Annotated in this window: 54 protein-coding genes, 1 other RNA gene and 1 other annotated feature (1 of these 56 cut by a window edge); of the genes, 23 read left to right on the forward strand and 32 right to left on the reverse strand. The window is 55.0% G+C overall.

Annotated features, from left to right (window positions below):
• Positions 1–403: 403 nt before the first annotated feature.
• The 6 genes from htpG to RT197_RS10370 form a co-directional block, all read right to left on the reverse strand.
• On the reverse strand, positions 404–2,278 hold the full coding sequence (gene htpG, locus RT197_RS10345; protein ID WP_312950035.1) for a molecular chaperone HtpG: 1,875 nt from the start codon (positions 2,276–2,278) through the stop codon (positions 404–406).
• 107 nt (positions 2,279–2,385) lie between these two features.
• A complete protein-coding gene (recR, locus tag RT197_RS10350) occupies positions 2,386–2,991 on the reverse strand; it encodes a recombination mediator RecR (RefSeq protein ID WP_312950038.1) in 606 nt (201 codons plus the stop codon).
• Positions 2,991–3,320 (reverse strand): YbaB/EbfC family nucleoid-associated protein, encoded by a 330-nt coding sequence (locus RT197_RS10355; RefSeq protein ID WP_312950040.1) that lies wholly within the window; start codon positions 3,318–3,320, stop codon positions 2,991–2,993. Before RT197_RS10355 ends, recR begins: the two co-directional genes overlap by 1 nt.
• Before the next feature lie 47 nt (positions 3,321–3,367).
• The gene (dnaX, locus tag RT197_RS10360; protein ID WP_312950041.1) at positions 3,368–5,293 is read right to left on the reverse strand and encodes a DNA polymerase III subunit gamma/tau; all 1,926 of its coding nucleotides are present in this window, start codon (positions 5,291–5,293) and stop codon (positions 3,368–3,370) included.
• Positions 3,971–4,035 (reverse strand) — a sequence feature (DnaX frameshifting element). It overlaps the preceding gene by 65 nt.
• Positions 5,294–5,509: 216 nt before the next feature.
• Positions 5,510–6,061: an adenine phosphoribosyltransferase gene (gene apt / locus RT197_RS10365; protein ID WP_312950043.1), complete on the reverse strand. Its 552-nt coding sequence runs from the start codon at positions 6,059–6,061 to the stop codon at positions 5,510–5,512.
• Between the two features lie 152 nt (positions 6,062–6,213).
• Positions 6,214–6,591, reverse strand: coding sequence for a DUF454 family protein (locus RT197_RS10370; protein WP_312950045.1), 378 nt, complete (start codon positions 6,589–6,591; stop codon positions 6,214–6,216).
• Between the two features lie 67 nt (positions 6,592–6,658).
• On the opposite strand from RT197_RS10370, the gene priC reads away from it, so the two are divergent.
• On the forward strand, positions 6,659–7,186 hold the full coding sequence (priC, locus tag RT197_RS10375; protein ID WP_312950462.1) for a primosomal replication protein N'': 528 nt from the start codon (positions 6,659–6,661) through the stop codon (positions 7,184–7,186).
• Between the two features lie 14 nt (positions 7,187–7,200).
• Positions 7,201–7,356 carry a pleiotropic regulatory protein RsmS gene (gene rsmS, locus RT197_RS10380; protein WP_312950047.1) on the forward strand — a complete coding sequence of 52 codons (156 nt, stop codon included), beginning with the start codon at positions 7,201–7,203 and terminating at the stop codon, positions 7,354–7,356.
• Between the two features lie 550 nt (positions 7,357–7,906).
• Here the strand turns inward: rsmS and mscK are convergent.
• Complete coding sequence (gene mscK / locus RT197_RS10385) at positions 7,907–11,212, reverse strand: mechanosensitive channel MscK (RefSeq protein ID WP_312950465.1); 3,306 nt, start codon at positions 11,210–11,212, stop codon at positions 7,907–7,909.
• A gap of 162 nt (positions 11,213–11,374) precedes the next feature.
• The gene (gene acrR / locus RT197_RS10390) at positions 11,375–12,013 is read right to left on the reverse strand and encodes a multidrug efflux transporter transcriptional repressor AcrR (protein ID WP_312950049.1); all 639 of its coding nucleotides are present in this window, start codon (positions 12,011–12,013) and stop codon (positions 11,375–11,377) included.
• 142 nt (positions 12,014–12,155) lie between these two features.
• Here acrR and acrA point away from each other — a divergent pair, with 142 nt between their 5' ends.
• The 7 genes from acrA (at position 12,156) to RT197_RS10425 (ending at position 19,567) form a co-directional block, all read left to right on the forward strand.
• The gene (acrA, locus tag RT197_RS10395) at positions 12,156–13,349 is read left to right on the forward strand and encodes a multidrug efflux RND transporter periplasmic adaptor subunit AcrA (RefSeq protein WP_312950052.1); all 1,194 of its coding nucleotides are present in this window, start codon (positions 12,156–12,158) and stop codon (positions 13,347–13,349) included.
• A 22-nt stretch (positions 13,350–13,371) separates the two neighbouring features.
• Positions 13,372–16,518 (forward strand): multidrug efflux RND transporter permease subunit AcrB, encoded by a 3,147-nt coding sequence (gene acrB, locus RT197_RS10400; protein ID WP_312950055.1) that lies wholly within the window; start codon positions 13,372–13,374, stop codon positions 16,516–16,518.
• Between the two features lie 378 nt (positions 16,519–16,896).
• Positions 16,897–17,271 carry an Hha toxicity modulator TomB gene (gene tomB, locus RT197_RS10405; protein WP_312950057.1) on the forward strand — a complete coding sequence of 125 codons (375 nt, stop codon included), beginning with the start codon at positions 16,897–16,899 and terminating at the stop codon, positions 17,269–17,271.
• A gap of 27 nt (positions 17,272–17,298) precedes the next feature.
• On the forward strand, positions 17,299–17,517 hold the full coding sequence (locus RT197_RS10410) for an HHA domain-containing protein (RefSeq protein ID WP_049839846.1): 219 nt from the start codon (positions 17,299–17,301) through the stop codon (positions 17,515–17,517).
• 157 nt (positions 17,518–17,674) lie between these two features.
• Positions 17,675–18,232: a maltose O-acetyltransferase gene (gene maa / locus RT197_RS10415; RefSeq protein ID WP_312950064.1), complete on the forward strand. Its 558-nt coding sequence runs from the start codon at positions 17,675–17,677 to the stop codon at positions 18,230–18,232.
• Between the two features lie 100 nt (positions 18,233–18,332).
• The gene (locus RT197_RS10420) at positions 18,333–18,803 is read left to right on the forward strand and encodes a YlaC family protein (protein ID WP_312950066.1); all 471 of its coding nucleotides are present in this window, start codon (positions 18,333–18,335) and stop codon (positions 18,801–18,803) included.
• 59 nt (positions 18,804–18,862) lie between these two features.
• Positions 18,863–19,567, forward strand: a complete 705-nt coding sequence (locus RT197_RS10425) for a GNAT family protein (protein ID WP_312950068.1) — start codon at positions 18,863–18,865, stop codon at positions 19,565–19,567.
• Here RT197_RS10425 and ykgO read toward each other — a convergent pair.
• The 3 genes from ykgO to RT197_RS10440 form a co-directional block, all read right to left on the reverse strand.
• Positions 19,564–19,704: a type B 50S ribosomal protein L36 gene (gene ykgO / locus RT197_RS10430; protein WP_003859006.1), complete on the reverse strand. Its 141-nt coding sequence runs from the start codon at positions 19,702–19,704 to the stop codon at positions 19,564–19,566. The two genes, RT197_RS10425 and ykgO, sit on opposite strands and share 4 nt — an antisense overlap.
• 2 nt (positions 19,705–19,706) lie before the next feature.
• Positions 19,707–19,967 carry a type B 50S ribosomal protein L31 gene (locus RT197_RS10435; protein WP_312950071.1) on the reverse strand — a complete coding sequence of 87 codons (261 nt, stop codon included), beginning with the start codon at positions 19,965–19,967 and terminating at the stop codon, positions 19,707–19,709.
• Between the two features lie 119 nt (positions 19,968–20,086).
• On the reverse strand, positions 20,087–21,454 hold the full coding sequence (locus RT197_RS10440) for a PTS transporter subunit EIIC (RefSeq protein ID WP_312950074.1): 1,368 nt from the start codon (positions 21,452–21,454) through the stop codon (positions 20,087–20,089).
• A gap of 286 nt (positions 21,455–21,740) precedes the next feature.
• Between RT197_RS10440 and RT197_RS10445 the strand changes: the two genes are divergently transcribed.
• Complete coding sequence (locus RT197_RS10445) at positions 21,741–22,940, forward strand: enolase C-terminal domain-like protein (RefSeq protein ID WP_312950077.1); 1,200 nt, start codon at positions 21,741–21,743, stop codon at positions 22,938–22,940.
• 2 nt (positions 22,941–22,942) lie between these two features.
• Here RT197_RS10445 and RT197_RS10450 read toward each other — a convergent pair whose 3' ends face one another.
• Complete coding sequence (locus tag RT197_RS10450) at positions 22,943–23,659, reverse strand: GntR family transcriptional regulator (RefSeq protein WP_312950468.1); 717 nt, start codon at positions 23,657–23,659, stop codon at positions 22,943–22,945.
• 93 nt (positions 23,660–23,752) lie between these two features.
• Between RT197_RS10450 and RT197_RS10455 the strand changes: the two genes are divergently transcribed.
• Both RT197_RS10455 and RT197_RS10460 read left to right on the forward strand, forming a co-directional pair.
• A complete protein-coding gene (locus tag RT197_RS10455) occupies positions 23,753–25,309 on the forward strand; it encodes an EAL domain-containing protein (protein WP_312950080.1) in 1,557 nt (518 codons plus the stop codon).
• Positions 25,306–25,851 (forward strand): flavin reductase family protein, encoded by a 546-nt coding sequence (locus RT197_RS10460; protein WP_312950083.1) that lies wholly within the window; start codon positions 25,306–25,308, stop codon positions 25,849–25,851. The genes RT197_RS10455 and RT197_RS10460 overlap by 4 nt, the downstream gene beginning before the upstream one ends.
• 131 nt (positions 25,852–25,982) lie before the next feature.
• On the opposite strand, the gene RT197_RS10465 is transcribed toward RT197_RS10460, so the two are convergent.
• The 4 genes from RT197_RS10465 to RT197_RS10480 form a co-directional block, all read right to left on the reverse strand.
• Positions 25,983–26,198 (reverse strand): hypothetical protein, encoded by a 216-nt coding sequence (locus RT197_RS10465; RefSeq protein WP_312950085.1) that lies wholly within the window; start codon positions 26,196–26,198, stop codon positions 25,983–25,985.
• On the reverse strand, positions 26,195–26,443 hold the full coding sequence (locus tag RT197_RS10470; protein ID WP_312950087.1) for a hypothetical protein: 249 nt from the start codon (positions 26,441–26,443) through the stop codon (positions 26,195–26,197). Before RT197_RS10470 ends, RT197_RS10465 begins: the two co-directional genes overlap by 4 nt.
• Before the next feature lie 263 nt (positions 26,444–26,706).
• Positions 26,707–26,803: signal recognition particle sRNA small type (gene ffs / locus RT197_RS10475), an RNA gene on the reverse strand.
• Positions 26,804–26,976: 173 nt separating this feature from the next.
• Positions 26,977–27,204 carry a helix-turn-helix transcriptional regulator gene (locus RT197_RS10480; RefSeq protein ID WP_312950470.1) on the reverse strand — a complete coding sequence of 76 codons (228 nt, stop codon included), beginning with the start codon at positions 27,202–27,204 and terminating at the stop codon, positions 26,977–26,979.
• Between the two features lie 461 nt (positions 27,205–27,665).
• Between RT197_RS10480 and RT197_RS10485 the strand changes: the two genes are divergently transcribed.
• From RT197_RS10485 to RT197_RS10495, 3 genes are all read left to right on the forward strand, one after another.
• Positions 27,666–28,892 carry an aminotransferase class I/II-fold pyridoxal phosphate-dependent enzyme gene (locus RT197_RS10485; protein WP_312950088.1) on the forward strand — a complete coding sequence of 409 codons (1,227 nt, stop codon included), beginning with the start codon at positions 27,666–27,668 and terminating at the stop codon, positions 28,890–28,892.
• Positions 28,892–30,328, forward strand: a complete 1,437-nt coding sequence (gene nhaC, locus RT197_RS10490) for a Na+/H+ antiporter NhaC (protein ID WP_312950091.1) — start codon at positions 28,892–28,894, stop codon at positions 30,326–30,328. The genes RT197_RS10485 and nhaC overlap by 1 nt, the downstream gene beginning before the upstream one ends.
• A 123-nt stretch (positions 30,329–30,451) precedes the next feature.
• Positions 30,452–30,763: an MGMT family protein gene (locus tag RT197_RS10495; RefSeq protein WP_312950094.1), complete on the forward strand. Its 312-nt coding sequence runs from the start codon at positions 30,452–30,454 to the stop codon at positions 30,761–30,763.
• A 34-nt stretch (positions 30,764–30,797) separates the two neighbouring features.
• Here RT197_RS10495 and RT197_RS10500 read toward each other — a convergent pair whose 3' ends face one another.
• Positions 30,798–31,367 carry a YbaY family lipoprotein gene (locus RT197_RS10500; RefSeq protein ID WP_312950096.1) on the reverse strand — a complete coding sequence of 190 codons (570 nt, stop codon included), beginning with the start codon at positions 31,365–31,367 and terminating at the stop codon, positions 30,798–30,800.
• A gap of 324 nt (positions 31,368–31,691) precedes the next feature.
• Here RT197_RS10500 and tesB point away from each other — a divergent pair, with 324 nt between their 5' ends.
• The gene (gene tesB / locus RT197_RS10505) at positions 31,692–32,552 is read left to right on the forward strand and encodes an acyl-CoA thioesterase II (RefSeq protein ID WP_312950098.1); all 861 of its coding nucleotides are present in this window, start codon (positions 31,692–31,694) and stop codon (positions 32,550–32,552) included.
• Positions 32,553–32,594: 42 nt separating this feature from the next.
• Here tesB and amtB read toward each other — a convergent pair whose 3' ends face one another.
• From amtB to RT197_RS10530, 5 genes are all read right to left on the reverse strand, one after another.
• Positions 32,595–33,881 (reverse strand): ammonium transporter AmtB, encoded by a 1,287-nt coding sequence (amtB, locus tag RT197_RS10510; protein WP_312950100.1) that lies wholly within the window; start codon positions 33,879–33,881, stop codon positions 32,595–32,597.
• Positions 33,882–33,912: 31 nt separating this feature from the next.
• Positions 33,913–34,251 (reverse strand): P-II family nitrogen regulator, encoded by a 339-nt coding sequence (gene glnK / locus RT197_RS10515; protein ID WP_025861672.1) that lies wholly within the window; start codon positions 34,249–34,251, stop codon positions 33,913–33,915.
• A gap of 222 nt (positions 34,252–34,473) precedes the next feature.
• Positions 34,474–36,252 (reverse strand): SmdB family multidrug efflux ABC transporter permease/ATP-binding protein, encoded by a 1,779-nt coding sequence (locus RT197_RS10520; RefSeq protein ID WP_312950102.1) that lies wholly within the window; start codon positions 36,250–36,252, stop codon positions 34,474–34,476.
• Positions 36,245–38,008: a SmdA family multidrug ABC transporter permease/ATP-binding protein gene (locus RT197_RS10525; RefSeq protein ID WP_312950103.1), complete on the reverse strand. Its 1,764-nt coding sequence runs from the start codon at positions 38,006–38,008 to the stop codon at positions 36,245–36,247. Before RT197_RS10525 ends, RT197_RS10520 begins: the two co-directional genes overlap by 8 nt.
• A 48-nt stretch (positions 38,009–38,056) precedes the next feature.
• The gene (locus tag RT197_RS10530) at positions 38,057–38,515 is read right to left on the reverse strand and encodes an Lrp/AsnC family transcriptional regulator (protein ID WP_312950105.1); all 459 of its coding nucleotides are present in this window, start codon (positions 38,513–38,515) and stop codon (positions 38,057–38,059) included.
• A 115-nt stretch (positions 38,516–38,630) separates the two neighbouring features.
• On the opposite strand from RT197_RS10530, the gene RT197_RS10535 reads away from it, so the two are divergent.
• The gene (locus RT197_RS10535; protein WP_312950108.1) at positions 38,631–39,677 is read left to right on the forward strand and encodes a PLP-dependent cysteine synthase family protein; all 1,047 of its coding nucleotides are present in this window, start codon (positions 38,631–38,633) and stop codon (positions 39,675–39,677) included.
• A gap of 42 nt (positions 39,678–39,719) precedes the next feature.
• On the opposite strand, the gene cof is transcribed toward RT197_RS10535, so the two are convergent.
• Positions 39,720–40,538: an HMP-PP phosphatase gene (gene cof, locus RT197_RS10540; protein WP_312950110.1), complete on the reverse strand. Its 819-nt coding sequence runs from the start codon at positions 40,536–40,538 to the stop codon at positions 39,720–39,722.
• Positions 40,539–40,640: 102 nt separating this feature from the next.
• Between cof and RT197_RS10545 the strand changes: the two genes are divergently transcribed.
• Together RT197_RS10545 and queC are read left to right on the forward strand one after the other, a co-directional pair.
• On the forward strand, positions 40,641–42,341 hold the full coding sequence (locus RT197_RS10545; RefSeq protein WP_312950113.1) for an SgrR family transcriptional regulator: 1,701 nt from the start codon (positions 40,641–40,643) through the stop codon (positions 42,339–42,341).
• Between the two features lie 63 nt (positions 42,342–42,404).
• Positions 42,405–43,100 carry a 7-cyano-7-deazaguanine synthase QueC gene (queC, locus tag RT197_RS10550; protein WP_312950115.1) on the forward strand — a complete coding sequence of 232 codons (696 nt, stop codon included), beginning with the start codon at positions 42,405–42,407 and terminating at the stop codon, positions 43,098–43,100.
• A 43-nt stretch (positions 43,101–43,143) separates the two neighbouring features.
• On the opposite strand, the gene RT197_RS10555 is transcribed toward queC, so the two are convergent.
• The 9 genes from RT197_RS10555 to bolA form a co-directional block, all read right to left on the reverse strand.
• On the reverse strand, positions 43,144–43,557 hold the full coding sequence (locus RT197_RS10555; protein ID WP_312950117.1) for a YbgC/FadM family acyl-CoA thioesterase: 414 nt from the start codon (positions 43,555–43,557) through the stop codon (positions 43,144–43,146).
• 106 nt (positions 43,558–43,663) lie between these two features.
• The gene (locus tag RT197_RS10560) at positions 43,664–44,038 is read right to left on the reverse strand and encodes a helix-hairpin-helix domain-containing protein (RefSeq protein WP_312950119.1); all 375 of its coding nucleotides are present in this window, start codon (positions 44,036–44,038) and stop codon (positions 43,664–43,666) included.
• A 145-nt stretch (positions 44,039–44,183) separates the two neighbouring features.
• Positions 44,184–46,055, reverse strand: a complete 1,872-nt coding sequence (gene ppiD, locus RT197_RS10565; protein ID WP_312950122.1) for a peptidylprolyl isomerase — start codon at positions 46,053–46,055, stop codon at positions 44,184–44,186.
• 193 nt (positions 46,056–46,248) lie between these two features.
• Entirely contained in the window at positions 46,249–46,521 is a 273-nt protein-coding gene (hupB, locus tag RT197_RS10570) for a nucleoid-associated protein HU-beta (RefSeq protein WP_002444653.1), read from the reverse strand.
• Positions 46,522–46,731: 210 nt separating this feature from the next.
• Positions 46,732–49,086: an endopeptidase La gene (lon, locus tag RT197_RS10575; protein WP_312950130.1), complete on the reverse strand. Its 2,355-nt coding sequence runs from the start codon at positions 49,084–49,086 to the stop codon at positions 46,732–46,734.
• Positions 49,087–49,270: 184 nt separating this feature from the next.
• Positions 49,271–50,545, reverse strand: a complete 1,275-nt coding sequence (clpX, locus tag RT197_RS10580; protein WP_312950133.1) for an ATP-dependent protease ATP-binding subunit ClpX — start codon at positions 50,543–50,545, stop codon at positions 49,271–49,273.
• Positions 50,546–50,674: 129 nt separating this feature from the next.
• Entirely contained in the window at positions 50,675–51,298 is a 624-nt protein-coding gene (gene clpP / locus RT197_RS10585; protein WP_312950136.1) for an ATP-dependent Clp endopeptidase proteolytic subunit ClpP, read from the reverse strand.
• A 295-nt stretch (positions 51,299–51,593) separates the two neighbouring features.
• On the reverse strand, positions 51,594–52,892 hold the full coding sequence (gene tig, locus RT197_RS10590; protein ID WP_312950138.1) for a trigger factor: 1,299 nt from the start codon (positions 52,890–52,892) through the stop codon (positions 51,594–51,596).
• 344 nt (positions 52,893–53,236) lie between these two features.
• On the reverse strand, positions 53,237–53,554 hold the full coding sequence (bolA, locus tag RT197_RS10595) for a transcriptional regulator BolA (protein WP_312950141.1): 318 nt from the start codon (positions 53,552–53,554) through the stop codon (positions 53,237–53,239).
• Positions 53,555–53,858: 304 nt separating this feature from the next.
• Here bolA and RT197_RS10600 point away from each other — a divergent pair, with 304 nt between their 5' ends.
• From RT197_RS10600 to cyoB, 4 genes are all read left to right on the forward strand, one after another.
• Complete coding sequence (locus tag RT197_RS10600; RefSeq protein ID WP_312950143.1) at positions 53,859–54,437, forward strand: lipoprotein; 579 nt, start codon at positions 53,859–53,861, stop codon at positions 54,435–54,437.
• A 45-nt stretch (positions 54,438–54,482) separates the two neighbouring features.
• Entirely contained in the window at positions 54,483–55,943 is a 1,461-nt protein-coding gene (ampG, locus tag RT197_RS10605; protein ID WP_312950144.1) for a muropeptide MFS transporter AmpG, read from the forward strand.
• Positions 55,944–56,414: 471 nt separating this feature from the next.
• On the forward strand, positions 56,415–57,362 hold the full coding sequence (gene cyoA / locus RT197_RS10610; RefSeq protein WP_312950146.1) for a cytochrome o ubiquinol oxidase subunit II: 948 nt from the start codon (positions 56,415–56,417) through the stop codon (positions 57,360–57,362).
• Positions 57,363–57,381: 19 nt separating this feature from the next.
• Positions 57,382–57,671 carry the start of a cytochrome o ubiquinol oxidase subunit I gene (cyoB, locus tag RT197_RS10615; protein WP_312950149.1) on the forward strand. The gene runs 1,693 nt beyond the window's last position, so only the first 290 of its 1,983 coding nucleotides appear in the window; it begins with the start codon at positions 57,382–57,384; the stop codon falls past the right edge of the window.

Genomic DNA, 57,671 nt, shown 5'->3' on the forward strand with positions numbered 1-57,671 from the left:
GAGAGGGTTAGGGAGAGGGGGAAACCACGGACTCCGAATCTCCTCCCCGGCCGGACAGCTCTCTCACCCGGCGGGAGAGGGAGTAAAACGTGCCACGGTTGAGGCTGGGTGGTTCGCTTAGCCTGAAAATACGATAACGACGCCAAACGGTTCCCTCTCCCGGCGGGAGAGGGTTAGGGAGAGGGGGAAACCACGGACTCCGAATCTCCTCCCCGGCCGGAAAGCTCCCTCTCCCACAGGGAGAGGGAGTAAAACGTGCCACGGTTGAGGCTGGGTGGTTCGTTTAGCCTGAAAATACGATAACGACGCCGGACAGTTCCCTCTCCCGGCGGGAGAGGGTTAGGGAGAGGGGAAACCACGGACTCCGAATCCCCTCCCCTGCCGGGGAGGGGATTCGATGTGATTACGACACCAGCAGTTGGTTCATCCGACGGATAAACAGGTTCGGATCTTCCAGCGTGCCGCGCTCGGCAAACAGCGCCTGATCCAACAGCAGTTCCACCCACTCTTTGAACTGGCCTTCGTCCTCGGTGTCCGCCGTGCGTTTCACCAGCACGTGATCCGGGTTCAGTTCAAAGATGTATTTCACTTCCGGCACTGCCTGACCCGCTGCGGCAAACAGTTTTGCCATCTGGGTGCTCATTTCGTCGTTGTCGGTGGTGACGATGGCTGGCGTGTCGGTCAGACGGTGGGTCAAACGCACCTCTTTCACGCGCTCGCCCAACAGGTTTTTGACGCGTTCAACGAACGGCGTCAGCGCTTTTTCCGCTTCTTTAACGCTTTCGTCAACTTCGTCGGCCAGCTTGTCCAGCGATTCGTCCGCTTTCGACACTGACTGGAACGTTTTACCGTCGAACTCGGTCAGGTAGTTCATCATCCACTCGTCAATGCGCTCGGAAAGCAGCAGCACTTCGATGCCTTTCTTACGCAGCAGCTCCAGATGCGGGCTGCTTTTCGCCGCCGCGTAGCTGTCGGCGGTGATGTAGTAGATCTTCTCCTGCCCTTCTTTCATGCGTGAGACGTAATCGGCAAGCGACACGGTTTGCTCGGAAGAGTCGGTATGGGTGGAGGCAAAACGCAGCAGTTTGGCGATCGCTTCCTGATTGCCGTGATCTTCCGCCGGGCCTTCTTTCAGCACCAGACCAAACTGTTTCCAGAAAGTCTGGTATTTTTCACCGTCGTCTTTCGCCAGTTTTTCCAGCATTTGCAGAACGCGTTTGGTCAGCGCGCTGCGCAGGTTACGGGTGACGGTGCTGTCCTGAAGGATTTCACGGGAGACGTTCAGCGGCAGATCGCTGGAGTCTATCAGGCCGCGCACGAAGCGCAGGTAGTTCGGCATAAACTGTTCGGCGTCGTCCATGATGAAAACGCGCTGCACGTACAGTTTCAGACCGTGCTTGTGATCGCGATTCCACATGTCCCACGGTGCCTGCGACGGGATATACAGCAGGCTGGTGTACTCCTGCTTCCCTTCCACGCGGTTGTGGCTCCAGGTCAGCGGATCGGTGAAGTCGTGGGCAATGTGCTTGTAGAACTCGGTGTACTCTTCGTCTTTTATTTCAGCACGGTTACGAGTCCACAGCGCCTGTGCTTTGTTGATTTTTTCCCAGGAGACAACGGTTTCCCCGTCCTGCTCTTCCTGTTTTTCAATCTCAACCGGCAGCGCGATATGGTCGGAGTATTTGCTGATGATCGAACGCACGCGCCAGTCGTCGAGGAACTCGTCTTCGCCTTCACGCAGGTGCAGCGTGATTTCTGTGCCGCGATCCGCCTTGTTGATATCGGCAACGGTGTATTCACCTTCGCCAGCGGATTCCCAGAACACGCCGTTTTCAGCCGCATCGCCCGCCGCGCGGGTGCGCACGGTCACTTTGTCTGCCACGATAAAGGCAGAGTAGAAGCCCACCCCAAACTGGCCGATTAACTGGCTGTCTTTCGCCTGATCGGACCCCATTGATTCGAGGAATGATTTGGTACCGGATTTGGCGATGGTGCCCAGGTGATCGATGACATCGTCACGGTTCATCCCCACGCCGTTGTCGGCGATGGTCAGGGTGCGCTGCTCTTTGTTGAAGGAGACGCGCACGCGCAGTTCGCCGTCGCCTTCATACAGATCCGGGTTCGACAGCGCGCGAAAACGCAGCTTGTCCGCCGCATCCGAGGCGTTGGAGATCAGCTCACGCAGAAAGATTTCTTTGTTGGAATAGAGAGAGTGGATCATCAGATGCAGAAGCTGTTTTACTTCTGACTGGAAGCCGCGAGTTTCTTGTCCTTTCATGTCGAAAATACCTCAATGCCAATTACAAGGTAAAAAAGCGTTGAGAGGGAAATGGGGATAGCGGAGAGGTATTTCAAGCGGGAGCAAAAATTTCTGCTCCCGTTTGGTTAAAAACGAATCTTGTGACGCCCGGCGAGCGAGTGCGACAGCGTGGTGCCATCGACCATTTCCAGCTCGCCGCCTACCGGCACGCCGTGGGCAATGCGACTGGCTTCAACCCCATATTGCCCGCAAAGTTCGGCGATGTAGTTGGCGGTGGCTTCACCTTCCACCGTCGGGTTGGTGGCGAGGATCACCTCTTTGAGCTGCTCGCTTTCCAGACGCTGCTCCAGTCGGTCAAGGCCGATATCACCCGGACCGATACCGTCCAGCGGCGAGAGGTGGCCCATCAGCACGAAGTAGCGCCCGGAAAACTGACCGGTCTGCTCAATGGCGTAGATGTCCGCCGGACTCTCCACCACGCAGATTTGACCGTTTTCCCGCCGACGCGGATTCGCGCAGATGTTGCAGACTTCCTGCTCGGTGAAGGTGCGGCAATCGGCGCAGTGGCCAATTTCCGACATCGCCTTCGTCAGCGACTGTGCGAGGCGCATTCCGCCGCTGCGATCCCGCTGCAACAGCGTAAACGCCATGCGCTGCGCCGACTTCGGGCCGACGCCCGGCAGGCAGCGCAGGGCTTCCATAAGCTGAGTTAACAGCGGGCTGGTTTGCATCAGAACGGCATCTTCATACCCGGCGGCAACTGCATACCGGAGGAAACCGAGGCCATTTTCTCTTTCTGGGTTTCATCAATACGGCGCGCCGCATCGTTGAACGCCGCCGCGACCAGATCTTCAAGCATATCTTTGTCGTCTTCCAGCAGGCTTGGGTCGATCTCCACGCGACGGCAGTTATGCGCACCGTTGATGGTCACTTTCACCAGACCCGCGCCGGATTCGCCGGTGACTTCCAGCTGCGCGATCTCTTCCTGCATTTTCTGCATTTTTTCCTGCATCTGCTGGGCCTGTTTCATCAGGTTACCCAGACCGCCTTTACCAAACATAGGCTTCTCTCTCATTGAGGGTGGACGACCGCACGCCGGGCGCGCGATCAAATGGGGCGAATACTCTCTTCATCCAGATCCGCATCAAAGAAACGACGCAGCGTCTGGATGTTGTTATCCGCATTAATAGCCTCACGCGCCTGCGCGAGTTTTTCTTCATAGATCGCCTGCCGCCACTCCAGCGGCGTGCGAATCGCCGGATTATCATCTTCAATGATAGTGAGTTCAACCGGCTTACTGTATAAAGCGCTCATCGCTTCCGCCAGTCTTTGCTGCGCACCGGCGGAGTTGAGATGACGCTGGGCAGGACGCAGATGCAGGCAAACCGCATCGCCGTTCTGCTCTTTCCAGGCGTTCAGCGCCACCTGTTCAACCAGTTTTGGCAGCTGAAGCTGTTTTACTTCCGCCGCCCACGGATCGCGCTCCATCGCTTCGATCGCCAGTTTTTCTGCCAGCTCCGGCGTTTTTTCATGTTCCAGCGCTTTTTTCAGCGCTTTCGGCGTGGCGACGACTTCTTTCACTACGTCGTTGACGATGGTCGCCTTCCAGCGATACGCCTCTTTTTTCGCCGGGGCCGCATCCTGCGCGGCCTGCGCCGGGCGGGACTGAAGGCGTTCAGAGACCGAAGCCAGCCTTTCCAGCGCCGCATTATTCACCGGCCGCGCGCGGGAGGCGGCAGCCGGTTCATTCTTTTTTGGCTTTGCAGCCCCCTGCGCACGCTGAAGCTGATGACGGGCCGCCAGTACCTGACTGGTGGTTTCCGGTAGGGCTTCATGCGCTGGCGGCGGTGCGGCTGGCGACGGGGGAATTTGGGTCGGCGACATCACCGCCGTCGGCGCTACCGGGGCAAAGGACTGCTGTACCCCTTCCGGCTCTGGCAGCGGCATTTGCGGATGGAAAGCCAGCGCACGCAGCAGCGTCATTTCCACGCCCATGCGCCGATCCGGGGCATACGGCAACTCTTTGCGACCTATCAGCAGCGTCTGGTAATAAAGCTGGATGTCCGCTGGAGGCACAATCCGCGCCAGTTCGCGCATCCGCTGCTCAATGGCGGCCATATCTGCGCCCAGCGCCGACGGCGAAAGCTGTACCATCGCGATGCGATGCAGCAGGCTTTGCATTTCGACCAGCAGCGCGTCCCATTCAATACCGCGCAGCGCGGCGTCGTTGACCAGCGACATGACGTTTTCGCCGTTAGCGGCAATCAGCGCTTCAATCAACGACAGCGCCTGATCGTCGTCCAGCGTGCCGAGCATGGTGCTGACGGCGGCGGTCGTGAGCTGTCCGTCGCCGCTGGCAATCGCCTGATCGGTGAGGCTTAGCGCATCGCGCAGGCTGCCGTCCGCCGCGCGGGAGAGTAACTGCAGCGCGCGCGGTTCGTGGACGATTTTTTCTTCATCCAGGATGTGTTCAAGCTGATGGCGAATTTGTTCGACATCCAGCGCTTTAAGGTGAAATTGCAGGCAGCGCGACAGAATAGTGACCGGCAGCTTCTGCGGATCGGTGGTCGCCAGCAGGAATTTAACGTGCGCGGGCGGCTCTTCCAGCGTTTTTAACAGCGCATTGAAGCTGTGACGCGAGAGCATATGGACTTCATCGATCAGGTAGACCTTGAAGCGTCCGCGCGCGGGAGCGTACTGAACGTTGTCCAGCAGATCGCGGGTGTCTTCAACTTTGGTGCGCGACGCGGCATCAATTTCGATGAGATCGACAAAGCGCCCCTGCTCAATTTCACGGCAGTTGTCGCAGACGCCGCACGGCGTAGCGGTAATGCCGGTTTCGCAGTTCAGCCCCTTCGCCAGCAGACGGGCGATAGAGGTTTTACCGACGCCACGGGTGCCGGAAAACAGGTATGCGTGATGAATGCGCCCTAACGATAAGCCGTTTGCCAGGGCGGTCAGCACGTGTTCCTGGCCGACAACGTCAGCAAAGGTTTGTGGACGCCATTTTCGGGCTAAGACCTGATAACTCATTGGCTGGCTCTGAAAGGCTGGAAGGTGGATTCACGAAGGGTAATGCTATCACAACCTCACAAAGACAGCGAGGTCATGTCTGCGCGTAATACGCCAGGTGTTATCGTTGCCGCCAGTTTGGTTACGGCCAGCGCGCAGAAATCAGAGCGTACAGAGAGTACGTGAGGATTTCGAGCCCTGCCCGGAACCAAAATGGCAAAGAAGATAGCCTGAAGATCAATGACCGGGGAAGGAGACCAGGCTGTAGCTGGTAATACCCTGTTTTTCCAGACGCTGCTCACCGCCCAGATCGAACAGATTGATGATGAACGCGGCATCGGTCACTTCGCCACCCAGACGGCGGATCAGCTTGACGGTGGCTTCAATAGTGCCGCCGGTCGCCAGTAAATCGTCCACCACCAGCACTTTATCGCCAGGCTGGATCGCATCGACGTGGATTTCCAGCTGGTCGGTGCCGTATTCCAGTTCATAGCTTTCAGCGATCGTTTCACGCGGCAGCTTACGCGGCTTGCGGACCGGAACAAAACCGACGTCCAGGCCGAGCGCAACCGGCGCGCCAAACAGGAAGCCGCGCGCTTCGGTGCCGACGACTTTGGTGATCCCGGCGTTTTTATAGCGCTCCACCAGCAGTTCTATGCTGAGAGCATACGCTTTCGGGTCTTCCAGCAAGCTGGTGACATCGCGGAAAAGAATGCCAGGTTTCGGATAATCCTGGATGCTTTTGATGCTGTTTTTCAGAAATTCAAGCTGCTGTGCAGTTGCGGTCATAGATATATGCCTGATTCATACGGTGTTACTCACAGCGCAGCCGAAAGAGATCAAAAGAAACATTTGTTTAACCTTTGACCAGGCGCGCCCGTGCTCGAAAACGGTCGAATTTACTGGCTGCGCGCGACAATTGCAACAGTGATTATGGCACTTCAGTGCTTTTGTTGTTTTGCATCAACCACCGGGATCCGCCACATGAAAATCAGCAGGCAGCTTAAAATCACCAGCAGCAGGATGCGCACCCAGAGGATTTTGACCAGCCACAGGGAGAGAGCAAAAGTCAGGATAATGACGATAATCGCGCGCGGCTTAGCGCCGGGCGGCATTGCACGATACATCTGCCAGTGGCGCAGATAACCGCCAAACCATGAGCGGTACAGCAGCCAGTGATGAAAGCGCGGCGAAGAACGCGCAAAACACCAGGCCGCGAGTAAAATAAAAGGCGTGGTCGGCAACAGCGGCAGAAAAACGCCGAGCGTGCCAAGGACTACCGCCAGCCAGCCAATGATGATTAGAATAGTGCGTCGCATAGACCGAATCGTTACGTAACTGAATGGCTAATGTAGCATAGCTGTTGTCATTTTCATGGAGAGTATGATGAAAACCACCCGGCTACTGCATATTCTGCATCAGCAGCTCGAAGAATTACGCGCTCGCGTAGCGCCGCTGGGCCATCACGCGACCCTGAGCGCCCGCTTCGATCGTCATCTTTTTCAGACTCGCAGCACGCGCCTTCAGTCCTGCGTTGATGAAGCCGAAATGCATTACGAGGAACTGTGCCGGGCGATTGAGCTGCAGCAACTGCCGCAGGTCGCGTGGCTGGCAGAACATCTGAGCGCCCAGATTGAGGCCATTACGAAGGAAACGGCCAGCTGGTCGCTGCGCGCCTGGGACAGCGGTTCCCCGGCTATCGCCAAATGGCAACGCAAGCGGCTTCAGCATCAGGAGTTTGAACGCCGCCTGGTTGAGATGAAGCAGCAGCGCATCCGGCAGCATGCCGAAGCCACGACGTTAAGCGATCAGCAACGGCTGGCGCGTGAAATCGAGGTGTTTGATGGCCGCCTGACCCGCTGCCGCCAGGCGCTGAATGAAATAGAACAGGTTCTGGCGCGCCTGATGCGCTGACCACAGGAGAGAGCATGTCACTGGAAAACGCCCCGGATGAGGTCAAACTGGCGGTAGATTTAATTATGCTGCTGGAAGAGCACGCGATTGCGCCGGAGACGGTGTTGAAAGCGCTGGCGATTGTGCAGCGCGACTTTGAAAAAAAGCTTGCCCCGCCACAGGACGTCTGAAGCAACGGGGCAGCGCACGTCTGTAATGCCAGTCACTTAAAGCATTTTTATGAATAAAGATTCATATTTATGCCTGAAAATAAAGCGAAGGAGTCAGGCTTTCAGCCAAATTTATCTTCTTCTGAGGATCGAGTCATCGGGGCTGGTTTTCTTCAGTACCTGGTCCAGGGAGAGGGGAGGCTCTGTACCCACAACTCCCCCTCTCCCCAACCCTCTCCCTCAAGGGAGAGGGGGAAGGACGTGCCCCAGGGTCAGGTTTGGCAGACCACTTAGCCTGAGTAAAAATGACAAATCCAGTCACGACGCCAGACTGTTCCCTCTCCCGGGGCAAAGGGGGAAGGACGTGCCCCGGGGTCAGGTTTGGCAGACCACTTAGCCTGAGTAAAAATGACATATCCAGTCACGACGCCAGACTGTTCCCTCTCCCGGGGGAGAAGGCGAAAAATCGACATCAGACTTTCAGCCAGGTTTATCTTCTTCTGAGGCTCGAATCATCAGACCTGCTTTCCTTAACTGACCAGCATTAGAGCGCACGTCTGCCCCCTTTCGCTTAGCGTATTGCCGCTGCCGGATCGTCACCGTTAACTTCGCGCTTCACTTCCAGATGCTCCTCGCCCTTTTCATTACGTAAATGCACTTCGAGCTGATTGAAAGCGATATTAATGTTGTTTTCACGGCACAGCCTGTCGATGGTGCGGTTAAGCTCATCAACGGTATAGCTACGGTCGCGCAACTCGCGCACATACAGGCGCAGTTCATGATCCAGCGTACTGGCACCAAAAGTGGTAAAGAACACCGATGGCTCAGGATCGTGCATGACTTTCGGGTGATCTTTCGCCGCCTTCAGCAGGACCTCTTTGACTTTATCGAGATCGGAACCGTAGGCCACGCCGAGGCTTATCACCACGCGGGTAATGGTGTCGGAGAGCGACCAGTTGATCAGCCGTTCGGTCACAAACGCTTTGTTCGGGATGATCACCTCTTTACGGTCAAAGTCGGTGATGGTGGTCGCGCGGATGCGGATCTTGCTGACCGTTCCGGAATAGGTGCCGATAGTGACCGTATCCCCAATACGCACCGGGCGCTCGAAGAGGATAATCAGGCCCGCTACAAAGTTACCGAAAATCTCCTGTAAGCCAAAACCCAGGCCGACCGACAGCGCCGCCGCCAGCCACTGAAGTTTATCCCATGAGACGCCGAGCGATCCGAAGACCGTCATCGTTCCCACTACCAGAATGGCATAGTTGAGAACGGTGGTAATAGCGTAAGACGCCCCCTGACGCATGTTCAGCCGCGAGAGCACCAGCACCTCCAGCAGACCCGGCAGGTTGCGGATCAACGCCCACGCGACCATCGCCGCCACCAGCGCAAACAGCAGGCTGCCCATAGTGACGTTTTTAATCACGCTAACCCCGGCTTCGCTGGCGTTGTAATGCCACAGCGTGATGCTGTCGAGGTAGGTAAAGACGGTGATTAAATCCGACCAGATTGTCCAGAACACCACCGCGAACAGGGCCAGCATTACCAGCATCGTGATGCGCAGGGTTTGCTGACTGACCTGTTCCAGCGCCATCGCCGGGGCATCCAGCGGCTCTGCCCCCTCAGCACCTTCTTTAATCAGGTGCTGACGGCGGGCCAGCGCACGACGCCAGGCAATACGCCGCGCCGCCACGCTTAACCCACGCAGCACCGTCTGGTAGAGCAGATTCCAGACAATCACCAGATACACCGTTTCGATCCAGCGACCGGCCAGGCGCAGCGTGGTATAGAAATACCCGGTCGCCGTCAGCACCATCAGCGCAATCGGCACCATCGACAGCACGGAGATCGTCACCAGGCGGATGCCGCGTGATTCTTTATCGCGCCAGCTATCGACAAACACCGGCCAGGTCAGAATGGTGATCACCAGCAGATTGAAGAAAATCACCAGTTGCCCAAGCACGTCATCCATCAGATGCAGCGGGGAAAGCTCAGAAACCACCGACCAGAAATGCAGCGGTAGCAGCGCCAGGCTGATACGCACAATCTGCCGCCGCCAGTGGCTGGTAAGCTGGGCGGGCATATTAAAATGGCGAATGGCAACGCCGTCTTTTTCCAGCACCTTCCAGCACAGGCCGAAAATCAGCCAGTACATGGTGAGTTTTTTACTGAACGCCCACAGCACGTCGCTGATGCTCAGCTGCATGGTCAGCAAAATCAGTCCCAGCGCCAGAATGATCAGACACACCGGCAAAGCGCGGATCAGATCAATCAGGATCGCCTTCGGGGTGTGAAGCTGGCTGTCATGGCGCAACTGCCCAACCTCGGAGGCCAGTTTTGCCTGCCACCCTTTCAGCCAGTGCAGCCGCCAGCGAATCAGCCCCGCGATCAGCAGTAAAGGCAGACCCGCAAGGAACGCGATGAACACGGCGGGCCAGGCCTTTTCCCAGTTCACGGTGATTTTCATGGCCTTGAACTGTTCATGGACACCACCCGGAAAGGTTTTGAACCAGTCCCAGTTCATCGGTTTATTACTGCTAACCCAAAAGATTTGCTGGGTCAGAATATCCTTTAGATTTTTGGACACGCTCATCAGCTGCTGCTGATTAATTTGCAGGTTGATCGCCATCATCAGATGATTGCCGAGCTGTTTATTCAGCTGATCCAGCAATTCCCGGCGCATCTCGACGATCTGAAGTAACGCATCGTGCTCTTCAGGACCGGTTTCTTTTTCGTGCCCCTCTTCCAGCTTCGCCACGAAGGTGTCGCTCTGGAAAAGCGCGTCGCGCTGCTGGTTAATTTCAAACTGCTCAAGACGCAAATCGGCAATGCGGTTGGTCATATCTTCCAGTTCGTCTGCCGACGGTAGCGTCTGCTGCTGCTGATATAAAATCCGGGACAGTAACAGGCTGCCTTTCAGCACGGCGATCTGTTCTTTAATATTGCGCTCCGACTGTAACGCCCGATCCAGCCAGTTTTTGACTTTGATATTGCGTTGGACCAGATCGTTGCCGCTTTCGGTCGCCTGGATCAGACGCTGGCTAAGCTGCTGGTTGACGTCCATCTCCTGCTTCACCAGCGGATTCATCTGGATACGGGCGGTTTCGTCCGGCGTAACCGCTTCTTCCGCCGTTTTTTCGGTCAGGGTCAGACGCTTATTATTTACTGCCGCCTGTAATAGCTGAAGCTGATGCTCGAGGCGGTTACTGTTGGCGGTCACGTAGTCGCGCTGCTTTTGTAGCATATCCTGAAGAACGGTATTGCCTTCGAGGCTTTTACGTTGCTGATCGAGCTGGGCGTTGAGCAGCGCCTGCTGCGCCGTCAGGAGCGCTTGCTGTGAGGGCCGCAGCGCTTCTTCCCCGGAGATATTAAGGTGATTGCGGATCTGCTGAAGCTGCTGCGAGGCGGTAGACATGGCGTTTTGCACGCGCTCCGGCTGGGTTTGCAGCGACACCAGCTGGCTGTTGTAGGTCGCCAGCTCGTTTTGCGCAACCTGCAAATCATCCAGCGTCTGGGCGACCCGCGCCTCAAGCTGACGCAGTGAGAGCGTGGTCAGCGTTTTACGGGTTTCATCGTCATTATCTTTGTCGCTCAGCGCGCTCTGCCCCTCGGCGACCTGGCGCATTTTTTCGGGAGCCTGCGCCACCCGCTGCTTTAATTGGGCGGTTTCATCTTTTACGCGTTCGATTTTATCGAGGACATCCAGCGTCTCGGTCAGATCCTGCTGGATGAGTTTGTCCTGCGCGGAAAGCTCTTTTTGTTTGCTCAGATTCGTTAACTGCGTCTGGATTTCCGCGCGGTCGCTAAGCTCATTCGCCGCCTGGGCACGCGCCTGAACCTGTGAAAAACAGCCGAAAAAAAGCACCCACACCAGCATTATTATGCGGGTGGTATTTGGTAAATTTGCGTTGTGCAGCATAGTATTAGCGTGATTTGTGAATAAACCGGCATACCGGGGATTATGGCGCTGGCAGAATATCACGGCGCAGGGAGCCTGAGTAGCATCCCCTTTAAAAATCGTGGTTAAGCGTTGAGTGAATCAGGCTGACTTGCGCAAAGTGGGACAATGCTGAAACATTTCCAGCAAAATCTCGACGAAATCGTGGGCGTCCTTTTTTAAATCGAAAGAATCGGGCGCAAACAGCCAGTTTTCCATGATGCCCGAAATATAACAGCGCATCAGGATCGCGGCGCGACGGGTCAGCAAACTTTCCGGCAGCACGCGAGCCTGGATACACTGCACCAGCGTTTGCTCGATCCGGTCATAGCTTTCGAGGCACAAACTGCGCTGGGCCTGCTGTACCACCGCCATTTCGCCCACAAATTCACATTTATGGAAGATAATTTCCATCATTAAGCGCCGCCGTTCAACGACCACCGTCGCTTCAAGGATATAAATTAATATCTCTCTTAACACTGACAGTGGATCGCCGGGGAATTTTGCCTGATACTCAATCTCGAGGTCGGCAATGCTGGACTCTGACAATTCCCATATTTCACTAAAAAGTTCAGACTTGTTTTTGAAATGCCAGTAGATAGCACCACGCGTCACCCCTGCGGCTTTGGCAATCTCAGCCAGCGAGGTTGAAGAAACCCCCTGCTGAGAAAACAGACGCATCGCCACGTCCAGAATGTGCTGGCGTGTTTCAAGTGCTTGTTGTTTGGTTTTTCGTGCCATAAGCGGGTGAATTTACACAGGTCAGATTTACATACATTTATGAATGTATGTACCATAGCACGACGATAATAGAAACGCAGCAATGGGTTGGTGGATGCGTGATCCATTGATCAATTTGAAATCGGACACTTGAGGTTTACTTATGAACAAAAACAGAGGGTTTACGCCTCTGGCGGTCGTTCTGATACTTTCAGGCAGCTTAGCCCTAACAGGATGTGACGACAAACAGGAACAACAAGGAGCACAGCAGATGCCGGAAGTCGGTATCGTCACGCTCAAATCTGAACCTCTGAAAATAACAACTGAGTTACCAGGCCGCACCAGCGCTTTTCGCATTGCGGAAGTTCGTCCCCAGGTCAGCGGTATCATCCTGAAACGTAACTTTACTGAGGGTAGCGACGTTAAAGCCGGTGTCTCTCTTTATCAGATCGATCCCGCCACCTATCAGGCCGCTTATGAAAGTGCGAAGGGAGATTTAGCCAAAGCAGAAGCTGCCGCGAAAATTGCCCAGGTGACGCTGAATCGTTACCAGAAACTGATCGGCACGCAGTACATCAGTAAGCAGGATTTCGATAGCGCCCAGGCCGATGCTCAACAGGCCAGCGCTGCCGTGGTCGCTGCGAAAGCCGCCGTTGAAACCGCGCGGATCAATCTTGCCTATACCAAAGTGACCTCCCCCATCAGCGGCCGGATTGGTAAATCCTCCGTGACCGAGGGCGCGCTGGTGCAAAGCGGGCAGACCAACGCACTGGCGACCGTGCAGCAACTCGATCCGATTTATGTTGATGTGACCCAGTCCAGTAACGATTTCCTGCGCCTGCGTCAGGAAATGGCCAACGGCACGCTGAAACAGGAAAACGGCAAGGCGAAAGTCGAAGTCATTACCAACAACGGCGAGAAATACGCCCAAAGCGGCACGCTGGAATTTTCCGACGTGACGGTCGATCAGACCACCGGTTCAATCACCCTGCGCGCCATTATTCCGAACCCGGATAACACGCTGCTGCCAGGCATGTTCGTGCGCGCCCGTCTGGAAGAAGGGACCAACCCGAACGCGCTGCTGGTGCCACAACAGGGCGTGACCCGCACGCCACGCGGTGATGCTACCGCAATGGTGGTCGGCGAGGGCGACAAAGTTGAAGCCCGGCAGATCACCACTTCCCAGGCAATTGGCGACAAATGGCTGGTCACCGATGGCCTGAAAACCGGCGATCGCGTGATTGTGACAGGACTGCAAAAAGTGCGTCCGGGCGCTCAGGTTAAAGCCCAGGAAGTCACTTCTGACAAAAAAGAGCAAGCTTCGGCCGGTGCCCAGTCAGAACAAACTAAGTCTTAACTTAAACAGGAGCCGTTAAGACATGGCTAAGTTTTTTATCGATCGCCCCATCTTTGCATGGGTCATCGCGATCATCATCATGCTGGCAGGGGGGCTTGCGATCCTCAAATTGCCGGTGGCGCAATATCCAACGATTGCACCGCCAGCCGTTACGATCTCAGCCACCTACCCAGGCGCAGATGCGAAAACGGTGCAGGATACCGTCACGCAGGTTATCGAACAGAATATGAACGGTATCGATAACCTGATGTACATGTCCTCCAACAGTGACTCCACCGGTACGGTGCAAATCACGCTGACGTTCGATTCCGGGACGGATGCAGATATTGCCCAGGTACAGGTGCAGAACAAATTGCAGCTGGCGATGCCATTACTGCCGCAGGAAGTTCAGCAACAGGGCGTAAGCGTTGAGAAGTCGTCCAGTAGCTTCCTGATGGTCGTCGGGATCATTAACACCAACGGCACCATGACCCAGGAAGATATTTCTGACTATGTGGCCGCCAATATGAAAGACGTCATCAGCCGTACTTCCGGCGTGGGTGACGTGCAGCTGTTTGGTTCGCAGTACGCCATGCGTATCTGGATGGACCCGAACAAGCTGAATAACTTCCAGCTAACGCCTGTGGATGTGATTGCGGCGATTAATTCGCAGAACGCCCAGGTTGCCGCCGGTCAGCTGGGCGGTACGCCGCCGGTGAAAGGCCAGCAGCTTAACGCCTCCATTATCGCGCAAACCCGTCTGACCTCAACGGACGAGTTCGGTAAGATCCTGCTGAAAGTGAATCCTGACGGTTCTCAGGTTCGCCTGAAAGACGTGGCAAACATTGAGCTTGGCGGTGAAAACTACGATGTGGTGGCTAAGTTTAACGGTCAGCCCGCCTCCGGTCTTGGGATCAAACTGGCGACCGGCGCAAACGCGCTGGATACCGCCACCGCGATCCGTGCTGAACTGAAGAAAATGGAGCCGTTCTTCCCGTCAGGGATGAAGATTGTTTATCCGTATGACACCACGCCGTTCGTGCAGATCTCGATTCACGAAGTGGTGAAAACGCTGGTCGAAGCGATCATTCTGGTGTTCCTGGTCATGTATCTGTTCCTGCAAAACTTCCGCGCGACGCTGATCCCGACGATTGCGGTGCCGGTGGTTCTGCTGGGGACATTTGCCGTGCTGTCAGCCTTTGGCTATTCCATCAACACCCTGACGATGTTCGGGATGGTGCTGGCGATAGGCCTGCTGGTGGATGACGCCATCGTGGTGGTGGAGAACGTCGAGCGTGTGATGGCGGAAGAAGGACTGCCGCCCAAAGAGGCCACGCGCAAATCGATGGGGCAAATTCAGGGCGCGCTGGTCGGGATTGCGATGGTGCTGTCAGCGGTATTTATCCCGATGGCCTTCTTCGGCGGCTCGACCGGGGCCATTTACCGCCAGTTCTCGATTACTATCGTTTCGGCGATGGCCCTCTCGGTACTGGTGGCATTAATCCTGACGCCTGCGCTTTGTGCCACCATGCTTAAGCCGGTTGCTAAAGGCGGTCATGGTCATAATAAAGGCTTCTTCGGCTGGTTTAACCGCACCTTTGATAAGAGCACGCATCATTACACCGACAGTATTGGCAACATCCTGCGCAGTACCGGACGTTATCTGCTGCTGTATATCATCATCGTGGCGGGTATGGCGTTCCTGTTCGTTCGTCTGCCAAGTTCGTTCCTGCCGGATGAAGACCAGGGCGTATTCCTGACCATGGCCCAGCTTCCGGCGGGTGCCACCCAGGAACGTACCCAGAAAGTGCTGGATGAAGTGACCGATTACTATCTCAATAAAGAGAAAGCCAACGTTGAATCGGTGTTTGCGGTTAACGGCTTTGGTTTTGCCGGTCGCGGTCAGAACACCGGTATTGCCTTCGTTTCCCTGAAAGACTGGGGCGATCGTCCGGGCGATGAAAACAAAGTCGGCGCGATCACCGGCCGGGCGATGGGCACCTTCTCGCAGATTAAAGATGCGATGGTGTTTGCCTTCAACCTGCCAGCGATTGTGGAGCTGGGGACAGCCACCGGTTTTGACTTCCAGCTTATCGATCAGGGTGGTCTGGGGCATGAGAAACTGACGCAGGCGCGTAACCAACTGCTGGGCGAAGTGGCGAAACATCCAGACATGCTGGCGGGCGTGCGTCCGAACGGCCTGGAAGATACGCCGCAGTTCAAGATCGACATCGATCAGGAAAAAGCGCAGGCGCTGGGCGTTTCCATCAGCGATATCAATACCACGCTGGGCGCAGCCTGGGGCGGTAGCTACGTTAACGACTTCATCGACCGTGGTCGCGTGAAGAAAGTGTACGTGATGTCGGATGCGAAGTACCGTATGTTGCCGAGCGATATCGACAACTGGTACGTGCGCGGCAGCGATGGTCAGATGGTGCCGTTCTCCGCCTTCTCAACGACGCACTGGGAGTATGGCTCTCCGCGTCTGGAACGCTATAACGGTCTGCCGTCAATGGAAATCCTTGGTGAAGCCGCGCCCGGTAAGAGTACCGGTGAAGCGATGGATCTGATGGAAGAGCTGGTCGGCAAATTGCCTACCGGGATCGGCTATGACTGGACGGGGATGTCCTATCAGGAACGGCTGTCCGGCAACCAGGCTCCTGCCCTGTACGCCATCTCGCTGATCGTCGTCTTCCTGTGTCTGGCTGCACTGTATGAGAGCTGGTCGATTCCGTTCTCGGTCATGCTGGTCGTTCCGCTGGGGGTCATCGGTGCGCTGCTGGCGGCCACCTTCCGTGGCCTGACCAACGACGTTTACTTCCAGGTGGGCCTGCTGACAACCATTGGGCTATCGGCGAAGAACGCGATACTGATCGTGGAATTCGCCAAAGACCTGATGGAGAAAGAAGGCAAAGGGCTGATTGAAGCCACGCTGGAAGCGGTACGTATGCGTCTGCGTCCGATCCTGATGACCTCACTGGCGTTTATCCTTGGGGTTATGCCGCTGGTAATCAGCAGCGGCGCAGGCTCCGGCGCGCAGAACGCCGTCGGTACTGGCGTAATGGGTGGGATGGTCACGGCAACCGTGCTGGCTATCTTCTTCGTTCCGGTATTCTTCGTGGTGGTTCGCCGCCGCTTCAGCCGCAAGAATGAAGATGTAGAACATTCTCATCCCGTAGAACGGCATTAATCTCGCTGTTGCTAAAGGGCCGCATTTGCGGCCCTTTTTATTTGCCTGCTCATGATTATTTATGTCTGACAATTAACGGCGTAAGTTTACCCGTAAAGTATTAAGATATTTCCTGGTAATACGACTGTTTCTATAATGTATTCATTTCTGCATTTTCTACCCATATCTGAATTTCGCTGCATATCCTTTACCCACTGGCATTGAGAAAAGTATTAAAATGTCAGAATTGTAATTTTTCGTTCCAGAGCGGTGAAATCTTTTTGAGAGTAGATTATAGTTAAGGCATCAGGAGTGAGCGTTAGCTTCAAGGTTAGTGAGTTGTACCATCCCAAACGGTGTTCGCCAGTCGTTGTTTAAAACATTTATAAGGGGTGCGTTATGGACGAATACTCGCCAAAAAGACATGACATCGCACAGCTTAAATTTCTCTGTGAAAACCTGTATCATGAATGCATCGCCAATCTCGATGAGAGCAATCATGGCTGGGTAAACGATCCGACTTCTGCGATCAACCTCCAGCTTAATGAGCTTATCGAGCATATTGCTACCTTCGCACTTAATTACAAAATTAAGCACAATGAAGATAATAATTTGGTCATGCAAATTGATGAATATCTGGACGACACTTTTATGTTGTTCAGCAGCTATGGCATTAGTACGCAAGATTTGCAGAAGTGGCGCAAATCCGGTAATAACCTGTTTCACAGCTTTGTCAATGTGAGCCAGGCTAACCCGGTGAGCCTCTCCTGCTAAAATGATGATAATCAACAAGGTACATCTATGACTGACAAGGCATTAACAAAAACTGATTATTTGATGCGTTTGAGGCGCTGTCAGACAATTGACACGCTCGAACGCGTTATTGAGAAGAACAAATATGAATTATCAGATAATGAGCTGGCCGTATTTTACTCAGCCGCCGACCACCGTCTGGCTGAACTGACCATGAATAAGCTCTACGACAAAATCCCTCCATCAGTCTGGAAATTTATTCGTTAATACGCTTTTTATTTTTCAGGATATGAATTACGTCATGTTTCCCCCTTTTCCGTTTGTCTGCCAGATAAAATGTGAGTAATGTCACACCGGCTGATGGGGAACGTTCCCTGCGGCAGCAAGACCTTTTAAGGTATACCCCTTTAATGAGGAGTGCCGTATGAGTGAAGAAAAACGCAAAATGATTGCCGGTGAGCTTTATAGCCCGCAGGATGAGACGCTTAAGGCTGACCGTCTGCGCGCCAGGCATCTTGTTCATCGTTATAACCACACCGATCCTGACGAAGGCGCAGTACGTAAAGCGCTGCTGGGCGACCTGCTCGGCAAGGGCGAAGACGCGTATATCGAACCCAGTTTCCGCTGTGACTATGGCTACAATATCCACCTCGGCGCAAACTTCTACGCCAATTTTGACTGCGTGATGCTGGACGTCTGCCCTGTCCACATCGGCGATAACTGTATGCTGGCACCCGGCGTGCATATCTACACCGCAACGCATCCGCTGGACGCCACCGAGCGTAACAGTGGCGTGGAGCTGGGTAAGCCAGTGGTCATCGGCAACAACGTCTGGATCGGCGGTCGCGCGGTGATCAACCCCGGCGTGACGATTGGCAATAATGTTGTCGTTGCTTCCGGTGCGGTAGTGGTAAAAGATGTCCCGGATAACGTGGTGGTCGGCGGCAATCCGGCGCGGATTATTAAAAGCATACCCGCGTAACTGTTATGCTTTTTCGCAACTAATCTGTTACTTTTTGTTGGCTTTATTACAACCTAAAATGGGATGCTTCCCTGCGTTTGTAGAATAAGAAAGGCCAAAAATGACAGAAATACGGCGATTGCTGACCGATACCATTAATGAAATCAATACCCGCGAAAAGCGCGATAACCGTCCGCGCTTTAGCATCAGCTTTATCCGCAATCACCCCGGCCTGTTTATCGGTATGTACGTTGCCTGGTTTGCCACGCTGGTGGTGATGCTGCGCTCGGAAACCCTCGCCGATTCGGTGTGGCTGCTGGTGGTGCTGTTTATCCTGTTTAACGCCTTTTTCTTTTTTGACGTCAATCCGCGCTACCGCTACGAGGATATCGACGTGCTGGATTTCCGCGTCTGCTTTAACGGCGAATGGTATAACACGCGTTACGCCCCGCCGCAGCTAATCGAAAACATTTTGCATTCTCCGCGCGTGGAAGCGCCGTATAAAGCCCAGCTTGAGAAAATGATTGCCACCAAAGGCGATCTCTCCTTCTACGATATTTTCACCCTCGCCCGCGCCGAAGCCGCGCATTAGCGCTGTACCCTGGCTTTTTATGTCAGCATAATCAGCTATTGATGCAGAAGGAGAATATGATGAGCCAGCTTAATCAATTTGGTCAGCCGGTAGGCGATGCGCTACCGGACTGGCAGCCGCGTCCACACCCGGAACGGGTGACGCTTGAAGGGCAATACTGCCGCCTTGAGCCGCTGGATATCCAGCACGCCAGCGCCCTGTTTGCCGCCCATGCCAGTGCTGAAGATAGCCGTAGCTGGACGTGGCTACCGCGTGAGCCGGAGCAAAGCGAGGAAGAATACGCCCGCTGGGTTGCAAGCGTGCGCGCCCTCGGCGATCCGATCCATTTTGCGGTGATTGATAAGCGCAGCGGTACAGCGGTGGGAACGCTGGCGTTAATGCGGATTGATGCCAGCAATGGCGTGATGGAAGTAGGACACGTTCACTTTTCACCGCTGCTTCGTCAAACGCCGATGTCCACCGAAGCGCAGTGGCTGCTGATGCACTATGCCTTTGAGACGCTGGGCTACCGACGCTACGAATGGAAATGTAACATCCTGAATGAACCTTCGCGCCGGACGGCGCAGCGACTGGGCTTTCAGTATGAGGGGCGTTTTCGTCAGGCACTGGTCGTTAAAGGCCACAACCGGGACACCGACTGGTTTTCGATTATTGACAGTGAATGGCCGGAGATTAATCGGGCGCTGCAACGCTGGCTTGCCGCCGACAATTTTTCTGCCGACGGCAATCAGAAGCGCACCCTGCAAAGCCTGCGCGAGGTTTAACGTCTTTTCTTACGTCCCTGCACCGCTTTAAAGCGCGGATTCGATTTGCAGATGACGTACAGCCGCCCCTTGCGTTTGACGATCTGGCAATCGGGGTGGCGCTGTTTTGCGCTGCGCAATGAATTAAGAACCTGCATGATTAGCCCTTCTTAGCGTTAAGAAAGCGACCGTAGCGCTGCTGGAATCGTGCCGCGCTGCCTTCGGTATTCAGCGTTTTCTGTTTCCCGGTGTAATACGGATGGGAAGCGGAAGACACATCCAGCGTTACGTAAGGGTATTTCACCCCTTCCAGCTCGATTTCCCGATCCGTTTTAATGGTAGAACCCACTTTAAAATATTCGTCAACGCTGGTGTCGTGGAAAACCACGGTGCGATAGTGCGGATGGATATCCGGTTTCATGACAACCTCGATTTATATGTTATAACATAACAATACGGTAGCGCGTTGCCGGATAAAGATCAAGTGGGTTGTCGAAACGGAAAAGCGATCTGCGCGTAATGCGCAGATCGTGAAGAGAATTATTGCTCTTTCCCCACCAGCACGGTGGTCAGAACGAAGGAAAGGATCAGCGCTATTGCCACACCGGAAATAGCAAAGATAAAGTACGGGCCGATATAGGCAGGCAGGCTGAAAATGCTCGATAAAATATAGCCATACAGCCGCACGCCAAAGAAAGCGATAAACGCAGAGGCCAGCGAACTGGCTACCGTGGCGGCGATAAACGCTTTCTTATAGCGGGTCAGGACGCCAAACAGCGCAGGTTCGGTGATCCCCAGTAATGCTGAAATAGCGGCGGACAGGGTCACGGTTTTCTCCTGGCGGTCTTTGCTGATGCGCCAGATAGCAAAGGTCGCGCCCGCAATCGCCATATTAGCCATAAACATCATCGGCATCAGCATATCGTAGCCGCGATCGCTGAAGTTCTGTAGCGCGATGGGCGTCATGGCGTGGTGCATTCCGGTGAGGATCGCCACCGGGCGGATCGCCCCGACAATCAGCCCGGCAAAACTTGCCGAAACGCCAAATAATCCCTCAATAAAATACGCCAGCGCTTTACCCAGCCAGATGCCAATCGGTCCGATAATCACCAGCGCAGCCAGCGCCGCCAGAAACAGGGTCAGCGTGGGGGTAAATACCGTTTTAAGAACATCCGGCATAAAGCTGTCAACCCAGCGGTGAATATAGCTGAGCGCCAGTATTGAGAAGATCACCGGGATCACGCTGGAGGCATAGTTGAACACCGACACCGGCAGCACGTCCAGCAGCCAGAAGGCGCTTACCGCGCCGTCCTGATGGGCCGCCAGCGCTTTCGCCGCCTCAATGAGCGACGGATACATCAGGCAGGCCGCCACCGCCGCCGCCAGATATTCGTTGGTTTTAAAGATTTTCGCCGCCGATACCGCGAGGAAGAACGGCAGGAAATAAAATACGCCGCTGGCGATCAGGTCGATCACTACCACGGTATCGCTTTTGGCAGGCACCAGTTGTAACGCAATCAGCCCGGCCAGCAGCCCTTTGATCATCCCTGCCCCGGCGATAGCCGGCACAATCGGCCCAAATACGCCGGAGACGGTATCCATAAACAGCGACACCAGACCTTTACGCTCCTGCTTCTTCGCCGCCGGTTTCGCGCTTTCGTTATGCCCCAGCACCGCCAGCAGTTGCTCATACCAGCCGTTCACCTTCGGACCAATAATGATTTGAAACTGGTCGCTCTGAAGCTGCGCGCCCAGCACGCCGGGCAGCTTTTTAATTTCATTTTGATCAACTTTATTATCATCAACCAGATCAAAGCGCAGCCGCGTCATACAGTGCCAGACGTTGTTAATATTCTCTTGCCCGCCGACCAGACGGATAATACTGGTGATTGCTTCATCCATTCCCATACAGACTCCTGCCGGATATCGGGTTATTCTCATTCAGTTAATGAGAGTAAAGAAACTGTGAAAACAAAACAAACCAATAAAACATGAAGCGGCTCACATTTTGCCGCTGCAAAGCATCATTAAGCGCGATTTTCATTAAATTGGTCTGGTTTTTAATTGTTTTACCAAACAATACCTGACCAAAAAAAATATTAAAAAAAGCATTTACCCATCGGTAAATTCTGGGTGATGATAATTGCCATATTTTGCTTAAGCTGAGAATTAACGTCGCACAGGAGTATTTGCCGTGACCCCAACGATCATTAAAAACATTGAATGTTTTATTACCCGCCCGGATCGCCATAACCTGGTAACGGTGCGCGTCACCACGGACAAGGGCGTGACGGGACACGGCTGCGCGACCTTCCAGCAACGCCCGCTGGCGGTCAAAACGCTGGTCGATGAATATCTGGTTCCGCTGCTTATCGGACGCGATGCGAATCACATTGAAGATCTGTGGCAGATGATGAATGTGAACGCTTACTGGCGCAATGGCCCGGTGATGAACAACGCCATTTCAGGCGTGGATATGGCGCTGTGGGATATCAAAGGCCAGCTCGCCGGAATGCCGCTTTATCAGCTGCTCGGCGGCAAATCCCGCGATGCCATCGCCGCCTACACGCACGCCAGCGGCGACACGCTTGATACGCTTTTTAGCGCCGTGGACGGACTGCGCGCGCAGGGTTATCAGCATATTCGTTGCCAGCTCGGATTTTACGGCGGCACGCCTGCCAGTATGCGCACCCCGGAAAATGCGGGCGATGGCGCGTATTATTCGCAGCAGGAATATCTCAATAATACCGTCGCCATGTTTAAAGCGCTGCGTGAAAAGTACGGCTATTCGCTGAATATTTTGCACGACGTGCATGAGCGGCTATTTCCCCAGCAGGCAATACAGCTGGCAAAACAGCTTGAGCCGTATCAGCCGTGGTTTATTGAAGACATTCTGCCGCCGCAGCAAAGCGCCTGGCTGGAACAGGTCCGCCAGCACAGCAGCGCGCCGCTGGCGATGGGCGAATTATTTAATAATCCGGCGGAGTGGCACGATCTGATCGTCAACCGACGCATTGATTTTATTCGCTGCCATATTTCGCAGATTGGCGGCATCACGCCCGCCCTGAAGCTGGCGGTGCTGTGCCAGGCTTTTGGCGTGCGCCTGGCCTGGCACGGTCCCGGTGATATGACGCCGATAGGCGTCGCGGTCAACACCCATCTGAATATCCACCTGCACAATGCCGCTATCCAGGAATTTATTCCGCGATCCGCAACCACCGACGCCGTTTTCCCTGGCGCACCGCAGGTCAAAGAAGGCTTTATTTATCCGCCGGAGCAACCCGGTATTGGCGTCTCTTTTAATGAAGCGCTGGCGCAGCAGTACCCGGTGGTGTATCGCCCGCATGAGTGGACGCAAAGCCGCCTGGCGGATGGGGCCATCCACACCCCCTGAGGTCAGGCACCGCCCTGACGCCACGCCAGATTATCCCGGTTATGCGGGATCACATAAGTGCAGGTGTAATTGATATCGATAATATCGCTGATTTCATACACCTGCCCGCCGCTTAAAATACCGCGATTATTAATATGCATGGCCGGGCTGCCTTTTTTACAGCCCAGCAGCGCCGCCTGCTCGCGGCTGACATTCACCGCCCGGTAGCTGGTCAGCAGATGGGAAATTTGATATCCCTTGCTAAGAACATATTGCTGAAGCGAGCGTTCAATGACCTGCTGGTTAAGATCGGCAAAAAAGGTCACCGGCATACGCGAGACTTCAATTTGCACCGCCGCGTCATCCACATAGCGCAACCGACAAAACTGCCAGATAAAAGACTCTTCGCTAATGCCAAAAATCTGCTGCTCGTCGCGATCCGGGCGTTTCTTGTGCAGGCTGATGGTGCGAAAGCGGATCTGATCGAAGCGCTTTTCGGTGATCGAGTTATACACCAGCGGATTATTGCGCGCCGACTCGTTGATCCAGATCCCGGACCCCTGCACGATACGCACGACGCCGATTTTAACCAGCCTTTCCAGCGCCTGACGGATGGTAAATCGCGAGACGCCGTATTCCTGCGCAAGCTGGCGCTCCGGGGCAAGCTTGCGCGGACCCGCTTCCTCGTTCTGATATATTTTGCTAAGCAAATCCTGAGTGACAAACTCGCTTTTCTTCATTGCGCTCTCGCTGGCTAAAATCAATGTACGATAGCGCAACCAACGCTATCCTTTCAGGATACCTGTTTTTATCTCCGTTAAAGAAGAACCATTATGCGATCCCGGTATCTGATCGTCCCGATCTCCGGCCTCCTGATCCTCACCGCCCTCCTGCCGGTCAGCCTGAGCGTCTGGATGGCGCAGCGACACGCCTCACAAGCTTTTAACCGCGAGCTGGAAAGCTTTTCCTCGCGGGTGCTGCTGCGTACCGAAAGAGTGGCGGATCAGGCTGAAGACGCGTTACAGAATCTGGAGATCCTTCAGTCCACCTCCTGTAGCGGGCGGCACCTGCTGGAAATGCGCCGCGTCGCCTATACGCGGCGTTATGTTCAGGAAATCCTCTTCATGAATGGGCTGCAACCGCTCTGCTCGTCGCTCGAAGGCACGAGCACAGGCGAAGCGTTTTCCCCGCCGCTGGCGATGACACCAAAAGGCTATCGTTTCTGGTATACCGCGCAAAGCGATCTGGGGATCAAGCGAAATATGGTCGCGCTGGGCAGCGCCCGCTACGTGGTGATGATTGACCCGGAATCATTAATTGATGTCGTGCCTTATGGCTCCTGGCCTATCAACGTCGCCCTAATCGGCGTGAAAAGTCATTTGCTGATTGCCAGCAGCAGTCCGCTTGCCCACGGTATTTGGCAGGAGGCGGCCCGCACGGGCCAGACACAGTTTCGCCAGAACAACATCCTGTACCATGTCACCCGTTACCCGGATCTGAATATTGCCACCGTGACCTGGGCTTCCACCGTACCGCTGGATGAATACTGGCGGCAGCAGTTGCTGTACTGGCTACCCTTCGGCGGCTCCATCAGCCTGCTGGCGGCCTGGCTGATCCTGCGGCTCCAGAGGCGGCTTCAGTCGCCGCGCCAGCGTTTGCAGGATGCGATCCGCTCGCGGGATATCACGGTACATTATCAGCCGATTATGTCGCTGAACAGCGGCGAGCTGGTGGGCGCTGAAGCGCTGGCCCGCTGGCAGCAGCCCGACGGCTCGTTTCTGTCGCCGGATATTTTTATCGCGCTGGCCGAACAGACTGGCCTGATGGCGCCGCTTACCGAGCTGATTATTGAACAGGTTTTCGCGGATTTGGGCGAATGGCTGCACCAGCACCCGCACCGGCACATTTCAATTAATATCGCCGCCAGCGATCTGATCTCCCCTTCCCTGCCAACGCTGCTGGCCGCACAGCTCATACACTGGCAGGTTCAGCCAGCCCAGATTGCGCTTGAGCTGACCGAGCGCAGCTTTGCCGACCCTGAGATCAGCGCGCCGTTCATTGCGCGCTACCGGGCGAGCGGTCACGCGATATACATTGATGATTTCGGCACCGGCTTTTCCAGCCTGAGCTATTTGCAGGAGATCGAGGCCGATCTGCTGAAAATCGATAAATCCTTTATCGACGCGCTGGAGTACAAAAATGTCACGCCGTACATCATAAAGATGGCAAAAACGCTTAACCTTGAAATGGTGGCGGAAGGTATTGAGACGCCACAGCAGGCGTCCTGGCTACGTGAACACGGCGTGCAGTACGGTCAGGGCTGGCTTTACAGTAAAGCGCTTGATAAACAATCGTTTATTAAATGGGCCGAGAGGAGATCGTCTTCATGAAAAAGCAAAACTGGCCATTAGAGGATGTCCGGCACTGGCTGGAGCCGGGTCCGGTGGTGCTGATCAGCAGCCGCTGGCAGGATCGACAAAATATCATGACCCTGGGCTGGCACACCATTCTGGCGTTCTCGCCGTCACTGGTGGGCTGCATGATTTCAGCGGGCAACGCCAGCTTTGATTTGATCCGTCAGAGCGGCGAATGCGTCATCAATCTGCCGGACGCAGCGATGGCGGATACGGTGGCAAAAATCGGCAACTGTAGCGGCGACGACACCGAGAAGTTTGAGGCCTTTTCGCTGACGGCAGAGAAAAGCGAGCAGGTGAGCGCGCCGTCGATCGCGGAATGTCACGGTAATTTTGAGTGTCGGCTGTACGACGATGCGATGGTCGATCGCTATAACTTTTTTATTTTTGAAGTGGTGGCTGCCCGCGTGAATCCCAGACCCGCATGGCCACAGACCCTGCACTACGCGGGGGACGGGAAGTTCCGCACCGACGGCGAGGTGATCAATCGCCAGAAGTTATTCACCAAAGTATCCTGAATCAGCAAATAAAATAACGGCGGACCTCACGGCCCGCCTTAAATTTCTTCCCTGTACAAGATGAGGTGGTCATATCGCTTTCTTATTGCGGTCATTATCGCCGTGAATAATTTCACTTTAATGACGCAGTATTATAACTGGGGAGGAATGGGGAATCCCTTCAGCGAGATAATAAAACTGCCGCCCTCTTTTTTAATTTTTGCGCCGGTATCGCACCAGTCTGACGCAATACGAAAAAACTCATCGCTACCCACATTCCAGTTAAGACGAACCTGTTTCACATTCCCGGAGCGTAGCAACTCGCAGGCCTCTTTATAATTTCGCGCTACCGACGTTTGTGGTTTCATTTTTTCTTCTTGAGGATTTTTCGTAATGCTTTGATTTCTTTAGAAGTCAGCGGGGATGGCTCTTCTTCAGTGTGCTGACTGTCGATGTCATCTTCCTGGATATCCGCATCATCAACGACGTCAAATGCCGTGATCAGTAGCTTTTCCGTGGTCGTGCTTAAGTTTTCATTATTTGCTTCTGCGTACTGACGAAGCCTGTCTTTAAGCGTTTCATCAATTTTGACATTCAGGACTACATGGGTCATGGTTAACGCTTCCCGTGGCAGGTAATATAAAAAGTGAGTTATCGTTGGGTAGATAAATTATCTGAATGCTTTATCCCGAAATCTAATCCCATTATTATTCTGCCGGGCTTTTATGACAAAAGGATGAAGGATTTACTGCGTTTCCGTGACAATAAAATATGATTACCGGATTAAGAAATAAATAATCTGAAGGCGCGACAGTTTTGAAGTGATGAAGAAACCGGTTTGACGCGGAAAAATGGCTTTGCAGAATTGGGTGGGGGCCCTGCCAGCTACATCCCGGCACACACGTCATCTGCTCTGGCTGCTTCCTTCCGGACCTGACCTGGTAAACAGAGTAGCGTTGCGGGAGAACCAACAGAGCCCCCATTGAGAGCGTTGTTAACCAACGCGCAGGCGCATTATCACTGCTGTGGTCGGCAATTGCAAGCCAGGGGCAACCGGATGCTGGTTTATTGCGCAGGCCAGGCAGCGTCATCGCCAGTCCGGCACCGCGCAGGCACGGCCCCCCGCCAGGGCAGAGACTCAATCGCCTATTTCATTTCATTGAGAATCACGCACGGATCGATAGCTAATAAGCGACAGATATGCACGAACTCCACGATATCCAGCCGCCTCTCTCCTCCCTCAACTTTTGCGACAAACGACTGTTTTTTTCCCAACTGAGAAGCGACCGCTGCCTGCGTCAACCCCCTTTCACGCCTTGCGTTGCGGAGGATTTTTATAACCAACTGATATTCATCAGAATAAATAGATGACATAGGTATGATCCGATATATATCCCAAAATCGAATATCAGCCATTTACAGGATTATCCCAAAACGGGATAATCGCCCCGCTTTAAAGGGTAGAGGTAAACGGAAAGCCCCACCAGGCTGATACCCGCTCCCCCAAAAGAACCCCCTGACTCCGGGGCATTACGCCCCGCGCCGTGAGTGACAGGACGCATTAACCAACGCCGCCTGAAAGGAGAGTTGTTTATGCCCACTGAGCCACCAATGCCCGTCTCCCTGACGGCTGCAGGAGAGTGTCCGTTAACCCTCTTCCCTGCCGCCTGTCTTCCGCATTTCATCCTCACCGTGAAAACCGGGCCGCCACGCCCCGCGCGTACGGCTTAAGCCTTTCACGTTTATCACGATCAAAAATTTACAGGCGCAGAACGCCTGCGGGCACCGCTACGCGTCGCCCGGCCTGCCATACGCTACATAAAAGGGAATTAACTATGGAAATCAGCAATATGCTTCTTAAAAACGCGGATTTTGCCACCGACGATAATCTGGCCTGTTCCGGGCTGGATGAGCCGCATGAGCGCTACTTTGGGGCGGTCAGTCCACCCATTATCCAGACCAGCCTGTTTGTGCAGAAAAACTACCAGGCCTACTGCGATGATATGCAGCATGAGGCCGATCGCTATATTTACTCGCGCGGGTTAAATCCGACGGTCCAGATGGTGGAGGAGAAGCTGGCAAGGCTTGAGCGCGGCGAAGCCTGCCGCTGTTTTGCTTCAGGGATGGGGGCCATCAGCGCGGTGTTGATGGCTAACCTGCGCAGCGAGGATCATATTATCCTCGCCAACAATGTCTATGGCCCGGCTCTGGCGCTGGTCAAACAAATGGCAGACAGATTCAACGTCCGCTATGACCTGGCGCTAACAGGCACGACGGAGGAGATCGCCCGCTATATCAGACCCAATACGCGCGTCATTTATACCGAGTCCCCCGGCACCATGACCATGAACATGGTTGACCTGACGGCCATCGCTGCGCTTGCCAGGGCGCACAATATTACCACCGTTATCGATAACACCTGGGCCACGCCGCTGTTTCAAAAGCCGCTGACGCTCGGCTTCGACATCGTTATTCACTCTTGTACCAAATATCTCGGCGGTCACAGCGATTTAATCGCCGGGGCGGTGATCACCTCTCACCAACGTATGACCGCCATCCGCGATTTCTCCCACCAGCTACTGGGCGCGGTGCTGTCGCCGTTCGCCGCCTGGCTGCTGTTACGAGGGCTGCGTACCCTGCCGGTGCGGATGCAGCGCCATCAGGAGAATACGTTGCAGGTGATTGAGTACCTGAAAACCCGCCCGGAGGTGGACAATATCCGCCATCCCAGTCTGGCAACGCCGGTGCAGCAGGCGCTTATCCGCCGACAGATGCTGGGATTTTCCGGGCTGTTTTCCTTTGAAATTCGCGACGGCAATTTTGCGCGGGTGAAACGGTTTATCGACGCCTGCCGGGTGTTTAAAATCGGCTGTAGCTGGGGCGGCTATGAAAGCCTGATTATCTCCCCCAACCGGGGCGACAACGCGTCGGCGCTTGCCGCTGACAATATCGCCCCCGGCCTGATCCGCTTGTCTGTCGGCCAGGAAAGCCCGGCGCTGCTGATCGCCGACCTCGACGCGGCCTTTACCGCCATCGCGGATCTGCAGCAAGGAGAAGAATAATGGATGCCCAAAAAGCGCCGTCATTCGGTTCCGCCCTCGGTCTGCTGGCGGTGATCTTTATTCTCTTTGCCGCCGGTATCGGCCTGCTGAATTATCCGGTCGAGTTCACGTTAATCTGCATCACCATCGTCACCTGTTTCTACGCCCGTTACTACGGCGGAGGCTGGAATAAGGTGATGAAAGCCCTGGTGGGGAAAATTAAAGATGCGGTGCCAGCCATTCTTATCCTGCTGTCCATCGGGATGCTGATTGGCTGCTGGATGGTTTCCGGCACTATTCCCCTGATGGTGTATTACGGGCTGGCCGCCATCAATCCGGCGTACCTGTACCTGACCGCGTTTCTGGTCACGGTCTGCATCTCCACCTTTACCGGCACCTCATGGGGAACGGCGGGCACCATCGGCGTGGCGCTGATGGCCGTCGCCTCGGCGATGAACGTGTCGCTGCCAGTGACCGCAGGCGCTGTGATATCGGGAGCCTATTTCGGCGACAAACTCTCGCCGCTCTCCGACACCACCAACATGGCCGCTATTGCCGCCGGGGCTGACCTGTACCAGAGCATCCGCAATATGCTCTATACCGCCCTGCCCGCTTTTGCTATTGCCTGCGGCGGATTTTATGTGCTGGGCAGTCACCTCCAGAGCGGCACCGATGGGCAGATGGCGGCGATTGCGGTGATGAAACTGGCGCTGTCGCAGTTGTTCTGGCTAAGCCCGCTGCTGCTCTGCCCGGCGCTGCTGGTCTTTGTGGGTGCTATCAAAAAATGGGACTCGGTGATTGTGCTGGTTGCCTCGGCCCTGTCCAGCATCGTGCTGGCAGTGATGTTTCAGGCCATTACGCTTCCCGACATTATCAGTGCGGCCATCAACGGCTTTAAATCGGAGATGCTGCCTGGCATACAGACGATAGCGCTGGACGAGGCCACGGCCAACAATATTAATGTGCTGCTGAACCGGGGCGGGATGTACTCGATGACCGGCCCGATTGTGGTCATGCTGTGTGCATTTATATTCGCCTCGGCGCTGGACGTATCGGGTGCCCTGGCGGTGATCCTCAGCAGGCTGGTGAAGAAGCTCCACACCGTTACGCGAACGATCCTCGCCACTATCGGCACCAGTTCGCTCCTGGTGGCCTGCACCGGCAATGCGGTGATCAGCTTCTTTATCATCAAGAGCATGTATGACCCCTGCTACCGGGAGAAAAAACTCCATATGGTCAATATGTCGCGGGCGATGGAATCCGGGGCCACCCTGCTGGAAGGGCTGTTTCCGTGGACGATATCCGGGATGTTTATGGCAAAAACCCTCGGTGTGGCGACGATGGATTACGCGCCGTATGTGCTGTTTAATCTGTCATGCCTGGCGTTAGCCATTATCTTTGCCATCATTCCCCGCTGGACGAGTTTTGGCACCCGCTATGTCACCCAACCCGCTTAATTAACCGCAAGCCGCACTCATGACGGGGAAAATAACTTCCCCGTCATTCAGGCTACACCACCTTATCTTCCCACGCTTCCCCGCACCGTTTATGCTATTCCCCTCCACACTAAGGAACGCATTATGGATCCTGAAGACTCATTCCCGCAGCGCGTCTGGCAGATTGTTTCCTCAATCCCGGAAGGCTACGTCACGACCTATGGCGATGTGGCGCGGCTGGCGGGATCACCGCGTGCGGCAAGACAGGTTGGCGGCGTGCTTAAGCGCTTACCGGAAGGCTCGACGCTGCCGTGGCACCGGGTGGTTAACCGTCACGGGGCGATTTCATTAACCGGACCGGATCTTCAGCGGCAAAGACAGGCGTTGCTGGCAGAGGGTGTGCAGGTGTCGGGGAACGGGCAGATTGATTTACAGCATTATCGATGGCGGTACTAAATCGCCCCCACCCGTAAGGATGAGGGCGTTAACATCAGAACTGGGTTGGTGCGGGCGTCGCGCCCGACGGGGTAATTTGCGTCGGCGACGTTGACGGCACGGTCGTCGCTGCACCACCGCTGGACTGCAACGGTACGGCGGTTTGCGGCACCGGAACCAGCGTCAGATCGACTTTCGTCCCACCCTGATTGATAACCGGTTTCACACCATCAGTAATAAAGACCAGTTTGTCTTTAACCGTTATCGCGGCGCTCAGCAGAATGCGGGCATTCGGCTGAATATCCGCCGGGTTAAACGGCAGGATGTAGCTGTACGGCGGCTGTTTACCGTCAGTACGAACCGCTTTCTGCGCGATCACTTTCGATGGCGCATCAGACTGCGAAGCATCAGAAACCGTCACGGTAAGCACCGCATCAGGCGGTAAAGCGACTTTCTGACGGATCCACACCGTACCAGAAACGTTTGGCTGCTGTATGACAGACTTAGAGGCGACACCAGAAGTATTTGGGTTTAGCGCTGGCGTCTGGATATCTGCGCTTTTATCAGCACAGGCCGACAGAGCAACCGCTACGGCAATACCACTTAACATGTGCACGACTTTCATTACGTTCTCCTTATACGCTATGCACTGCGAGATAGATTCCCACCAGATGAGTGGTTAACTGAAAGACAACGAGGTTAAGTGTGGCACATGTCACTTATTTTTGCCTGGAATCAGGCCGTTAATCAGATTTTTGCACCCGTCCGACCACTTGCTATTCTGAGTTAAATACCCTAAATAATTCGAATCGGATGCAGGCGGCAAGCGAGGGAAGCCCCGGGAGCTATGACTGGGGTAAGTGAGTGCAGCCAACGCACAGGCAACTTGAAGTATGACGGGTATAATCAGCCTGTAACCACGACCGCTTTTTATTAACTGGGGAAAACTATGAGTCAGGCGCTAAGCAATTTGCTGACATTATTAAATCTGGAAAAAATTGAAGAAGGACTTTTTCGCGGCCAGAGCGAAGATTTAGGTCTGCGCCAGGTTTTTGGCGGTCAGGTAGTGGGTCAGGCGCTGTATGCCGCCAAAGAAACCGTGCCCGAAGATCGGCTGGTGCATTCTTTTCACAGCTACTTTCTGCGCCCCGGCGATAGCCAGAAACCGATTGTGTATGACGTCGAAGTGCTGCGCGACGGAAACAGCTTCAGCGCGCGCCGCGTTGCCGCAATACAAAACGGCAAGCCGATTTTTTATATGACGGCCTCTTTCCAGGCACCGGAATCCGGCTATGAGCATCAGAAAACCATGCCGCCCGCGCCCGCGCCGGACGAACTGAAATCAGAAACTGATATTGCCCGCTCGCTGGCGCATCTGCTTCCCCCGCAGGTGAAAGACAAATTCCTCAGTGATAAACCGCTGGAGATCCGCCCGGTCGAATTCCATAACCCGTTAAAAGGCCACGTTGCCGAACCCACTCGCCAGGTATGGATGCGCGCTAACGGCGCGATGCCGGAAGATCTGCGGGTGCATCAGTATTTGCTGGGCTATGCGTCGGATTTCAACTTTTTACCGGTAGCGCTCCAGCCGCACGGCGTCGGTTTTCTGGAAAAAGGAATGCAGGTGGCAACCATTGATCACTCCATGTGGTTCCACCGCCCGTTCAGTCTGAACGACTGGCTGCTTTATAGCGTGGAAAGCACGTCTGCCTCTGGCGCGCGCGGGTTTGTACGCGGGGAATTTTATACTCAGGATGGGGTGCTGGTAGCGTCTACCGTGCAGGAAGGGGTAATGCGTAACCGGGGTTAGTCACATTTCCCCCTCCGGGGAGGGGGAAATGATTAACGTATCTTATGCGTTATACGCATTCTCGCCGTGGCTGTTGACGTCCAGCCCTTCGCGTTCCTGCTCTTCCGGGACGCGCAGACCGACGGTCATATCCGCCAGCTTGTAGCCGATAAAGGCCACGACCGCAGACCAGACGATAGTAATCGCAATACTTTCCAGCTGCACCAGCACCTGGTGACCCATCGTCACGCCTTCCGCATAACCCACGCCGCCCAGTGAGGTCGCCGCAAAGATGCCGGTCAGGATACAGCCGACAATACCGCAAACGCCGTGAACACCGAACACATCGCAAGGATCGTCCACCCGCAGCAGACGTTTCAGCATGGTCACGCCCCACAGCCCTGCCAGACCTGCCGCGATCCCGACGATCAGCGCACCGCCGACACCGATGTAACCGCAGGCAGGCGTTACGCCAACCAGCCCGGCAATCGCCCCGGAACAGGCACCCAGCAGAGAAGGTTTACCCCGCGTAACCCACTCGCCGAAGACCCAGGCGAGGATTGCACCCGCCGTGGCAACCACGGTATTAACGAAAGCCAGCGCCGCGATTTCGTTAGCCGCGCTCGCAGAGCCAGCGTTAAAGCCAAACCAGCCCACGTAGAGGATCGCCGTGCCGGTAAAGACCATCGGCAGGTTGTGCGGCTTGAAGGCTTCTTTGCCGAAGCCCACGCGTTTACCAATCAGATACGCGCCCACCAGCCCGGCGATAGCGGCGTTAATATGCACCACCGTCCCGCCTGCAAAATCCAGCGCGCCGTGCGAAGCCAACAGACCGCCGCCCCACACCATGTGGGCGATCGGCACGTAGGAGAGCGTCAGCCAGACCACCACAAAAATCAGCACCGCGGAAAAACGAATACGTTCCGCCAGCGCGCCCACAATCAGCCCGACGGTAATGCAGGCAAACGAGCCCTGAAACGCGACATGAATATACTGGTAGAAGCTGCCCATCACCGCCGTCAGCTCGATATTTTTCAGCATCGCCCAGTTAAAGTTACCGAAGAAGCTGTTGCCTTCGCCAAACGCCAGCGAGTAACCGTAGACCACCCACAGCACGCAGACCAGCGCGAAGGTGACGGTGACCTGGGTCAGCATAGAAAGGACGTTTTTGCCACGGATCAGGCCGCCGTAAAACAGCGCGATCCCCGGCACGGTCATAAACAGCACCAGCGCAGTACAAATCATCATAAAAGCGTTGTCTGCTTTATCTGCCACCGCTGGCGCAGCCATCGCCAGACCGGGGGCCAGCATCAACGCGGCTAAACCTGTTTTCATCGTTGCTATCTTCATTTTTTTGTTCCCTATCACTGTGTGCCAGGAGTCAGAGTGCCGCTTCGTCGGCTTCGCCGGTACGAATGCGAATAACGCGTTGCAGCTCAGCGACAAAAATTTTGCCGTCGCCAATTTTTCCCGTGTAGGCCGCTTTGCTGATGATGTCGATCACTTCGTCGAGCTGGTCGTCAGCGATAGCCACATCAATTTTCACTTTCGGCAGAAAGTTAACGCTGTACTCCGCACCGCGATACAGTTCGGCATGTCCTTTCTGGCGTCCGAAGCCTTTCACTTCGGTCACGGTCAGCCCCTGAATACCAATAGAAGAGAGCGCCTCGCGCACGTCTTCGAGTTTAAATGGCTTGATTACCACTGTTACCAGCTTCATAGATCCCCTCCAGTCAGAATTCAGTCAAGGCCGCATTTCATACGCAGGAGATAAAGCAAGCGGCGTGCCAGGAATGATCGGAAGCGTCGCAATGGCGGATTGGCTGGCGGGAAAAAGTGTGACCGGGGTTCAGATTGTGACAGGTCAAAAAAAACGCACCATGCTGGTGCATGATGCGTCCGATTATTGCACCAGCAGATCCCGGTGCCTGAAAATAGTGCGTCAGGCGGAAAGAGATCCCTCATGCGCGCTGGCCTGAAGCTCTTCCCCGGCAAGCTGCAACTGATACATTTGCCAGTAGCGGCCTTTGGCAGCGAGAAGCTGCTGATGCGTTCCGCGCTCCACGCCCTGCCCGCGATGCAGCACCATAATGGTATCCGCTTCCACAATAGTGGACAGGCGGTGGGCGATCACTACAAGCGTAGTGCGCTCGCGCACGGCGGCCAGCGCCTGCTGGATCGCGCGTTCGGTGCCGGAGTCAATGTTGGCGGTGGCTTCGTCGAGGATCAGGATTTGCGGCGTCTCAACCAGCACCCGCGCCATCGCCAGCAGCTGTTTTTGCCCGACCGAAAGATTATTGCCCTGCTCGCCGAGCGGCGTATGTATACCGTCGCTCATACTGCGCGCCAGATCCGCCAACTGGACGGTTTCCAGCGCCTGCCAGACCGCCTCTTCGCTGATATTGCGCCCCAGCGTCACGTTGGTCAGGAAGGTATCGGCGAGCACCACCGGGTCCTGTTGCACCATCGCCACACCCTGGCGCAGGGTGGCGTGACTGAGCGAGGCCAACGGACGACCGTCCAGGCGGATCTCACCGTCAGTCAGCGGATAGTTGCCCATCAACAGGCTGGCGAGCGTGCTTTTGCCGCTGCCGGTGTGCCCTACCAGCGCCACGAAGCTGCGGGACGGGATGTTAAGCGTGATGTCCTGCAAGACCAGCCGATCTTCGTGATAGGCAAAAGAGACATGCTCAATGTCGATAGCCCCACTGCCCAGCGGCCGATCGTCCGTGCCGTAGGACTGGCGCGGTCGGTCCATCAGTTCAAACACGCGCTCTCCGGCGACCACCGCCTGTTGCAGCATCGACTGCTGCGTCGTCAGCTCGATCAGCGGTTCATTAAGACGCCCCAGATAGCTGATAAACGCATACAGCACGCCCACTTCAATGGTGCCGACGGCGGTAAAGCCGAACAGCATCAGCAGCCCGCAGAGGATCAGCGCGGAGAACAGGCTGAGCAGCGGGCGCAGCAGAAAACCATCCAGCCTGAGGGTCTGCATTCGCGCCAGATAATGCGCATGGCTGGCCTCGCGCATTCGCTCGCCGAAACGGGCCTGCTGGCGGAACTGCTGGATCACGCTCATACCGTTAATGGCTTCGTTAAAGCCATCGTTGATTTGAGCCAGCCAGGCGCGCACCCGTCGCACAATCGGCGTGCTGTAACGCTGATAAATCAGCATGACGATCATTACCGCCGGGAAAATGGTGATCGCGACCAGCGCCATTCGCCAGTCGAGGCTGAACATCGCCACCAGCATTGCGCCGACCAGCGCCGCGCTGCGCAGCACGGTGGCGACGACAGTGACGTAGAGGTCGCGGATCACCTCGGTGTCGTTGGTGACGCGCGAAATCAGTTCGCCCACCGGCTGGGTATCAAAAGCGCTGAGCGGCTGGCGCAGCGCTGCATCCATCACATCGGTGCGCAACTGCTGCACCACGCCCACCGCCGCACGGTTAAACAGCAGCGACTGGGAATAATGCAGCCACGCGGCGAGAATTTGTAATCCGACGTAGGCGGCAGCCAGGCCGCTAATCAGCCCCAGCGGCAGCCAGCGCTTCGAAACCATATTGTCGATGAAATAGCTGATCAATAGCGGGCCACTGACTTCGGCAATCGCCGCAATCCACATCATCACCACGGCGATGGTCAGCGGTTTACGCCACGGAGATCCATAGGCCAGCAGACGTTTCAGCGTCGGCCATAATTGTCCAAAACTACGCATTGATGGCCTCCTCTGGCTCGTCGTCCAGCGCCGCTTCGAGTTGCTGATAGCGATACATATCCCGATACCAGCCGGGCCGGGCGACAAGCTGATCGTGATCGCCGCGCAGGGTGATATGCCCGTGCTGCATCACAATGATTTCGCTGGCTTCGGTGAGTGCGGAGAGACGATGCGCGCTGATAATCACCGTACGGTCGGTGCCCCACTGGCGCAGATTGTGGAGGATTTGATGTTCGGTGCGCCCATCCACCGCCGACAGCGCGTCGTCGAGGATCAGGATCTCCGCATCCAGCAGCAGCGCCCTGGCAATCGACAGCCGCTGTTTCTGCCCGCCGGAAAGCATCACCCCGCGCTCGCCGACTTCAGTCTGGTAGCCGTGCGGCAGGCGCAGGATATCCTCATGCACGCTGGCAAGCCGCGCCACCTGTTCAATTTCCTCCTGCGTCGCGCCGGGCTTGCCGAGGGCAATATTGCTGGCGACGGTATCGGAAAACAGGAACGGGGTTTGATTGACCACCGCCAGGCGGCTGCGCCAGTTATCGATCTGCAACCGCGAGAGGGAAATATCGTGAAAGCGAATATCGCCTTCATCGACGTCAAAGTGGCGCTGGATCAGCGCTAAAACGGTACTTTTCCCGGCCCCGGTCGGGCCGCAAATGCCCAGCATCTGTCCGGGCCTGAGGGTAAAATTAACCTGCGTCAGGGTGGGCTGCGCCGCGTGCGGGTAGCGGAACTGGCCGATGGCGACATCCAGCGTGCCGCGCTCCGGCGGCAGGGTTTCGCTGCCGTCGTTGACTACCGGCGCTTCGGCAAGCAGCGCGCGGATCCGGCTGTAAGCGGCGCTGCCACGCTCGACGATATTAAACATCCACGCCAGCGCCAGCATCGGCCAAATCATCAGCCCCAGGTACATAATAAAGCTGGTTAGTTCACCCAGCGTTAAGACGTTGTTGATCACCATCCAGCTTCCGCCGCCGATGGCCAGCAGGTTTGCCGTGCCAATAGCAATGTAAATGGTGGGATCAAAACGCGCGTCGATACGCGCCACGCGCATGTTTTTCGCGCCGGTATCGGCAGCATCGGCGGCAAACATCGCCGACTGGCGATCTTCCAGACCAAACGCTTTGATCATGCGGATGCTGGTCATGCTCTCCTGAGTACGGTCGTTAAGCGAGGAAAATGCCGCCTGCGCCAGCTTGAAGCGCTCATGCAGGCTGTCGCCGTTGCGTTTGATCATCAGCGCCATGACCGGCATCGGCACCAGCGCCAGCAGGGTGAGCTGCCAGCTGATTTGCGTGGACATCACAATCAGCACCGCGCAGCCCATCACCAGCGAATCCACCAGCGTCAGCACCCCTTCCCCGGCGGCGAAAACCACCCGATCGACATCATTGGTGGCGCGGGCGATGAGATCCCCGGTGCGGTGGCGCAGGTAAAATTCCGGGTGCTGGCGGCTGAGCTGACGGTAATAATCCTCCCGCAGCTCAACGGCGAGTTGATAAGAGGCACCGAAAAGCAGCACGCGCCAGACGTAGCGCAGCAGATAGACGACCACGGCAATCAGCGCCATTAAACCCAGCCACATCAGCACCTGCGTTGCGCTGTAGTGCCGCTGCGTGACGCCATCAACGATGATCCCCACCACTTTTGGCGGGATAAGTTGCAGAATAGCAATGATAATCAGCAGGGCGACCGCACCGAGATAGCGTCGCCACTCCCGACGGAAGTACCAGCCTAGTTGAGCAAATAATCGCACGCGATAAAATCCTGAGTTCCTGCCTGGCCCGGCGAAAATGCCGGGAAATTAGTCGATGGGAAGCGCCGTCGTATACTTGATTTGCTCCATCGCAAAGCTTGATGTGACGTCAGATAAGCCTGGCACGCGGCTGACCAGCCGTTTATAAAAATCGTCGTAGCGTTTCATATCCGCGACCTGCACCTGCATCAGGTAGTCGTACTCGCCCGCCATCCGCCAGACGCCCAGCACTTCGGGCATTTCTGTCACCACCGTCACCAGTTGATTATACCAGTCACTGCTGTGGTGCTGGGTTTTGATCAGCACAAACGCCGTCAGGCCCAGCCCCAGCTTTTCGGCATCCAGCAGCGCCACTTTGCCGATCAGCACTTTGTCATCTTCGAGCTTTTTCAGCCGCTTCCAGCAGGGAGTGGTGGTCAGATTAACGGCATCTGCCAGCGCCTGCAAAGACAGGGTGCAATCCTGTTGCAGCAATGAAAGCAGTTTACGGTCAATTTTATCTAACATCGCCGCCTCCGGGAGAATAAATTTCTCTTTCAATTGTAATTTAAAGGGTAAATAGCAACAATTTTTTCCGTGCTATTCGCTAATCTGGGCACAAAATGACAAACGGAAAACGCTCATGAACCGTAGCTGGATCAATCACGCTATCAGCGAAATCAACGCTGATTACCAACGCTCTGCCGATACCCACCTTATCCGCCTCACCCTGCCGGGGTTTGCGGGCATTCCGCTGTATCTGAAAGATGAAAGCACGCATCCGACCGGCAGCCTGAAGCACCGCCTGGCACGCTCGCTGTTTCTGTATGCGCTGTGCAACGGCTGGATCAAAGAGGGGACGCCGATCATTGAAGCCTCGTCGGGATCGACGGCGGTTTCTGAAGCCTACTTTGCCCGCCTGCTGGGGCTGCCGTTTATTGCGGTGATGCCGTCCTGCACCGCGAAGCGCAAAATTGAGCAAATTGAATTCTACGGTGGGCGTTGCCACTTCGTACAAAGCGCCTGCGAAATTTATGCCGCCTCTGAAATGCTGGCGCGCGAGCTGAACGGGCATTATATGGATCAGTTCACCTTCGCCGAACGGGCTACCGACTGGCGCGGCAATAACAACATCGCCGACAGCATTTTTCGCCAGATGAAAAACGAGCCGCACCCGGTCCCTGCCGCAGTTGTCATGAGCGCCGGGACGGGCGGCACCTCGGCAACTATCGGACGCTACATCCGCTGTCAGGGCTACGATACCCGGCTGGTGGTAGTCGATCCGCAAAACTCGGTATTTATGGACTACTGGCAAACGCGTAACGCTGAGATCCGCAGCGCCGTCGGCAGCAAAATCGAAGGTATCGGTCGTCCGCGCGTGGAACCGTCCTTTATACCGGATGTGGTGGATGAGATGCTGCGCGTGCCGGACGCCGCCAGCGTTGCCACCGCACAGTGGCTGGAAAGCCAGTTGGGTCGTAAAGTCGGCGCGTCAACCGGGACCAATATGTGGGGTGCGCTGAACATTGCCGCCAGAATGCGCGATGCGGGTCAGACGGGAGCGGTAGTCACGCTACTTTGTGACAGCGGCGAACGCTATCTGGACACCTATTACAACGCCCAGTGGGTGCAGGACAATATTGGCGATGTGGCACCGTGGAAAGCTGAAATTGCCCGGCTGGTGAATTAAAAAAAGCCAGACGCGAAGTCTGGCTTGCCGGAACAACGCTTGCTATTCGGGGGAATAAGGAAGGTTGGGTGTGTCCAGCCAGTGGGTCAAATAGTGCGAAACAGCCTGCGTCTGGCAGTGCCCGATCACCGTCAGATGCGGCAATCCCTCAATCAGCTGCGGCATGGCATTGCCCATAATCAGCCCGTGGCCGACGCCGGACAGCATTTCGCTGTCGTTCATCGCATCGCCAAATGCCATGCACTCCTGCATCATGATACCGAGGTGCTGGCTGAGTACGCTCAGCGCCGCGCCTTTGTTACAGCCGGTCGGCAAAACTTCCAGGCAGTGAAAAGCGGAAAAGCACAGGTGCGCGCGCTCGCCGAGCGCATCCTGAAGCTGAAACTGTAAACGGCACAGATCGTCATGCTCGCCGCAGAAGCAGATTTTTGTGACTTCAGGCGGCGAAACGCGCCGCAGATCGCAGATCTGATAGCGAAAGCCGCTGAAAACGTGAGCCTGGAGTAACAGCGGAATTTCTTTATCGGTGAACCAGCCGTCATCGTTGAAAATGTGCATACTGGCGTCGGTCTGCCAGTTGCCGTGCAGCACGCGCTCCGCCACGGCGGGATCTAAATCCTGACGGTGCAGCACCTCCCCTTCCAGTGAGTGAATGCGGGTGCCGTTACCGGTGATCAGAAAAGCGTCCAGCGCCAGATTGCCGATAATATGCTGCATTTCCAGCGCGTGACGCCCGGTGGCAAAGGTCAGCGTAATGTCGCGCTCGCGCAGGCGTCGCAGGGCCGCCAGGGTTTTCTCTCCCAGACGGTGATCCGGCATTAACAGCGTGCCGTCCATATCAAATGCAGCGAGTCTGACCATAGGTATTTCCCGGTAAGTAATGAATTTCTCTTGTCCTCCAGTATCCGCTGAGATATACGGAAGTAATAGTGAATAGTTGATGAATATTGTTCCGGGTTTCTTATGCGCCTGCTCAACCGACTTAATCAGTATCAGCGTCTCTGGCAACCTTCCACCGGAGCGTGCCAGTCAGTCACCATCGCAGAACTGGCGGCACGCTGTTTTTGCAGCGAACGCCATATGCGTACCCTGCTGCGCCAGGCTCAGGAGGCGGGCTGGCTGAACTGGCAGGCACAATCCGGGCGCGGCAAGCGCGGCGTGCTGACCTTTCTGGTTTCGCCCGCCGCGCTGCGCAATCAGATGATGGAGCTGGCCCTGCATAAAGGGCAGCAGCACGCGGCGCTGGAGCTGGCGCAACTGGCCCCGGTTGAACTGCGCGCGTTGTTGAATCCCTTTCTTGGCGGGCAATGGCACAACGACACGCCGACCCTGCGCATCCCCTACTACCGCCCGCTGGAACCGCTGCATCCCGGCTTTTTACCGGGCCGGGCGGAGCAACACCTGGCCGGGCAAATTTTTTCCGGCCTGACCCGGTTCATGCCGGATTCGCCGCTGCCCCAGGGCGATCTGGCGCATCACTGGACGGTTTCGCAGGACGGGCTGCGCTGGCAGTTCTCCATTCGCTCAACGCTCTGGTGGCACAATGGCGACGCGGTCGCCACCGAACAGTTGCAGGCGCGATTGCTGATGCTGCTGACCCAGCCCGCGCTGCGCAGGCTTTTTGCCAGCGTCAAACACATTGAAGTCACCCACGCCCGAAGCCTGACATTTATTCTGCACCGCCCCGATTACTGGCTGGCGCACCGGCTGGCCAGCTATTGCAGCGTACTGGCGCATCCTGAACATCCCGCCATCGGCACCGGCCCGTTCTGCCTGAAGATTTTTGAGCCGGATTTGGTGCGGCTGGAAAATCACGATCGCTATCACCTGACCCATCCCCTGTTAAAAGCGATTGAATACTGGATCACCCCGCAGCTTTTTGAACAAAATCTGGGCACCAGCTGCCGCCATCCGGTGCAGATTGCCATCGGCGAGCCGCAGGAACTGGGCCAGTTAAGACTGGTGAGTAACAGTATCAGCCTCGGTTTTTGCTACCTCGCCCTGCGTCAAAGTGAACGGCTGAGCGAGGCGCAGGCGCGGCAGGTGATCGACCTGATCCATGCCACGTCGCTGCTTCAGACCCTGCCGCTGGATGATGACTTAATTACCCCCAGCGAGGAATTGCTGCCCGGCTGGGCGATCCCTCCCGGCTCGGCCCAGCTTACGACGCCGCTGCCGCCGACCCTGACGCTGCTTTACCATTTGCCGGTGGAATTGCATACGATGGCGGAACAGCTTAAAACCGCGCTGGCCGAACAGGGCTGCGAGCTGACGCTGATTTTTTTCGATGCCAAAACCTGGGAAGGCTGTGGCGATCTGGCAAACGCGGATCTGATCATGGGCGACAGGCTGATCGGCGAGTCGGCAGAATACACGCTGGAACAGTGGCTGCGCTGCGATGCGCTCTGGCCCGCCCTGCTTTCTGCCAGCCAGTTCGCGCGGTTACAGCGTACCCTCGACGACGCCCAGCAGCATCAGGACGATCCAGCACGCGGCGCCGCGCTCCAGAGTGTTTTCAACACGCTGATGGAGCGCGCCATTCTCACACCGCTGTTTAATTACCAGTACCGGATCAGCGCCCCGCCGGGGGTGAACGGCATTCGCCTTAACGCGCGCGGCTGGTTTGATTTTTCCGCCGCGTGGCTACCCGTTGCTGGATCATGAAGGACTGGTCGCCACAGGCGCGAGACGTTACCATAGGTTTTTAGGTTATTACTGGAAAGAAACATGAAACGCGCCGTCGTTGTATTTAGCGGAGGACAAGACTCCACCACCTGCCTGATTCAGGCGCTGCATCAGTATGATGAAGTTCACTGCGTGACGTTTGATTATGGTCAGCGCCATCGCGCGGAAATCGACGTCGCGCGGGAACTGGCGCTGAAGCTGGGCGCACGGGCGCACAAAGTGCTGGACGTTACCCTGCTCAATGAACTGGCGGTGAGCAGCCTCACCCGCGACAGCATCCCGGTGCCGGATTATGAACCCGACGCTGACGGCATCCCGAATACCTTTGTGCCGGGGCGCAATATTCTGTTTCTGACCCTCGCCTCCGTTTATGCCTATCAGGTGAAAGCGGAAGCAGTCATCACCGGAGTGTGTGAGACTGACTTCTCCGGCTACCCGGACTGCCGGGACGAGTTTGTTAAAGCGCTGAATCAGGCGGTCAATCTGGGGATGGCAAAAGAGATCCGCTTTGAAACGCCGTTAATGTGGCTGGACAAAGCCGAGACCTGGGCGCTGGCGGATTATTGGGGCAAGCTGGATTTAGTGCGCAGCGAAACGCTGACCTGCTATAACGGCATCAAAGGCGACGGCTGCGGACAGTGCGCGGCGTGCCACCTGCGTGCTAAGGGCTTAAACCACTATCTGGCAGATAAAGTCGGCGTGAGCGCAGCCATGCGCAACAAAAGCGGCCTGAATTAATTTCTGCCCGGCAGCCCCGCTGCCGGGCGTAAACGTGGCTTCCTCAGGCGGCGCTTTCTCCCGGCATCATCGCCTCCAGTTTCTCCCGCAGTTCCCCTTCCAGCGCCAGTGCTTTCTGGCTTTGCAAATCGATACAGACAAAGGTGATCAGCGCATCGGCGACCACCTGTCCTTCCGGCTCCAGCGTCACCACCTGACTGAGCACGCCGCTTTTACCGTTAAGCTGGCGCAGTTCGCTGGTAATGGTCAGCAAATCGCTTAAGACTGCCGGGCGTCGATAGTTAATATTGATATTGACCACCACAAACGCGATGTTATTTGCGGTCATCCACTGAAAACTGTCGCTGTTCTCCAGCCCGTCCCAACGCGCCTCTTCCAGAAATTCCAGATAGCGGGCGTTATTCACGTGCTGATAGACATCGAGGTGAAATCCCCGAACTTTGATTTGAGTTTGCATAGCGCACAAGCCTTAATTGTTTTAATAAGGAGACAGAGGCCATACCACTGGTATGACCTCTTTAGTCTGGCAAAAATTTGCCGCCGTGCAACTTATTGCGCGAAATTTACAGCGTCAGATGAGCAAGATTCCGCTGCACCAGCGAGCTGCCCATCCCCGGCACCTGCTGGAGGTCGTCGAGAGACTTAAACGGACCATACTCTTCGCGATAGCTGACAATCGCCTGCGCTTTTTTCAGCCCGACGCCGTTCATGGCCTGGGCCAGTTCTTCGGCAGAAGCGCTGTTGACGTTGACCCTGGTTCCTTCGTCATCGCTGGCCTTTGCCGCCTCCGGCGCTTTCACCTGCGTTGCGGGCTGGGCGTCAGATTGGGTTTTTACCGCCTGCGCTTTAGCCGGGGACTGGGCAGCAGTGGCCTGATAGCTGAGTCCGGCATATGCCAGGGCGACGGTGATAAGAGCGACTTTGATTCCACGTTTCATGCTGTATTCTCCTTGTGTGTTGACAGCGAAGCCACGATAACGGCAGGGAAAACAGGAAACAAATGGCGAATGTTAAAAATGGAAAAGGCCGCGAAAGCGGCCTTTGTTTGTTGCAACTCGTTGCATAATTCTGGAATGCGCCTCGTTATTGTTGCTGCTCAATAACATCGCCCATCTTAATTTTGGCTTCTTTGCGCAGGTTGCTCATCAGCGCTTCGAAGGCAATTTCCGCGTTGTTACGGGTGATGCCCTGGATCATCGCCTGCTTCTGCTCATCCGGCATGGTGCCCGCTTTAACGTCGTCCAGCGCCAGCAGAACAACGTTGCCCTGCATATCGCTGGCGACGCCGTAGCTCGGCTTACCTGCGGCTGGCTGCGCCAGGTTAAAGGCGGCCTGGCTTACCGGGTCCAGCGCGCTACGGTTAAGCGTTTTCGCTTCGCCAAAGCTCAGACCGGCCGCTTTCAGCGCGTCATCGCCTTTACCCGTTTGCAGTGCGGCCAGCAGCTTGTCCGCATCCAGCTTCGCCTGCTGGATCGCTTTCTCAAGCTTGACGGTGTCCACTACCTCGTTCTTCACTTCAGCCAGCGGCTTCACGGCTTCGGCTTTGTGCTCGTTGATGCGCACCACAAACGCGCGGTCGCCATCAACGGTGATGATGTCAGAGTTGCTGCCCGCACCGTTCTGCCCCAGTAACGCGCCGCTGAAGATGGCATTGGAAACCGGTTTAAAGTTCAGCTCTGCTGGCAGATGATTACGGTCGAACCAGCCGGTTTCCACGGCTTTGACGCCCGCAACCTGTTCGGCGCTGGCCAGCGATTCGTTGTCGTTGCTGGCCGCTTCGCTGACTTTCTGTTGCAGGGCGAAGTAGGCGTCGAGCGCTTTTTCCTGCTTCACTTTCGCGGTAATGTCGTCGCGGGCTTCAGCGAACGGCTTAACCACTGCGGGCTGGGTGTCGTCAAGACGAGCCACCAGGAAACCGACGGAGGATTTGATCACCCCTGACAGCTGGCCTTTTTCTTTCAGACCGGCGTCTTTCAATTCCGGCAGAAGCCCGGCATCGTCCATCCAGCCCAAATCGCCGCCGTTACGCGCGGAGATGATATCGGCAGATTTCTCTTTCGCCAGCGCGGCGAAATCCGCGCCTTTGTTCAGCGCATCCAGAACGGCTTTGGCCTCAGCTTCAGTTTTGGTCTGAATGACGCTGAAGCGATAGCGCCCGGCCTGGGTGAACTCATCCTGATGCTGATCGTAGTAGGACTGGAGATCCTGATCGGTTACGGTCTGCGGCATCGCAGCGGCATCAAGTTTGATGTAGCTTACGCGGAACTGTTCCGGGGCCACAAAGCGGTCTTTATTCTGGTCGTATGCGGCCTGAATTTCTGCATCGCTGACCTGCTGTTTCGCCGCCAGCGCGTTCACGTCAATTACCGCCTGACGAACGACGCGCTGCTGGGCGACCAGGGCGGCTAATTGATCGGTTTCACCCGGCAGGATGAAGTCAGTACCGGCGACGGCATTGATCAGTTGCTGGGTGAGCAACTGATTACGCAGCAATTGCGCGTACTGGTCAGGGCTCATGCCCATCCGGTTAACCAGTTGAACATAACGCTCATTGCTAAACTGGCCGTTTTCCTGGAATGCCTGGGTGGCGAAGATGGCTTTTTTGACCTGGTCGTCGCTGATCCCCAGTCCCAGCTCTCTTGCGTACTGGTCGAGCAGCATCTGGTCAATCATGCGATTGAGCACCTGACGACGCATATCTTTGATGTAGCTTTCGTTAGACGCCAGTTCGGAGAACTGTTCTTTCATCCGTTCCTGGCGCTCATTGCGCTCGTTGGCAACGGCATTTTCGAACTGCTGACGACCAATTTCCTGGCCATTAACTTTAGCGGCATAAGTATTGTTACCGCCAATCAGGTAGCTGCTCACGCCGGTCAAAATGAACGACACGATAATGATACCGAAAATAATCTTGAGCACGAGACTGTTAGCAGCCGTGCGTAAGTTGTCCATCATGGTGTAACAACACTCCGCTGTAGATGACTTTATACGTCGCGCAGCATAACACGAACCCTGCACGTAAGGAGGTATTGTGACAAGAAAACGGGGGCGTTGTCAGCAGCAAAAGCAGAAAACCCGTCTCACAAATAAAAAAGGCACATCAAATGATGCGCCCTCGTACTGTGTCACCTTCCCTTATGGGAAACGATCAGTTTACTGCGTCTTTCAGCGCTTTACCCGCACGGAAACCCGGGACTTTAGCGGCAGCGATGGTGATCTCTTTACCTGTTTGCGGGTTGCGACCAGTACGGGCAGCACGCTCTTTCACAGCAAAAGTACCAAAACCTACCAGCGCAACGTCATCTCCGGCCTGCAGAGATTCTGTTACTGAAGCAATTAAAGCATCTAACGCACGTCCAGCCGCAGCTTTAGAGATATCAGCCCCTGCAGCAATTTTATCTATCAGTTGAGATTTATTCACTGTTCTCTTCCTCTCTTTATAATTTATATCGTACCTGAATCCTTCATGGTACGACCGCGCAGCAGTTATAACAGGACTGACATGCCCTTACAACACCAGTTGCCGATGACATACCAGACCAGCAATCTAAATTAGCTATACAAAAAAAGGCTGGCAAGTAAGAATTCACCTGCCAGCCCTGTTTTTATTAACGCTCTTTGCGCGAGGTCACTATTTTGCGCTTACAACCTGCATTCCGCTCGGTTCGTTTTGCAGCGCAAGAGTCAGAACTTCCTCAATACGCTTAACCGGGTGGATCTCCAGATCGGCGATGACATTATCCGGGATCTCTTCCAGATCGCGCTTATTTTCATAAGGGATCAGCACGGTTTTAATACCGCCGCGATGCGCCGCCAGCAGTTTTTCTTTCAGACCGCCAATCGGCAGCACCAGACCACGCAGGGTGATTTCACCGGTCATAGCAACGTCGGCACGCACCGGGTTGCCCGTCAGACAGGAAACCAGCGCGGTACACATGGCAATACCGGCACTCGGACCGTCTTTCGGCGTGGCCCCTTCCGGAACGTGAACGTGGATGTCGCGTTTTTCGTAGAAGTCGCCGTTAATGCCGAGCTTCTCTGCACGCGCGCGCACCACGGTCAGCGCTGCCTGGATGGACTCCTGCATCACTTCGCCGAGCGAACCGGTGTAGGTGAGCTTGCCTTTACCCGGCACGCAGGCCGTTTCAATGGTCAGCAGATCGCCGCCCACTTCGGTCCATGCCAGCCCGGTGACCTGACCGACGCGGTTTTCGTTATCCGCGCGGCCGTAGTCAAAGCGCTGTACGCCGAGGAAATCTTTCAGGTTTTCACCATTGATCTCAATGTGCTTCAGCGATTTATCCAGCAGCAACTGCTTAACCGCTTTCCGGCACAGCTTGGAGATTTCACGCTCCAGGCTACGCACGCCCGCTTCACGGGTGTAGTAACGAATGATGCCGACGATAGCGCTGTCATCAACCGTAATTTCGCTGCTTTTCAGGGCGTTGCGCTCGATCTGCTTCGGCAGCAGGTGACGCTTGGCGATGTTCAGCTTTTCGTCTTCGGTATAGCCGGACAGACGGATCACTTCCATACGATCGAGCAGCGGTGCCGGAATGTTCATGGAGTTGGAGGTCGCCACAAACATCACGTCGCTCAGATCGTAGTCCACTTCCAGATAGTGGTCGCTGAACGCCACGTTCTGTTCAGGATCAAGTACTTCCAGCAGCGCAGAAGCCGGATCGCCGCGCATATCCGAGGACATTTTGTCGATCTCATCCAGCAGGAATAGCGGGTTTTTAACGCCCACTTTCGCCATTTTCTGAATCAGTTTGCCCGGCATGGAGCCGATATACGTGCGGCGGTGACCACGGATTTCCGCTTCATCGCGCACGCCACCCAGCGCCATACGGATGTATTTACGTCCGGTGGCTCTGGCGATGGACTGGCCCAGCGAGGTTTTACCCACCCCCGGCGGCCCGACCAGGCACAGAATCGGCCCTTTCAGCTTGTTCATACGGCTTTGTACCGCGAGGTACTCAAGGATGCGGTCTTTGACGCGCTCCAGGCCATAGTGGTCGGTATCGAGGATTTCCTGCGCCTGACGCAGGTCTTTTTTGACCTTGCTACGCGCATTCCACGGAACCTGCACCATCCAGTCGATATAACCGCGCACTACGGTAGCTTCCGCTGACATCGGCGACATCATCTTCAGCTTTTGCAGTTCGGCCTCGGTTTTTTCTTTTGCCTCTTTCGGCATTTTCGCCGCGTCGATTTTGCGTTTCAGCGCTTCGTTTTCGTCTGGCGCGTCATCCATTTCACCGAGTTCTTTCTGAATGGCTTTCATTTGCTCATTCAGATAATACTCACGCTGTGATTTTTCCATCTGCTTTTTGACGCGGTTGCGAATACGTTTCTCAACCTGAAGCAGATCGATTTCCGATTCCATCATCGCCATCAGATATTCCAGACGCTCATTAACGTCGAACATCTCCAGCACGGATTGTTTATCAGCCAGTTTTAACGGCATGTGCGCGGCAATAGTGTCCGCCAGACGTGCCGGGTCGTCAATGCTGTTCAGTGAAGTCAGCACTTCCGGGGGAATTTTTTTGTTCAGCTTGATATAGCCTTCAAACTGCCCAATTGCGGTGCGTACCAGCACTTCCTGCTCGCGCTCGTCCATCGCGGGCGACTCAAGGTATTCGGCCTTCGCGGAGAAGTGCTCACCATCGTCAGATAACGCGGTGATACGCGCACGCTGCAACCCTTCTACCAGCACTTTGACCGTGCCGTCAGGCAGCTTCAGCATTTGCAAAATAGAGGCCACGGTCCCGACGGTGAAAAGATCGTTAACACCCGGCTCATCCGTTGATGCTTCTTTCTGCGCGACCAGCATGATTTTTTTATCATGATCCATGGCGGCTTCGAGGCAACGGATAGACTTCTCCCGCCCTACAAATAAGGGTATGACCATGTGCGGATAAACCACCACATCGCGCAACGGCAATACGGGGATTTCAATGCGTTCAGAACGCTCAGGATTCATAGAGCTCTCTCTTAGTTTAGTGTCCGCCAGGTAATCAGATGGCATGACTTTGCTTCATGCATCTTTAACATGTGATTCAGTATATGGGGATGATTCCCATACATTCAACGCTATGTTTGAAGGAAAAATAAAAGGGGAGATAAAATCCCCCCTTTTTGATTAACTGATTGTATGGATTGGCTAATTATTCGCCAGATGCCTGCTGTGCTTCAGGCGTGCCATAGATAAGCAGCGGTTTGCTTTGACCGTTGATAACCGACTCGTCAATAACCACTTTTTCGACTTCTTCCTGAGAGGGAAGATCGTACATGGTATCAAGCAGCGCCGCTTCAACGATAGAACGCAGACCACGCGCACCGGTTTTACGCGCCATCGCTTTTTTCGCGATAGCATCCAGCGCTTCGTCACGGAACTCCAGCTCAACGCCTTCCAGATTAAACAGCGCCTGATACTGCTTCGTCAGCGCGTTTTTAGGCTCTTTGAGGATCTGGATCAGCGCTTCTTCGCTCAGCTCGCTCAAGGTCGCAACGACCGGCAGACGACCGATGAATTCCGGGATCAGACCAAATTTGATCAAATCTTCCGGCTCTACCTGCGCCAGCAGTTCGCCTTCGCTCGCTTTATCAGACTGCGCTTTCACCGTCGCACCAAAACCAATGCCGGAGCCGGTTTCAACGCGGTGGGAAATGACTTTATCCAGACCGGCAAACGCGCCGCCGCAGATAAACAGGATTTTGGAGGTATCAACCTGCAAGAATTCCTGCTGCGGATGCTTACGACCACCCTGCGGCGGAACGGCAGCAACTGTCCCTTCGATCAGCTTCAGCAGCGCCTGCTGTACGCCTTCACCGGACACGTCACGCGTAATGGACGGGTTGTCTGATTTACGCGAGATTTTGTCGATTTCATCGATGTAAACGATGCCGCGCTGGGCTTTCTGCACGTCGTAGTCGCATTTTTGCAGCAGCTTCTGGATGATGTTTTCAACGTCTTCACCCACATAACCGGCTTCGGTCAGCGTCGTGGCGTCAGCCATGGTGAACGGAACATCCAGCAGGCGCGCGAGCGTTTCTGCCAGCAGAGTTTTACCGGAACCGGTCGGGCCGATGAGCAGGATGTTACTTTTACCCAGCTCTACGCCGTTACTGGTGTCGCCGTTACGCAGACGTTTGTAGTGGTTGTATACCGCAACCGCCAGCACTTTTTTAGCCTGCTCCTGGCCGATAACGTAATCGTCCAGGTGATGGCGAATTTCGTGCGGCGACGGCAATGCGCTACGTTCGCGATGCGGTGCCACCTCTTTGATCTCTTCGCGAATGATATCGTTACACAGGTCGACACATTCGTCGCAGATATACACCGACGGTCCGGCAATCAGTTTACGCACTTCGTGCTGGCTTTTGCCGCAAAAAGAGCAGTACAACAGTTTGCCCGATCCATCTTTGCGTTTATCTGTCATGAGTAAAAACCTCTTTTTAAGTTCTTTGTGCCGCACATCACGACGCAAATGCCATTCTTAAGCGCAAGCCGCTTCGCAAGCGTTGTGCCGCCGTAGCTATAGTATAGCGGCACACTTACTGCCTGGGCATCAATTACGTTGGGTCAAAATAGAGTCTACCAGACCGTATTCAACTGCTTCAGAAGCAGCGAGGAAGCGATCGCGCTCGGTATCACGTTCGATCTGCTCAAGTGATTGACCCGTATGATGTGCCATAAGTTCATTCATGCGCCCTTTCACTTTCAGGATTTCACGCGCATGGATTTCGATATCCGTAGCCTGACCCTGATAACCGCCCAGCGGCTGGTGGATCATCACACGAGAGTTGGGCAGGCAGAAACGCTTGCCTTTTGCGCCTGCGGTCAGCAGGAACGCGCCCATTGACGCAGCCTGGCCCATACAAATGGTGCTAACGTCGGGTTTGATGAACTGCATAGTGTCGTAGATGGACATCCCGGCAGTGATCACCCCACCCGGTGAGTTAATGTACAGGTAAATATCTTTTTCCGGGTTTTCCGCTTCCAGAAACAGCATTTGCGCGACGATCAGGTTTGCCATGTGGTCTTCAACCTGGCCGGTCATAAAAATGACGCGTTCTTTAAGCAGACGGGAGTAGATATCAAAAGAACGTTCGCCGCGTGAGGTCTGCTCAATGACCATTGGCACCAGGGCCATGTGCGGTGCAAAATTATCTCGTTCGCCACTGTATGACATTTCCGTCTCCTGGATATATTTGAAAAAGCTGCCGATTGTTACCTTGTAGACGGATTATACACTTCATCCCTCAGGCTGCCTCACCATTAGAGGCGCTCGATCAGACAGAATTTTAACCGTGTCTCCCCTTTATGGGGTCGACATCCCCCTGGTTCAAGCATAACAATCTTTTGCTGTTACGCTAACACTGAAATACCGTTTTGGCACTCTTTCAGAGCATTAACGCTGGCAAAAAAAACCCGCCACCGGAGGGTGACGGGCTTTTGTACAAACTTCGAACAAAAGGCGGTGAAAATTACGCCTGCTGGTTCATCAGTTCGCTGAAGTTAGTGGCTTTTTCAGTGACTTTAGCTTTCGCCAGAACGGTTTCAACAGCCTGTTCTTCCAGAGCAACATTACGCATGTTGTCCATCAGTTCTTTATTTTTGCTGTAGAACTCGATCACTTCTGACGGATCTTCGTAGGCGGAAGCCATTTCTTCGATCAGACCTTTTACGCGATCTTCGTCAGCTTTCAGCTCGTTGGTACGAATCACTTCGCCCAGCAGCAGACCCACGACAACGCGGCGTTTTGCCTGCTCTTCGAACAGTTCACGCGGCAGTTCCAGAGCCTGTTTCTCGTTGCCACCGAAACGCTGTGCGGCCTGACGGCGCAGCACGTCGATTTCGCTGTCGATCAGGGCAGCAGGAACGTCGATTTCGTTCGCTTTCACCAGGCCTTCGATAGCCTGAGTTTTGATGCGGTTACGGACCGCGCCTTTCAGCTCGCGCTCCATGTTTTTACGCACTTCAGCACGCAGACCTTCGGTAGAACCATCCTCAACGCCGAAACGTTTGATGAATTCTTCGGTCAGTTCCGGCAGCTCGCGCTGTTCAACTTTTTTCAGGTTGATAACGAATTTCGCCGCTTTACCTTTCAGGTTTTCAGCGTGGTATTCTTCCGGGAAGGTCACGTCGATAGTGAATTCTTCGCCCGCTTTGTGGCCTTTGATGCCGTCTTCAAAGCCCGGGATCATGCGGCCCTGGCCCATTGCCAGAACGAAGTCAGAGGCTTTGCCGCCTTCGAATTCTTCACCGTCTACGGAACCGGTAAAGTCAACGGTCACGCGATCTTCTTCTTCTACCGCGCCGTCTTTGTCAGACCAGGTGGCCTGCTGCTTGCGCAGGGTGTCGAGCATAGTGTCAACGTCAGCGTCGGTCACTTCAACAACCGGTTTTTCAACTTCGATGGTTTCCAGACCTTTCAGCTCAACTTCCGGGTAAACTTCGAACTCTACGGAGTAGGTGAAGTCTTCGCCCAGTTTATATTCGCCCGGAATATAGTTCGGCGCACCAGCCGGATTGATTTTTTCCTGGATGATCGCGTCAACAAAGTTACGGCTCATCAGGTCGCCCAGCACGTCCTGGCGAACAGAAGCGCCATAACGCTGAGCCACGACGTTCATCGGTACTTTACCCTTACGGAAGCCGTCAATACGTACTTTCTTCGCAACGTTGACCAGCTCGCTTTTTACAGCGGTCTCGATGCTGTCAGCAGCGATTGTAATAGTCAGGCGGCGGCCAAGGCCCTGAGTGGTTTCAACTGAAACTTGCATCTTGTTACCTCAAAAAATCACAGTGCTCGGTCAACTCTACCTGGAAGCATATTTATGTTTCACAGTACCGGGATGTTCTCTCGAATCAGAAACCCATTCCCTGCGTCAGAATCATCCCGAAGACATTCCGAAAAATTAGACGCCGCATTATAGCGGCATCACTTTTATGAGTCGAGAACGGTTATTGCGCGCACGGCGGCACTTTTCACAATTCACGGCTAATTTTTGTCTGAATACTGGACATCTTGCGCAAAATTCAGGCAAAACAAAACGGCCCGCAGGCCGTTTTCACATATTCAGTAGCAACATACTGGAAAAGTTCCGCCTGTTGCAAATGGGATTTCCTAGGCGATGCTGCCTGCACCACGACACGGAGGGGACGCGAAGAGGGTATCCTGCAACCCTTCCCACTCTTTGTGTGTATAAGTATGCAGCGCCAGCGCGTGTACCGTTGAGGCAAGTTCTGTCTTAAGCGTGCCGTAAATCATGCGATGACGTTGTAAAAACCGCTCACCGGTAAAACAGTCGCTGACCAGAACGACTTTAAAATGACTTTCTGAACCAGCAGGCACATTGTGGCGATAGCTTTCATCCACAACCTCGAGAAAAACGGGATTGAACGCTGCCCTTAATTTGTCTTCTATTTGTTCACGTATCATCATGAATTTACCCCTCCGACAACGTTGAGATGTCGCCCATCCCTTTAAATCGTAGCCGCTTTTACCGCTTTCATTACATTTTGACAACAAAAAATTAGCCTTCGCCCCCTTTCTTGCGCCAAAGGGCTGAAGTTAACGGTCAATGGGCGCTGATTTATCACGGGAATTGTAAGTTAACAGGGGAAGAGGTCAGAAAACGGACAGCGTGGTGAATTTAGCTGCGCTAACTACTTCCCCTAATTGTTAGCAATGTTATGATGGCGACAATTTTTCTCTTAAAAGTAAACCATGCGCTGAGAACTCAAAAATGTTTAAAAAATTACTCTTTCCATTGATGGCTCTCTTTATGCTGGCTGGCTGCGCCACCCCGCCGACCACCATCGACGTTTCCCCGACTATCGCCTTGCCGCAGCAGGATCCCAGCCTGATGGGTGTCACAGTGAGCATCAACGGTGCCGACCAGCGTCCTGACCAGGCACTGGCAAAAGTGACCCGCGATAATCAGCAGGTCACCCTGACCGCTTCCCGCGATCTCCGCTTCCTGCTTCAGGAAGTGCTGGAAAAACAAATGACCGCACGCGGTTATATGATTGGGCCTAACGGTGCGGTCAATCTGCAAATCATCGTCAATCAGCTGTATGCAGACGTTTCCCAGGGTAACGTGCGCTACAACATCTCTACTAAAGCTGATATCGCCATCATTGCTACCGCTGCAAACGGCAACAAGATGACCAAAAACTATCGTGCTAACTATTCCGTTGAAGGCGCATTGCAGGCTTCCAACAAAAATATTGCCGATGCTGTTAACAGCGTAATGACGGATACCATCGCCGATATGGCGCAGGACACCAGCATTCACGACTTCGTTAAACAGAACGCGCATTAATCCTGTTCAGCGACCCGGTATCGTCCGGGTCGCTGCTCATCACTGATGTCCAGCCACTATTTGCACCTCTTTCGGCAGCCTAAATCTGCCATTCTGCTGATCCTGGGTTTTGCCTCAGGCTTACCGCTCGCGCTCACCTCCGGCACGCTTCAGGCGTGGATGACCGTTGAAAATATCGACCTGAAAACCATCGGCATCTTTTCACTGGTCGGTCAGGCGTATGTGTTCAAATTTCTCTGGTCGCCGCTGATGGATCGCTACACGCCGCCGCTTTTTGGTCGCAGGCGCGGCTGGTTGCTGGCCACCCAGGGTTTGTTACTGCTGTCGATTGCCGGGATGGGCTTCCTGGAACCGACCAGTCAGCTACGCTGGATGGCGGCGCTGGCGGTAGTTATCGCGTTTTGCTCCGCTTCGCAGGATATTGTTTTTGATGCCTGGAAGACGGATGTCCTGTCCGCCGAAGAGCGCGGCACCGGCGCGGCAATCAGCGTGCTCGGCTACCGGCTGGGGATGCTGGTTTCCGGTGGGCTGGCGCTGTGGCTGGCCGATCGTCTGCTGGGCTGGCAGGGAATGTACTGGCTGATGGCGGCGCTGTTAATCCCTTGTATCGTCGCCACGCTGCTGGCCCCCGAACCTACCGACGCCATCCCGGTGCCGAAAACGCTGGAACAGGCGGTAGTTGCCCCGCTCCAGGATTTTTTTGGCCGCAATAACGCCTGGCTAATTCTGCTGCTGATCGTGCTTTACAAGCTGGGCGACGCCTTTGCGCTCAGCCTTACTACCCCGTTTTTGATTCGCGGCGTGGGCTTTGATGCCGGACAGGTCGGAATGGTGAATAAAACACTGGGGCTGCTGGCGACGATTATTGGCGCGCTGTACGGCGGCGTTTTGATGCAGCGCCTCTCGCTGTTTCGCGCCCTGCTTATTTTTGGCGCGTTGCAGGGAGTCTCTAACGCTGGCTACTGGCTGCTCTCCGTTACCGATAAAAACATCATCAGCATGGCGTCGGCAGTGTTTTTCGAAAACCTGTGCGGCGGCATGGGCACCTCGGCGTTTGTCGCGCTGCTGATGACCCTGTGCAACCGCTCATTCTCGGCGACCCAGTTCGCCCTGCTCTCTGCGCTTTCGGCGATTGGCCGGGTTTACGTGGGACCGATTGCAGGCTGGTTTGTTGAAACGCACGGCTGGTCAACGTTTTATCTTTTCAGCGTCGTCGCTGCCGTGCCAGGGCTGTTACTGCTGCTGCTGTGCCGACAGACGCTGGAGTATACCCGGCTTCATGCAGACTTCCTGCCGCGCAGACAGTTTACCGGCGCTTATCGATTCGCCCTGTGGCTACTGATGCTGGGCTGCGTGCTGCTGGTGCTGTGGCTGGTCGCACTGGCGATGAGTATTGCGGCGGCTCCTCTGCTGCTGTCGTGCGGCGCAAGTCTGGGGGTGAGCGGCGTACTGCTCGGTGCCACGCTGGATTACCTGGCGCTGCGCAAAATGCCTGCGCTTAAATGATAAGAAAATGTTATTTGCCGTTGTAGTTACCACCAGTAATTATAACGGCGCACGCTTTTTTCTTTTTTGTCAGTATTTGTTGTTTTGTGCGTTATAGATTTCTGGAAATTATTGGTACGTTGCCAGAAATATAATATTTCCTAAACCGATTCAGCCGGACAAAAATTAATTTTTGGTGTGTTAATTGTCTTTTATTTGATATGCATTTGTTAATTATTTGTGTTTTTTAAGCAATGGTTATACCAATTGCCCTCTCCACCCCCGCTTTCCTCCCTGTTTCGTTATAACCCCCGCCATGCGCCCCGCACTGGTTGAAATTTAGACACAATGCGCAACATGTGTGACATGTACGGCAGAAGACGGTAACACTTAGCTGACACTGCTCCATTCATGTTTACAGTAATGTAACCTTCCCTTAAAATGACCATACTCTTTAAACGCCACCAGATCCCGTGGAATTGAGGTCGTTACATGAGACTTTGGAAATACAATAAAAGTTTGGGAGGGTTGTCATTATTTGCAGGCGCTTTTTTACTCAGCGGCTGTGATTCTGCACTCCTTGACCCAAAAGGACAGATCGGACTGGAGCAACGCTCATTGATACTGACGGCTTTTGGCCTGATGTTAATTGTCGTTATTCCCGCCATCTTGATGGCTGTAGGTTTTGCCTGGAAGTACCGTGCGAGCAATAAAGATGCGAAGTATAGCCCTAACTGGTCACACTCCAATAAAGTGGAAGCGGTGGTCTGGACAGTGCCAATTCTGATCATCCTGTTCCTTGCCGTGCTGACATGGAAAACCACGCACGCGCTCGAACCCAGCAAGCCGCTGGCTCACGATGAACAACCTATTACCATCGAAGTTGTTTCAATGGACTGGAAATGGTTCTTCATTTACCCGGAACAGGGCATTGCTACCGTGAATGAAATCGCCTTCCCGGCGAACACTCCGGTCGCGTTCAAAGTGACCTCGAACTCCGTAATGAACTCGTTCTTTATCCCGCGTCTGGGCAGCCAGATCTATGCGATGGCGGGTATGCAGACCAACCTGCACCTTATCGCGAATGAAGCGGGCACGTATGACGGTATTTCCGCCAGCTATAGTGGCCCAGGTTTCTCTGGCATGAAGTTCAAAGCTATCGCTACACCGGACCGTGCAGCATTCGATCAGTGGGTTGCGAAGGCGAAACAGTCTCCGAACGCGATGAGCGATATGGCGACGTTCAACAAGGTTGCAGCGCCCAGCGAATATAACAAAGTGGAGTACTTCTCCAGCGTGAAACCGGATTTGTTTAAAGACGTTATTAACAAATTTATGGACCACGGGAAGAGCATGGACATGACCCAGCCGGAAGGTGAGCACACCTCGCACGACGGCATGGAAGGCATGGACATGAGCCACGCGGAATCCTCTCACTAAGGGGCCGAGGAAGAAAACGATGTTCGGAAAACTTACACTGGATGCAGTGCCGTACCATGAACCCATTATCATGGTTACGATCGCGGCTATTATCGTCGGGGGTCTGGCGCTAGTTGCGGCGATCACTTACTTCGGTAAGTGGTCCTGGTTATGGAAAGAGTGGCTAACTTCGGTTGACCATAAACGACTCGGTATCATGTACGTCATCGTGGCGATTGTCATGCTGCTGCGTGGCTTTGCCGATGCCATCATGATGCGTAGCCAGCAGGCGCTGGCCTCCGCCGGGGAAGCAGGATTCCTGCCGCCTCA

Source organism: Superficieibacter sp. (genome assembly GCF_032071645.1).
Classification (GTDB): domain Bacteria; phylum Pseudomonadota; class Gammaproteobacteria; order Enterobacterales; family Enterobacteriaceae; genus Superficieibacter.

Coding starts and splice junctions, on each gene's coding strand:
- apt (WP_312950043.1), bottom strand. CDS start 6,061: ATGACCGCAACTGCACAGCAGCTTGAATTTCTGAAAAACAGCATCAAA.
- RT197_RS10450 (WP_312950468.1), bottom strand. CDS start 23,659: ATGAAGAAAAGCGAGTTTGTCACTCAGGATTTGCTTAGCAAAATATAT.
- tomB (WP_312950057.1), top strand. CDS start 16,897: ATGGACGAATACTCGCCAAAAAGACATGACATCGCACAGCTTAAATTT.
- RT197_RS10435 (WP_312950071.1), bottom strand. CDS start 19,967: ATGAAACCGGATATCCATCCGCACTATCGCACCGTGGTTTTCCACGAC.
- recR (WP_312950038.1), bottom strand. CDS start 2,991: ATGCAAACCAGCCCGCTGTTAACTCAGCTTATGGAAGCCCTGCGCTGC.
- clpX (WP_312950133.1), bottom strand. CDS start 50,545: ATGACAGATAAACGCAAAGATGGATCGGGCAAACTGTTGTACTGCTCT.
- RT197_RS10370 (WP_312950045.1), bottom strand. CDS start 6,591: ATGCGACGCACTATTCTAATCATCATTGGCTGGCTGGCGGTAGTCCTT.
- amtB (WP_312950100.1), bottom strand. CDS start 33,881: ATGAAGATAGCAACGATGAAAACAGGTTTAGCCGCGTTGATGCTGGCC.
- priC (WP_312950462.1), top strand. CDS start 6,659: ATGAAAACCACCCGGCTACTGCATATTCTGCATCAGCAGCTCGAAGAA.
- rsmS (WP_312950047.1), top strand. CDS start 7,201: ATGTCACTGGAAAACGCCCCGGATGAGGTCAAACTGGCGGTAGATTTA.
- RT197_RS10460 (WP_312950083.1), top strand. CDS start 25,306: ATGAAAAAGCAAAACTGGCCATTAGAGGATGTCCGGCACTGGCTGGAG.
- RT197_RS10485 (WP_312950088.1), top strand. CDS start 27,666: ATGGAAATCAGCAATATGCTTCTTAAAAACGCGGATTTTGCCACCGAC.
- RT197_RS10470 (WP_312950087.1), bottom strand. CDS start 26,443: ATGACCCATGTAGTCCTGAATGTCAAAATTGATGAAACGCTTAAAGAC.
- htpG (WP_312950035.1), bottom strand. CDS start 2,278: ATGAAAGGACAAGAAACTCGCGGCTTCCAGTCAGAAGTAAAACAGCTT.
- RT197_RS10520 (WP_312950102.1), bottom strand. CDS start 36,252: ATGCGTAGTTTTGGACAATTATGGCCGACGCTGAAACGTCTGCTGGCC.
- mscK (WP_312950465.1), bottom strand. CDS start 11,212: ATGCTGGTGTGGGTGCTTTTTTTCGGCTGTTTTTCACAGGTTCAGGCG.
- bolA (WP_312950141.1), bottom strand. CDS start 53,554: ATGATGATACGTGAACAAATAGAAGACAAATTAAGGGCAGCGTTCAAT.
- ppiD (WP_312950122.1), bottom strand. CDS start 46,055: ATGATGGACAACTTACGCACGGCTGCTAACAGTCTCGTGCTCAAGATT.
- cof (WP_312950110.1), bottom strand. CDS start 40,538: ATGGTCAGACTCGCTGCATTTGATATGGACGGCACGCTGTTAATGCCG.
- queC (WP_312950115.1), top strand. CDS start 42,405: ATGAAACGCGCCGTCGTTGTATTTAGCGGAGGACAAGACTCCACCACC.
- tig (WP_312950138.1), bottom strand. CDS start 52,892: ATGCAAGTTTCAGTTGAAACCACTCAGGGCCTTGGCCGCCGCCTGACT.
- RT197_RS10530 (WP_312950105.1), bottom strand. CDS start 38,515: ATGTTAGATAAAATTGACCGTAAACTGCTTTCATTGCTGCAACAGGAT.
- nhaC (WP_312950091.1), top strand. CDS start 28,892: ATGGATGCCCAAAAAGCGCCGTCATTCGGTTCCGCCCTCGGTCTGCTG.
- acrB (WP_312950055.1), top strand. CDS start 13,372: ATGGCTAAGTTTTTTATCGATCGCCCCATCTTTGCATGGGTCATCGCG.
- RT197_RS10455 (WP_312950080.1), top strand. CDS start 23,753: ATGCGATCCCGGTATCTGATCGTCCCGATCTCCGGCCTCCTGATCCTC.
- glnK (WP_025861672.1), bottom strand. CDS start 34,251: ATGAAGCTGGTAACAGTGGTAATCAAGCCATTTAAACTCGAAGACGTG.
- lon (WP_312950130.1), bottom strand. CDS start 49,086: ATGAATCCTGAGCGTTCTGAACGCATTGAAATCCCCGTATTGCCGTTG.
- RT197_RS10420 (WP_312950066.1), top strand. CDS start 18,333: ATGACAGAAATACGGCGATTGCTGACCGATACCATTAATGAAATCAAT.
- dnaX (WP_312950041.1), bottom strand. CDS start 5,293: ATGAGTTATCAGGTCTTAGCCCGAAAATGGCGTCCACAAACCTTTGCT.
- RT197_RS10535 (WP_312950108.1), top strand. CDS start 38,631: ATGAACCGTAGCTGGATCAATCACGCTATCAGCGAAATCAACGCTGAT.
- RT197_RS10480 (WP_312950470.1), bottom strand. CDS start 27,204: ATGTCATCTATTTATTCTGATGAATATCAGTTGGTTATAAAAATCCTC.
- tesB (WP_312950098.1), top strand. CDS start 31,692: ATGAGTCAGGCGCTAAGCAATTTGCTGACATTATTAAATCTGGAAAAA.
- RT197_RS10410 (WP_049839846.1), top strand. CDS start 17,299: ATGACTGACAAGGCATTAACAAAAACTGATTATTTGATGCGTTTGAGG.
- acrA (WP_312950052.1), top strand. CDS start 12,156: ATGAACAAAAACAGAGGGTTTACGCCTCTGGCGGTCGTTCTGATACTT.
- RT197_RS10560 (WP_312950119.1), bottom strand. CDS start 44,038: ATGAAACGTGGAATCAAAGTCGCTCTTATCACCGTCGCCCTGGCATAT.
- maa (WP_312950064.1), top strand. CDS start 17,675: ATGAGTGAAGAAAAACGCAAAATGATTGCCGGTGAGCTTTATAGCCCG.
- RT197_RS10555 (WP_312950117.1), bottom strand. CDS start 43,557: ATGCAAACTCAAATCAAAGTTCGGGGATTTCACCTCGATGTCTATCAG.
- RT197_RS10355 (WP_312950040.1), bottom strand. CDS start 3,320: ATGTTTGGTAAAGGCGGTCTGGGTAACCTGATGAAACAGGCCCAGCAG.
- RT197_RS10545 (WP_312950113.1), top strand. CDS start 40,641: ATGCGCCTGCTCAACCGACTTAATCAGTATCAGCGTCTCTGGCAACCT.
- RT197_RS10425 (WP_312950068.1), top strand. CDS start 18,863: ATGAGCCAGCTTAATCAATTTGGTCAGCCGGTAGGCGATGCGCTACCG.
- acrR (WP_312950049.1), bottom strand. CDS start 12,013: ATGGCACGAAAAACCAAACAACAAGCACTTGAAACACGCCAGCACATT.
- RT197_RS10465 (WP_312950085.1), bottom strand. CDS start 26,198: ATGAAACCACAAACGTCGGTAGCGCGAAATTATAAAGAGGCCTGCGAG.
- RT197_RS10500 (WP_312950096.1), bottom strand. CDS start 31,367: ATGAAAGTCGTGCACATGTTAAGTGGTATTGCCGTAGCGGTTGCTCTG.
- ampG (WP_312950144.1), top strand. CDS start 54,483: ATGTCCAGCCACTATTTGCACCTCTTTCGGCAGCCTAAATCTGCCATT.
- RT197_RS10495 (WP_312950094.1), top strand. CDS start 30,452: ATGGATCCTGAAGACTCATTCCCGCAGCGCGTCTGGCAGATTGTTTCC.
- ykgO (WP_003859006.1), bottom strand. CDS start 19,704: ATGCAGGTTCTTAATTCATTGCGCAGCGCAAAACAGCGCCACCCCGAT.
- RT197_RS10600 (WP_312950143.1), top strand. CDS start 53,859: ATGTTTAAAAAATTACTCTTTCCATTGATGGCTCTCTTTATGCTGGCT.
- clpP (WP_312950136.1), bottom strand. CDS start 51,298: ATGTCATACAGTGGCGAACGAGATAATTTTGCACCGCACATGGCCCTG.
- RT197_RS10440 (WP_312950074.1), bottom strand. CDS start 21,454: ATGGGAATGGATGAAGCAATCACCAGTATTATCCGTCTGGTCGGCGGG.
- cyoA (WP_312950146.1), top strand. CDS start 56,415: ATGAGACTTTGGAAATACAATAAAAGTTTGGGAGGGTTGTCATTATTT.